We start from the raw sequence: 56,866 nt of genomic DNA on the forward strand, positions 1-56,866 counted from the left end.
ACGTCCTCGTCCAGGACCGCGGCCTCGCCGTGCACGTGCGCGTCCACGAACCCCGGCAGCACCAGCCGCCCGCCCGCCTCGACGATCGCCACGTCCTCGGGCAACGCCCGCGCCCCGGCCGCAGGGCCGACGCTCTCGACCCGGCCCCCACGGACCGTCACGTCCACGGGGGAGGAGGCCCCGCCGTCGGGTCCGACCAGCCGAGCACCACGGACCACCAGCCCACTCACCGCGCGACACCGTCTCGGTTCGTGTGCCCGAGCAGTGCGGCGATGGCGGTGATCGCGGCGCTCGCCGCGATGCCCGCCACCAGGTGGAGCTGCAGGAGCAGCGCGCCCGCCAGCGCGCCGAGGATCATGAGGACGACGGCGGCGCCTCGGCGCGCCCATGGCTGGTCGACGCGGTGGCCGAGCCATGAATCGGCGGCGAGGCCGGTGATGGTCGACGTGACGACGACGGTGGTCACGTCGGCGACCTTGACGTGTCGGGCGGCGGCCGCCTGGGCGCCCATCGCGAGAGCGAGGAACGCCGTCACGAGCATCCCCAGCACCGACGGAGCGGAGGTCTCGTGGGTCCCGAGATCGCCCGCGAGGGCGAGCGCTGCGCCGAGGGTGAGAAGGGTCGTGACGCCGAGAAGGAGGGCGCGGGTCCGTGGGGTCCACCCGGTGACGGAACCGCGGAGGACCCGTCCACCGAGCGCGGCGCCGAGGACGAACGCGCCGAGCGCGAGCGACGGCCCCGCCACGGGTAGGTCCGCGCCGGCCAGGCCCATGCCGAGGATGACGACGTTGCCGGTCATGTTCCCGGCGAACACCCGGTCGAGGCCGAGGTAGCCGACGGCGTCGATGACGCCGGTCGAGAACGTGAGGGCCAGGAGCTGGGGGACCGGGCTGAGCGGAGCGCGGGCGGTGGGGCGCCGGTTCTGCACGTGAGGCTGCCTTTCGTCGGTGGTGAGTTCCGCAGAGGGGGTGACAAGACGGGGGGAGGTGTGTCTACACTCTCCGCACCTCATTATTCTCAAGCTGAGAGAAATTATGCACCCTGCCACTGAACCCCGTGCCACCAACCGCAGCGCGATCCTGTCCGTGCTGCTGTCGGGGCAGACCCTGGAGCGCAGCCAGATCGTGGAGGCGACCGGGCTCAGCCGTGCGACCGTCTTCCGGGTCGTCGACGACCTGCGGTCTCGCGGGCTCGTTCGCGACGCCGCGACGCTGCCGTCGTCGAGCCCGGGCCGGCCGTCGACGCCGGTCGTCTTCGACGGGAGCGTGCAGACCGTGTGCGGGGTCGACCTCGGTGGGACCAACTGCCGCTTCGCCGTATCGGACACGCTCGGACGGACACTGGTCCGTTCGAAGCACCCGACGCCCCGGCAGCTCGACGGACCGGCGATGGGCACCTGGATGGCCGAGCGTGTGCACGAGCTCGTCGCGCTCACGGCCGAGGACCACGGTGCCCTGGGGGCGGTGGCGATCGGCGTGCCGGGTGCCGTCTCCGGCGACAAGACCGCCGTGGTGGGGTCTCACAACCTCCCGCAGATCCTCGGGACCACGTTCATCGACACGTTCCGCGACGGGGTCGGTGTGCCGACGACGCTGGACAACGACTCCAACCTCGCCCTCGTGGGCGAGCTCCAGTACGGCGGGCTCGCCGAGAACGAGACGGCGGCGCTGCTGACGCTCGGCACGGGCCTCGGCTCGGCGGTCGCGCTGCGTGGTCGCGTGCTCTACGGACGCACGGGCGTGCTCGGCGAGTTCGGCCGCCTGCAGGTGCCCGGGACCGAGACCCGACTGCGTGACCTCGTCTCTGGCGCCGGCCTCGTGGCCTTCGCCCAGGAGCGCGGCCACGACATCACCTCGGCGCGCGAGGTGCTCGACGAGCCCGAGCGCTTCCCCGACCTCGTCCCCCTCATCCGGTCTGCGCTCGTCCACCTCGTCTCGCTCGTCGGCCTGTCCTACGAGCCGCGGACCGTCATCGTCACCGGCGGCTTCGCGGACGGGCTCGAGGACGAGACCCTCGACGCAGTCCAGGCGCAGGTCCTCGACCTGGTGGGCGTCAGCACGGTCCTGCGCCGGACCGAGCTCGGCGACTTCGCCGGGCTGCTCGGCGCGCTGGCGGTCGCGCTCGGCGACCTCTATGCCTCCCTCGGCGTGCTCGAAGAGCACATCAGCCGCATCGACGTGGACCGGGCTCGGGCCGTCAAGGCACTCGAAGACGTCCCGGTCCACGCCCCCTGACGACGGCGCGCCGCGCCGCGTTCCCCGAGAAAGCACGACGACGTGGTTTCCCCACGGAAGGAAGTTCCATGAAGTTCAGCAGGACGGCCCTCGCTGGCGGGGCACTGACCATCACTCTTCTGCTCACCGCAGGGTGCGCCGGCGGTGCGGGGGGCACCGACGGCGGCGAGGAGTCGGGCACGCTCACGGTCTGGATGATGACCGGTGGCCCGGGCGACTCGCCCCTCGTGGAGGAGGTGAACGAGGCGTTCGCGACGAAGCACCCCGACATGGACGTCAAGGTCGAGATCCAGCAGTGGGACAACATCGCCACCAAGATCACGACGGCCCTCGCCTCCGGCAACGGGCCGGACATCGTCGAGATGGGCAACACCCAGACGGCGCTGCAGACGTACTCCGGCGCTCTGCTCGACCTCACCGAGGACAAGGACTCGTTCGAGGACTCGGGCTCCTGGCTCGCGGGCCTCGCCGAGCCTTCGACCCTCGACGACCACCTCTACGCCACGCCTCTCTACGGCGGCACGAAGGTCGTCATGTACAACACCGAGATGTTCGCGGCGGCGGGGATCACACAGCCGCCCGCGACCCTCGACGAGCTCGAGCAGGCATGCGTCGCCCTGGCGGAGTCGTACTCCGACCGGGCCAACTACTCCGGGTTCTACATGCCGGGGCAGTACTGGTTCGCGGGCGCGCCGTTCGTGTTCGGTGCCGGGGGAGAGCTCGCCGAGAAGGACGGCGACCAGTGGGCCGGGGTGCTCAGCTCGCCCGAGTCGCAGCGAGGCCTGGAAGCCTGGCGGGACTTCCAGAACACGTGCTCCACGCCGTCGTCGACCGGCGTGAACACCAACAGCCCGGACCAGGACCAGCTCTTCGCGGACGGACAGGCGGCGATGCTGTACGTCAAGGCGTGGGAACCGGCGGCCGTCATCGAGAAGAACCCTGACCTCGAGGGCAAGCTCGGCTACTTCGTCATGCCGGGCTACACGGCGGGGGAGCCGCTGCCGACGATCGTCGCCGGCTCGACCATCGGCATCTCGGCAGCGACCGACAAGCCCGAGGCGGCCAAGGACTGGCTGCGCATCATCACCGGCGCGGACTTCCAGGGCCGGATGGCGCAGGAGCTCAACCTGCTGCCGATCTCCCCGTCGTTCATGCCGACCGAGGGCGTCACGGAGGCGCTCACCGTCGGCGCCCAGGCCGTGGAGATCAACCACGCGCTCCCGGTGACCCCGGGTCAGGCGACGTTGGACGGCGAGCGCTACAACGAGCAGTTCTTCGCCTCGATCGCTGCGGGGAAGGACATCCCCGCGTCGGCGAAGGCGTACGACGCGCACGTCGCGGAGGTGTTCAACGCGACGGGGTCCGGCTCCTGACATGGCGATCCAGACCCACAGTGCGGTGAGTCCCGAGGCACCGCCTCGGGGCTCCCGCGCCCGCCCTCCGTCCTCGTCGGGGCGCGTGCGTCCTCGGCGTTCACGACTGCCGTACGGCCTCGTCGCCCCGGCCGTCCTCGTCCTCGTGGTCGTCCTCGGCTACCCGATGGTGCGACTGCTCATGCTGTCGTTCCAGCGGTTCGACGCCCGCTCGCTGTTCACCGGTGACGCGCCGTTCGTCGGGCTCGACAACTACACGGCGATCCTGGCGGACGGCACGTTCTGGGGCGTCGTCGCCCGCACGGCCGTCGTCACGGTCGTCTGCGTCGGCGTCATGATGGTGGTCGGGTTCGCTCTCGCCCAGGTCCTCGTGCGCACGTCCGCCTGGGCACGGCTCACCCTCATGGTCTGCCTCGTCCTGGTCTGGGCGATGCCGATGGTCTCGGCGGCGCTCGTGTGGCAGTGGCTCTTCCAGCCGCAGTACGGGGTCGTGAACTGGCTGCTCACCCAGCTACGGATCTTCGGTGACCTCAGTGCGCACGACTGGTTCTCCCACCCCGCGCAGGCCCTGGGCCTCATCATCCTCCTCATCGTGTGGAAGGGCCTGCCCTTCGTCGTCCTGACCCTCTACGCCGCGATGGGTCAGATCCCGCACGAGATGTACGAGGCCTCGGGTCTCGACGGCGCGGGGCGGTCGCAGACCCTGCGCTACATCACGCTCCCGATGCTGCGGCCGGTGCTGGCGATCCTCGTCGTGCTGGAGGTCATCTGGTCCGTCAACTCGTTCACGCCGTTCTGGGTCCTCACCCAGGGCGGCCCGTCCGGACAGACGACGACCCTGTCGGTCTACGCCTACGTCCGAGCCTTCACGGCGAACGACTACGGGGCGGGCGCGGCGATCTCGATCGTCACGATCGCGCTGCTCTCCGTCTTCGCCGTCTTCTACGTGCGCCGGCTGGCGAAGGACGGTGAGGTCTCATGAGCGTGCCACGCAGCTTCCGCACCCGACGGCGCACGAGCGCCAACGTCGTGGCGATCCTCGTCGCCGTCGTCGTGATCTTCCCGGTCTACTGGATGTTCTCCACGGCGTTCAAGCCGCCGGGGCAGATCATGTCCGCCACGCCCCAGTTCCTCCCGTGGCCCGTCAGCACGGAGAACTTCGGTCGCGCTCTCGGCGCGCCCGAGTTCCTCACGTACCTGCGCAACTCCCTGACCGTGTCGCTCGCGACCGTGGTGCTGGCGATGGTCGTGGCTGTCGGCGCCGCCCTCGCGACGGTCCGGTTCTCCTTCTTCGGCCGCAAGACGCTGCTCGTCGTGCTCGTCCTCGTGCAGATGGTTCCCGGGTCGGCGATGGTCATCCCTCTCTACCTCATGCTCCGTGAGATCGGGGCGCTGGACATGGTGCCGGGGCTCGTCCTGACCTACCTCACGTTCGTCCTGCCGTTCACGGTCTGGAACCTGCGAGGGTTCGTGGCCGCGGTTCCGGTCGAGCTGGAGGAGGCGGCCATGATCGACGGCTGCAGCAGGTTCCACGCGTACCGGCGTGTCGTGCTTCCGCTGCTCGCGCCAGGCATCGTCGCGACGTCGATCTTCGCGTTCATCAACGCGTGGGACGACTACCTGTTCGCCTACGTCCTGATGCGGTCGCAGGAGAACTACACCCTGCCGGTCTGGCTCGTGTCCTTCAGCACCTCGGTCCAGGTGGACTACGGCGCGACCATCGCCGCGTCCGCGATCTTCTCCCTGCCCGTGCTCGTGTTCTTCCTGTTCGTCCAGCGCCGCCTCGTGGGCGGCCTCACCAGCGGGGCGGTCAAGGGATGACCTCGTCGTCGTCCCTCGCCGTCGCCACGTCCCTCCAGGAGCTGCCATGACCAGCCTCGAAAGGCTCGCCCACTCCGTCCTCTTCCCCGCGCTGGGGCGCCCCACGGTCCCGCGGTGGATCGACGGACCGGTCGCCGAAGGGCTCGGCGGCTTCGTGCTCTTCGGCAAGGACATCGTGTCCGGGCCGCAGCTCGCCGGTCTCACCGCCGCTCTGCGCGAACGTGCCCCTCACCTCCACCTCGCGATCGACGAGGAGGGTGGTGACGTGACGCGGCTCGACCATGTCGGAGGCGTCGCCACGCCCGGCAACCTCGCCCTCGGCCGCGTCGACGACGTCGCTGCGACCCGGGACGTCGCCTACCAGATCGGGCTGTCGCTGCGCGCGGTCGGCGTGGACTGGGACCTCGCACCTGCCGTCGACACCGCGGTGAACCCCTTCAGCCCCAACGGCGTGCGGTGCTTCGGCAGCGACCGTGCCCACGTGTCCAAGCACGCGGCGGCGTGGATCGACGGACTCCAGTCGGCTGGCGTCAGCGCGTGCGCCAAGCACTTCCCCGGGCACGGGCTCAGCGGGACGGACGCGCACCTGGGCACGCCGAGCATCGACCTCCCGGTGGCCGAGCTCGTCGATCACTACCTCGATCCGTTCAGGGCCGCCGTCGCAGCCGACGTGGACTCGATCATGGTCTCGCACCCGCAGGTCACGGCCCTCGACGACGTCCCGGCCTCGATCAGCGCTCCCGTCATCACCGGACTGCTGCGCGAGGAGCTCGGCTTCGACGGCGTCGTCATCACCGACGCGCTGGAGATGCAGGGTGTCGCGAGCGTCGCGCCGCTCCCTGATGCGGCCGTCCGCGCGCTGCGCGCCGGCGCGGACGCCCTCTGCCTCGGCGCGTGGTCGTACGGCGAGGACGTGCGCATCGCCGCTCGCTCGATCGTCGACGCCGTGCATGCCGGCGACCTGCCGCTCGCCCGCCTCGAACGAGCCGCCGAGCGGATCGCCCGGCTGGGCGAGCGCCGTGCCACCAGGGCCGACGCCGCGGACCCGGAGACCGGCGTGCGGATCGCACGCCGTGCCGTCGAGGTCCACGGCAGCACGAGACTGCGCGGCGACGCGGTGCTCGTCGTGCGCCTGGAGCCGGTCGCCTCGCCCGCCTCGGGCCGAGGCGGGGCCGAGATCGAGTCCGTGCTCGCCGACGGCGGGCACACGGTCGAGAGCGTCCGGGTCGCGGGCGACACCTACAACGGCGCCGGGATCGTCCACGCGGCGATCTCGGAGTTCCGCGAGGAGCACGGCCCGCGCGGCGACGTGGTCGTGCTGGTCCGCAGCCCCCACCGGTACGCATGGCAGGAGCCCGTGCTCGACCGCATCCTCGCGACGACCCCGGACGTCGTGGTGCTCGACATGGGGTTCGTCCACTGCGACTTCTCCGAGGCTCGTGGCTGGGTCCGCACCTACGGGGCGTCGCGCGCATGCGTCACGGCCGCTGCCGAGGTGCTGGTGCCGGCGTGACGGCACCTGTGCGGACGTACGTCGACGCCCGGCTCGTGCTGCCGGGGCGCATCGAGCGCGGATGGCTCCGGACGGAGGGCGGGCTCGTCGCGGCGGTCGGGCCGGGCGCACCGGGATCCGGCGACCAGGGAGAGCGCGTCCCGCTCGACGACAACTATCTCCTTCCGGGACTGGTCGACATGCACTGCCACGGCGGCGGGGGCGCCTCGATGTACAGCGGGGACCCCGACGACGTCCGTCGCGCGGCCCGTGCACACCGTGACCGGGGGACGACGGCGATGCTCGGCTCCGTCGCGACCGTCGAGCCGGACGCGATGCTCGCGGCCGTGCGCGCCGTACGCGACGCCGTGCTCGACCCGGACGTGCCCAACCTCGTGGGGGTGCACCTGGAGGGGCCGTTCCTCGCCGCGAGCCATCGCGGGGCTCAGACGCTCGCGGCCCTGAGGGCTCCCGACACCCGCATCATGGACGACCTGCTCGACGCGGCGTCGGGCGTCCCGGTCGTCATGACGATCGCGCCTGAGCTCGACGGCGCGACGGAGCTGATCCGCGACTTCGCGGGCCGGTGCCTCTTCGCGGTCGGGCACACGTCGGCGACCCATGCGCAGGTCGTCGCCGCGGTCGAGGCAGGGGCGCGGCACGTGACGCACCTGTTCAACGCCATGCCTCCGCTCCACCACCGCGACCCGGGCCCGGTCGCCGCCGCGCTCAGCGACAGCCGGCTGACGTTCGAGATCGTGGGCGACGGCCACCACGTGCTGGCGCCTGCGCTGGACGTGGCCGTCCGGGCAGGTCGAGACCGCACCGTGCTCGTCACGGACGCGATGGCCGCCGCCGGGTTGGGCGACGGTCGGTACACGTTCGCCGACCGCACGGTCGACGTCGTCGACGGCGTGGCTCGCCTCGCGGGCACCGACCGTATCGCCGGGTCCACCGCCTTCCTGGTCGACTGCGTCCGCAACGCGGTCGACGCGTCTGGTGCGGACCTGGTCGACGCGGTGCGCATGGCGTCCTCGACGCCCGCCCGGGCCCTGTCGCTACGAGGTCGCGGCGCGCTCGCGGCAGGCGCCCGGGCCGACCTGCTCGTCCTCGACGACGCGCTCCAGCCCGTCGCAGTCGTCGTCGGCGGCGAGGACGTCGAGTGCGCGGCCGACGCGGCACGGAGCGAAGCCGTGCTGGGAGGTCGTGATCGCTCCCGGTGACGTGGTCGCGAGCAGCGCCGACGACCCCGGTACGAGGTCGTGCGCACGCACGACGATCTCGACCGCGGGACACCCCGGAACCGTTGTCGTTCCAACGGTTCCGGGGTGCCTGTGCGCGTCAGGTACGGTTGTCGTCCGGAGGGCCCCGCGCCCCCGGCGTACAGACCGGCTCGTCCGCCCGCCTCTCCCGGCAGGACCGGGAGGAGGGACACCCCCCGTCCACTCGTGCCGAGGAGCACCATGTCGCACAACGGCCCCCACACGGCCCCGCTCGCCTACGTCATCGCCGGGTCGGAGGCGACCGGCGGCGCCGGCATCCAGGCCGACCTCAAGACGTTCCAGGAGCTGGGCGCGTACGGCGTCGGCACGCTGACGTGCATCGTCTCGTTCGACCCGAGGAACGACTGGGGCCACCGGTTCGTCCCGGTCGACCCCCAGGTGATCGCCGACCAGTTCGAGGCGGCGACGGTCACGCACGAGCCGTCGGTCGTGAAGATCGGCATGCTCGGCACGCCCGCGACGATCGACGTCGTCGCCGAGTCGCTGCGCTCGCGCGCGTGGGAGCACGTCGTGCTCGACCCGGTGCTCATCTGCAAGGGCCAGGAGCCGGGCGCCGCCCTCGACACGGACACCGCGCTGCGCGCGCAGGTCCTCCCGCTCGCGACCGTCGTGACGCCCAACCTCTTCGAGACGCGCACGCTCGCGGGCGTCGAGTCGATCGAGACCGTCGAGGAGCTCGTCGAGGCGGCGCGCACGGTCCAGGCGCTCGGCCCGCGGGCCGTCGTCGCGAAGGGCGGCGTCGAGCTGCCCGGGCCCGACGCGGTCGACGTGCTGGTGGACGGCGACGAGGTGCACGTGCTGCGCACCCCGAAGATCGGCGAGGAGCGCGTGAGCGGGGCGGGCTGCACGTTCGCCGCCGCGATCACCGCCGAGCTCGCCAAGGGCGCGTCGGTGCTCGACGCCGTGCGCGTCGCCAAGGACGTCGTCACCGCCTCGATCGAGGACCGTGTGGCGTCGAACGCGCCGTTCGACGCCGTGCGCGTCGGCGCGCGGCGCTGACAACCGCGCGACCGGCGCTCGACCGACGATCACCCCTCGGACGCCTTCACGTCCCCTGACGGTCAAGGAATACTCTCGTCACCGTGAACGACCTCTCCCCTTCGGAACTGTCCCCGTCGCCGGGTGCTGCCGACGCCCCTGACCGGGTCGTCGCCGACGTCTCCGACGACACCGGGCACGCGGGGCGCGGCCTCGCCCGCCACGACGTGCCCGCCCCGCTGCGCGACGACGTCCGCCTGCTCGGCGGTCTGCTCGGCACCGTGCTCCGCGAGACGGGCGGGCAGGACCTGCTCGACGACGTCGAGCGCCTGCGCGAGCTGTCCATCCGCGCGTACGACGACCCGTCCGGCGCGGTGCTCGCCGAGGCGGAGACGCTCGTCGAGGGCCTCTCCATGGCGCGCGCCGAGCAGGTCGCCCGCGCCTTCACGTGCTACTTCCACCTCGCGAACCTCGCGGAGGAGTACCACCGCGTGCGCGTCCTGCGCGAGCGCGAGGCCGAGTTCGCGACCCGCGCGACGACGCCCGACGACTCCCTCCCGGAGGCGTTCGAGCAGCTCGTCGGCGAGGTGGGCCGCGACGAGGCGCTGCGCCGCCTCCGCCGTCTCGAGTTCCGCCCCGTGCTCACGGCCCACCCGACCGAGGCCCGCCGTCGTGCGGTGTCCGGCGCGGTCCGCCGCATCGCGACCCTGCTCGACGAGCGGGACGCGCAGCGCCTCGGCGGCACGTCGCTCGCGGAGAACGAGCGCCGCCTGCTCGCCGAGATCGACACGATGTGGCGCACCGCCCCCATCCGCGAGCACAAGCCGTCCGTCCTGGACGAGGTGCGGACGGCGCTCGGCGTGTTCGACGCGACGATGTTCGACACCTTCCCCACGGTCTACCGCCGCCTGGACGACTGGCTCCTCGGCGACGAGGCGGGGCGCGAGGAGCCGCTCGTGCGGCCGTTCGTCAGCCTCGGCACCTGGATCGGCGGCGACCGCGACGGCAACCCCAACGTCACGGCCGAGGTCACGCGCCAGGCCGCGGCGATCGCGGCGGACCACGCGCTCGCGGCGCTCGAGCAGCAGACGCGCGCCGTCGGCCGCAAGCTCACGCTCGACCAGGACGGCACGCCGCCGTCGGACGGGCTGCGGACGCTCTGGGAGCGGCAGCGCCGCCTCTCGGAGACCGTGACGTCCGCCGCGTCGGCGGCGTCCCCGCGCGAGCCGCACCGCGCGGTCCTGCTCGTCGTGGCGGAGCGCATCGCCGCGACGCGAGCCCGCAACGCGGACCTCGCGTACGCGACGGCGGAGCAGCTCGAGTCCGACCTGCGGGTCGTCCAGGAGTCGCTCGTCGCGGCGGGCGCGCCCCGCGCGGCGTACGGCGACCTGCAGCAGCTCGTGTGGCAGGTGGAGACGTTCGGCTTCCACCTCGCGGAGCTCGAGGTGCGTCAGCACTCCCAGGTCCACGAGGCGGCGCTCGCGGAGATCGCGGAGAAGGGGCTGCGCGGAGACCTGTCCGACCGGACGCGCGAGGTGCTCGACACCTTCCGCGCGCTCGGCTCGGTCCAGGAGCGCTACGGCGTCCGCGCCGCGCGCCGCTACATCGTGTCCTTCACGCAGAAGCCCGAGCACCTCGCGGCGGTGTACCAGCTCGCGGAGCTCGCGTTCGAGGGCTCCGACGAGGTTCCGGTCGTCGACGCGATCCCGCTGTTCGAGACCTTCGCGGACCTCCGCGCGAGCGTCGACATCCTCGAGTCGATGCTCACGCTGCCCCAGGTGCAGCGCCGGCTCGCCGAGAACGGGCGCCGCGTGGAGGTCATGCTCGGGTACTCGGACTCGTCGAAGGACGTCGGTCCGGTCTCGGCGACGCTCGCGCTGCACGACGCGCAGAGTCGCATCGCGCAGTGGGCCGAGCGGCACGACGTCACGCTCACGCTGTTCCACGGCCGGGGCGGGGCGCTCGGTCGCGGGGGCGGTCCGGCGAACCGCGCGGTGCTCGCCCAGCCGCCGGGCTCGGTCGACGGCCGCTTCAAGCTCACGGAGCAGGGCGAGGTCATCCTCGCGCGCTACGGCGACCCGACCATCGCGTCGCGCCACATCGAGCAGGTGGCCGCGGCGACCCTGCTCGCGTCGGCGCCGTCGACGGAGAAGCGCAACGCCGAGGCGACCGAGCGGTACCGCGACCTGGCCGCGGCCCTCGACGCGTCGTCGCGCCGCCGGTTCCACGAGCTGGTCCGCGCGGACGGCTTCCCGCAGTGGTTCGCCCAGGTGACGCCGCTCGAGGAGGTCGGCCTCCTGCCGATCGGCTCGCGCCCGGCCCGCCGTGGCCTGTCCGTCTCCTCGCTCGACGACCTGCGAGCCATCCCGTGGGTGTTCTCGTGGTCGCAGGCGCGCATCAACCTGGCCGGGTGGTACGGGCTCGGGACGGCGCTGAAGGAGTTCGGGGACCTCGACCTGCTCCGTGAGGCGCACCGCGAGTGGCCGCTGTTCGCGACGCTCCTCGACAACGTCGAGATGTCGCTGGCCAAGACGGACGAGCGGATCGCGGAGCGGTACCTCGCGCTCGGCGGGCGCGACGACCTCGCGCAGGCCATCCTCGACGAGCTGCGGCTCACGCGCGAGCAGGTCCTCGCGGTCACGGAGAACGCGTGGCCGCTCGCCGGGCGCCGGGTGCTGGGACGCGCGGTCCAGCTCCGCAGCCCGTACGTCGACGCGCTCTCGCTGCTCCAGGTCCGCGCCCTGCGCGGTCTGCGCTCCGGCGCGGAAGGGCCGGTCAAGGACGAGCTGCAGCACCTCCTGCTGCTCACCGTGAACGGCGTCGCCGCCGGCCTGCAGAACACGGGCTGACGCGCAGCGTCCGAGCGAGCCCGACGGCCGCCACGTCGACCCGGCAGCGGGTCCGTGGCGGCCGTCGTCGTCTGGACACCCGTCCAACTGTTGAATGAATCCTCAACGATCGCTCCGGGGAACGATGTCGAAACCGCCCTGGGTAAAGTCTTGGCCAGAGGCCTACCAGCCAGCGGCATCCGTGGGGTACGCTGGCGACGTCCGATCACGCCGGAGCCGTCTCGTCGCCCGATGACGTACGACAGGAGGCCCCGACCGATCGACAGCGTCAGGCAGGTGGCGCGTACTCGTCGGGGTGGGCGAGGCAGGGCGGGACGAAGGGCGGGGCAGTGTTGGTGCAGGAGCTGGAGCGGAGCGACGCCGAGGCGGGAACGGGCGGCATCCGGCTGCTCGAGGAGCCCGAGGCGAGCGTCGTGGACATGTGGGGCGAGATCGACGTCGCCCTCCGCAGCGAGGCGAGCGCCGCGCTCGCGAACGCGCTCGAACGGGACGTCCCCGTGGTGATCGACACGTCCAAGGTGACGTTCATGGACTCCACGGGCATCGCGTTCCTCGTGCAGTTCTACACGATCGGCTCCGAGGAGGGGCTGTCCGTCACGTTGCGCAACCCGCCGACGGTCGTGACCGACGTCCTCGAGATGCTCGGCGTCATCGACATCTTCGGCACGGAGCGCCGCGAGGTCACGACGAGCTGACGCCGGTCAGCGTGCGTCCGCCGCGAGCGACGCCGCGCCGACGATGCCGGCCGCGTTGCGGAGCTGCGCCGGGACGATGGGCGCCCGCAGGTGCAGCAGCGGGAGGAAATGCTCGTGCTTCTTGCTCACGCCGCCGCCCACGACGATGAGGTCGGGCGAGAACAGGTCCTCCACGACGCCGAAGTAGCGCTGCAGCCGCTCGGCCCACTGCGCCCAGTCCAGGTCCTCGCGGTCGCGCGCCGCGTCCGAGGCGCGCGTCTCGGCGTCGTACCCGTCGATCTCCAGATGCCCGAGCTCGGTGTTCGGGAGCAGGTGGCCCTCGACGAGGATCGCGCTGCCGATCCCGGTGCCGAGCGTCGCGACGAGCACGACCCCGTCCGCGTCGCGCGCCGCGCCGTACCGCACCTCGCCGACTCCGGCGGCGTCCGCGTCGTTGACCGCGACGACGTGGCGCCCGGTCTCGCGCGCGACGAGCGCGGGCAGGTCGACACCGGTCCACGACTGGTCGAGGTTCGCGATGAAGCGCACCACCCCGTGCTGCAGCGGCGCCGGGAAGGCGACGCCGATCGGCACGTCCTGCGGGAGGTCGTACTCGCCCACGAGCTCCGCGATCACCTCGGCCACGGCTTGCGGGGTCGAGGGCTGGGGCGTCGGGATGCGGTGGCGCTCCTGCGCGAACTCGCCGGTGGTCAGGTCGACCGGCGCGCCCTTGATGCCGCTGCCGCCGATGTCGATGCCGAAGGCGGTACGGGGGGCGCCGTAGGTGTTCTGGTGAGCGTTCATGGCAGTGTGAGGATCTCCGCTCCGTCGTCGGTCACCAGCAGCGTGTGCTCGAACTGCGCGGTCCGCGACGCGTCCGCGGTGACTACCGTCCACCCGTCGTCCCACATCCGCCACTCGGACGTGCCGAGCGTGAGCATCGGCTCGATCGTGAAGACCATGCCGGGCTCGATGACGGTCGCGTGGTCGGGCGCGGCGTCGTAGTGCGGCACGACGAGGCCCGAGTGGAAGGCGCGCCCCACGCCGTGCCCGGTGTACTCGCGCACGACCCCGTAGCCGAACCGGGCCGCGTAGCGCTCGATGACGCGCCCCACCACGTTGATCTGGCGTCCCGGAGCGACGGCCTTGATGCCGCGTGCGAGCGCCTCGCGCGTGCGCTCGACGAGCAGCGCGGACTCCTCGTCGACCGTGCCCACGGTGAAGGTCGCGTTGGTGTCGCCGTGCACGCCGCCGACGTACGCGGTGATGTCGACGTTGACGATGTCGCCCTCGACGAGCGCCGTCGAGTCGGGGATGCCGTGGCACACGACCTCGTTGAGCGACGTGCACAGCGACTTGGGGAACCCTCGATACCCGAGGGTCGAGGGGTAGGCGCCGTGGTCGAGGAGGAACTCGTGCCCGACGCGGTCGAGCTCGTCGGTCGTGACGCCCGGGGCGACGTGGCGCCCGACCTCGACGAGCGCCTGCGCCGCGATCCGGGACGCGGCGCGGATCCGCTCGATCGTCTCGGTGTCGTTGACCTCGCTGCCGGTGAACGGCCGCGGGCCGGGCCGCCCGACGTACTCGGGACGCTCGATCGACGCGGGCACCGCGCGCAGCGGTCCGACGACGCCCGGGACGAGCGGGCCGCGCCGCGCCGGGCCGGGAGGTGCGACGGCGTCGGACGAGGTGGGGGACGGGGTGGGGCTCATGGCGGCTAGTCTACGAAGGCGCGCGGGGCGCGGACGGACAGGCGGCCCGGGATGGGGGAGGATCGGAGCATGAGCACCGGATCACGCTTCACCGACGACGGCGAGCCCGCGACCGAGGACGAGTACTACTTCGACACCCGCACGGGCGAGGTGCACCGCGGCCCGAGCGGCTCGTGGTCGCACCGCATGGGTCCGTACCCGACGCGCGAGGCCGCGGAGAGAGCGCTGGAGACCGCCCGCGAGCGGTCCGACGCCTGGGACGAGGAAGAGCGCCGCGAGCGCGGCGAGTGACCCACGCGCCACCACCCGGCCCGCGGCGCGCCTGGTCGGGGCGCCTCGGGCTGCTCCTCGCGGGGCTCGCGGTCGGCGCGCTGACGTTCCTCGTCGCGCTGCAGGTCCGGGCTGGCTCCGGGGGAGGTCCGACGACGGTCCGCCCGTCCGGCGACGCGGTCGCCTCGGCCCCGGCACCCGGACCGACGACCGCCTCCCCGGACCCGACGGCCGCGACGACCGAGCCGCCGCCCCCGCTCGCGGGGCTCACGGTCGCCGTCGACCCCGGGCACAACGGCGGCAACGGGGCGAACCCGCTCACCGTCAACGCACCCGTGCCCGACGGGCGGGGCGGCACCAAGGCCTGCAACACCGTGGGCGCGTCCACGGACGCGGGCTACCCGGAGCACGCGTTCACGTGGGACGTGAGCAGCCGCCTCGCCGAGCGGCTCACCGGGCTCGGCGCGGTCGTCGTCCTCACCCGGCCCGACGACGCGGGCGTGGGCCCCTGCGTCGACGCGCGGGGCCGCTTCCCGCAGGAGAACGACGCCGACGTGCTCGTCTCGGTCCACGCCAACGGCACGGAGGACCGCAGCGCGCACGGGTTCTTCGCGATCGTGTCCGACCCGCCGGTCGACGAGGCCCAGGGGGCGCCGAGCGTCGCGCTCGCGCACGAGCTCGTCACCGCGCTCGGCGAGGCCGGCTTCGCGCCGTCGACGTCCGTCGCGGCCGACGACGGTCCCGTCCAGCGGCGCGCCGACCTCGCGACGCTCAACCACGCCGAGCGCCCCGCGGTCATGCTCGAGCTGGGGGAGATGCGCAACCCCGACGAGGCCGCGGTCATGGAGTCGGAGGAGGGTCGCCAGCGCTACGCCGACGCTCTCGCCGCGGGGCTCGTGGCGTGGGCGGCCGACGGCGGCGCGGACGCCGGCTGAGCGCCGTCGTTCCCGCCGCCGTCGCCCCGCCCGGAGCACGGTGGGTCAGCGCGCGAAGCTGTGCGCGTCGTCGGGGAACGTGCCGCCGCGCACGTCGGCCGCGTAGTCGGCCGCGGCCTGGCCGAGCGCGGCGCCGATCTCGGCGTACCGCTTGGCGAAGCGTGGCGACCAGTCCGTCATGCCCGCCATGTCGGTCCAGACGAGCACCTGGCCGTCGCACGCCGCGCCCGCGCCGATGCCGATCGTCGGGATGCGCAGGATCTCGGTGATCCGCGCGGCGACCTCGACCGGCACCATCTCGAGCACGACGGCGACGGCGCCCGCATCGGCCACCGCGAGGGCGTCCTCGCTGAGCCGCTCCGCGGCGTCGTCGCCCCGGCCCTGGACCCGCGGCCCGCCGAGCGCGTTCTCGGACTGCGGCGTGAAGCCGAGGTGCCCCACGACGGGGATGCCGGCGTCGGTCAGGGCGCGGATCTGCGCGGCGCTGCGACGCCCGCCCTCGAGCTTGACCGCGTTCACGCCGGTCTCCTTGAGGAACCGCACGCCCGTCGCGAGCGCCTGCTCGGCGCTCGCCTCGTACGACCCGAACGGCAGGTCGACGACCGTGAACGCGCGGCGTGCGGCGCGCGCGACGGCGCGGGCCGGCGGGATCAGGTCGTCGACCGTGACGGGCAGCGTCGTCGCGTGCCCGTGCATCGTGTTGCCGATCGAGTCGCCGACCAGCAGCATGTCGATCCCCGCGTCGTCGAAGATCCGCGCGGTCACGGCGTCGTACGCGGTGAGCATCGTGATCTTCTCGCCGCGCGCCTTCGCCTCGGCGAGGTGGTGCACGCGGACGCGGCGCGGTCCCGTGCCGCCGGTCGCGGCGGGCTCGGGGGCGGTGTGAGCAGACATGACGGCCTTTCCTGGGTGCGGGGTACGGGTCGGGCGGCGCGCGGGGTGACCGGCGCCGTCAGTCGAGCGGCTCGCGCCAGCGGTTGGTGATGGGCAGGCGACGGTCGCGGCCGAACGCGAGGGCGGTGACCTTGGGGCCCGGCGGGTACTGGCGCCGCTTCCACTCGGCGCGGTCGACGAGCGTGACGACCTTGTCGACGACCTCGGGGTCGAACCCGCGCGCGAGCAGCTCGGCGCGGCCCTCGGCGTGCTCGATGTAGGCGTCGAGCACCTCGTCGAGCAGGTCGTACGGCGGGAGCGAGTCCTGGTCGGTCTGGCCGGGGCGGAGCTCCGCCGACGGGGGCTTGGTGATGGACGACTCGGGGATCGGCGGGATCTCGCCCCGGTCGACCGCCTCGTTGTTGCGCCAGCGCGCGAGCTGCCAGACGCGCGACTTGTCGACGTCCTTGAGGGGCGCGTAGCCGCCGATGCTGCCCGCGTCGTAGATCGTCGCGTAGCCCGTCGCGAGCTCGGACTTGTTGCCCGGTGCGATGACGAGGTGGCCCTCGCGGTTGGAGATCGCCATGAGGATCACCCCGCGCACGCGCGCCTGGAGGTTCTCCTCGGCGACACCGTCGAGCGCGAGCTCGCCCTGGAACGCCTCGACCATCGGCGCGATGGGCTGGACGCGGTAGTCGGCGCCGAGGCGCTTGGCGAGGTCCGCGGCGTCGTCCTTGCTGTGGTCGGACGAGTACCGCGACGGCATGGAGACGCCGACGACGTTCTGGCCGCCGATCGCGTCGGCGGCGATCGCCGCGGTGAGGGCGGAGTCGATCCCGCCCGAGACGCCGAGGACGACCGAGCGGAAGCCGTTCTTGCGGACGTAGCCCGCCAGCCCGGTGACGCACGCCCGGTAGACCTCTTCGTCGGGGTGCAGCTCGGGGGCGCGCGGCCCGCGGGGGGCGCCGTCGGCCGGCAGGTCCCACACGAGCAGGTCCTCGACGAACTGCGGCGAGGTCGCGACGACCGTTCCCGCGGCGTCGGTGACGAACGAGCCGCCGTCGAACACGAGGTCGTCCTGGCCGCCCACGAGGTTGACGTACGCGACCGGGGCGCTCACCTCGCGCGCGCGCCGCGCCGCCAGGTCGGTGCGGACGTGCCCCTTGCCCTCCTCGTACGGCGAGCCGTTGAGCACGAGCAGCAGGTCGAGCCCGTTCCCCGCCTCGTCGAGCGTCGCCATCTCGGCGACCGGGCCGCCGTCCTGCCAGATGTCCTCGCAGATCGCGATGCCGACGCGGCGTCCCTCGACCTCGACGACCGTCGTCGTCTCGCCCGGCGCGAAGATCCGGAACTCGTCGAAGACGCCGTAGTTGGGCAGGTGGTGCTTGTCGTACGCGGCCTGCACGACGCCGTCGCGCAGCACGACCGCGCGGTTCGTCGGGAGGTCCGCGGGCGAGCCCGAGGCCTCGCGCTCCGCCGCGCCCGCACCGCGCGGCGCCCCGGAGGTCCCCACGGTGCCGAGCACCACGGTGATCCCGCCGAGCCCGTCCGCGTCGAGCCGGGCCGCGATGTCCGCGGCGGCGTCCCACGCCGCCCGGCGGAACGACGCGCGCAGGGCGAGATCCTCGATCGGGTAGCCGGTGAGGGTCATCTCCGGGAACGCGACGAGCCGCGCGCCCGCCGTCGCGGCCTCCCGGGTGCGCGCGAGGACGAGGGCGGCGTTGCCGTCGAGGTCCCCCACGCACGTGTCGACCTGTGCCAGCGCGACGCGCAGATCAGCCATGCCGCCAGCCTAGACGAGCCCGGGCGCGCGGCCCGTCCGCGGGGTCGTGCGACGGCGCGACGTCCGCCACACGTGCGTGTCACCCGTTCGTCACACGGATCAGGCAGGATGTACCGCATGGACAGGCAGCAGGAGTTCGTGCTCCGCACGGTCGAGGAGCGCGACATCCGCTTCATCCGGCTCTGGTTCACCGACGTGCTGGGCATGCTCAAGTCGGTGGCGATCGCGCCGGCGGAGCTCGAGTCGGCGTTCGCCGAGGGCATCGGGTTCGACGGCAGCTCGATCGAGGGCCTGACGCGCGTGTACGAGGCCGACATGATCGCCAAGCCGGACCCGACGACGTTCCAGGTGCTCCCGTGGCGCGGCGAGCGGCACGGCACCGCGCGCATGTTCTGCGACATCCTCACGCCGGACGGCGAGCCGTCCCTCGCGGACAGCCGGAACGTGCTCAAGCGCGCCCTCGCCAAGGCGAGCGACAAGGGGTTCACGTTCTACACGCACCCCGAGGTCGAGTTCTACCTGTTCAACCAGCCCGCCGACGCCGAGCACGGCCTCGTGCCCGTCGACCAGGGCGGGTACTTCGACCACCTCGCGCGGGGATCGACGCACGACTTCCGCCGCGCCGCGATCACGATGCTCGAGTCCATGGGCATCTCGGTCGAGTTCTCCCACCACGAGGCGGGGCCCGGCCAGAACGAGATCGACCTGCGCTACGCCGACGCCCTCACCACGGCAGACAACCTCATGACGTTCCGGACGGTCGTCAAGGAGGTCGCGCTCGAGCAGGGCGTGTTCGCGTCGTTCATGCCCAAGCCGATGGCCGAGCACCCCGGCTCCGGCATGCACACGCACCTGTCGCTCTTCGAGGGCGACCGCAACGCGTTCCACGAGCCCGGCGCCCAGTTCGAGCTGTCCAAGACGGCGCGCCAGTTCATCGCGGGGCTCCTGGTCCACGCGGCGGAGATCACCGCGATCACCAACCAGTACGTGAACTCGTACAAGCGCCTGTGGGGCGGAGCCGAGGCGCCGAGCTACGTGTGCTGGGGCCACAACAACCGCTCCGCGCTCGTGCGCGTGCCGATGTACAAGCCCGGCAAGGGCAACTCGAGCCGCGTCGAGTACCGTGCGCTCGACTCGGCCACCAACCCGTACCTCGCGTTCGCCGTCATGCTCGCCGCCGGTCTCAAGGGCATCGAGGAGGGCTACGAGCTGCCCGAGGAGACCGAGGACGACGTGTGGGAGCTCACCGACGCCGAGCGTCGTGCCCTGGGCATCAAGCCGCTCCCGCAGTCCCTCGACGAGGCCATCGCGGTCATGGAGAGGTCGGAGCTCGTGGCGGAGACGCTGGGCGAGCACGTCTTCGACTTCGTGCTGCGCAACAAGCGGCAGGAGTGGGACGGCTACCGCGCGCAGGTCACGCCGTTCGAGCTGAAGCGGTTCCTCCAGGTCCTGTGAGCGCGACGACGTCGGGCCGGTCCGGCGGTTCCCGCCGGCCGACGCTCACGGGGCGCCTCGCGCGCATCGGCTTCGCCGACATCTCGCGCTCGGCGGGCCTGCTCGCGGACCCTGACCTCGCGCTCCTGCTCGACGGCGGACGACCGCCGGGAGCGGACGGGGAGACGGAGGAGCCGGCGTCCGCGGTGGACGACGAGCTGCTCGCCGCCTTCGGCGGGGCAGCCGACCCGGACCTCGCGCTCCTGCAGGTCGTGCGGCTGGCCGGCGCGCTGCGGCCCGACGTCGAGGAGCGCTCGCCGCTCGCGGACCTCGCCCGGCGCACCCTGCGGCCCGGCGAGGCACGTGACCGCCTGCTCGCGGTGCTCGGCGCCTCGGTCGCGCTCGGTGACGACGTCGTGCGTCGTCCCGCGCTGCTCGAGATCCTCGCGGACCCGACCCCCGGGACCGGGGTGGACGCGCGAGACGTGCGGGCCGAGCTCCTGCGCGCGGCGGGCGCCGACCCGGACGCGGCGGTGCCCGTCGCCGACCAGCCCGGACCGGAGCGGGTGGACGCGCTGCGCCGCGCCTATCGCGAGCGGATCCTGCGCATCGCCGCCACCGACCTCACCGTGCCCGACCCGCTCACGCGCATGCCTGCCGTCGGGGCGGCGCTCGCGGACCTGGCCGCGGCGGCGCTCGAGGGCGCGCTCGCGATCGCCCGCGCGGAGCTCGACGACCACGGTGCGGGCGTGCGGCTCGCGGTCATCGGCATGGGCAAGTGCGGGGCGCGCGAGCTCAACTACATCTCCGACGTGGACGTCGTCTACGTCGTCGAGCCCGCCGAGGGGCACGACGAGGCGTACGCGACGACGGTGGGGGCCCGGCTCGCGACGAGTCTCGCGCGCGTGTGCTGGGGCACCTCGGGGGAGCCCGCCCTGTGGCAGGTCGATGCCGCGCTGCGTCCCGAGGGCAAGCAGGGCCCGCTCGTGCGCACGCTCGCGAGCCACGTCGCGTACTACGAGCGGTGGGCCAAGACCTGGGAGTTCCAGGCGCTGCTCAAGGCGCGCACGGTCGCAGGGGACCGGGACCTGGGGCGCGCGTACGAGGAGGCGATCGCGCCGTTCGTGTGGTCGGCGGCGGGTCGGGAGAACTTCGTCGAGGACTCGCAGGCGATGCGCCGGCGCGTCGAGGACCACGTGCCCGCGGCCGAGGCCGACCGTCAGCTCAAGCTCGGCAAGGGCGGGCTGCGCGACGTCGAGTTCACCGTCCAGCTCCTGCAGCTCGTGCACGGGCGGTCGGACGAGTCGATCCGCAGCCGGGGCACGCTCACGGCGCTCGCCGAGCTCGCCGCCGCCGGGTACGTCGGCCGCGAGCACGCGGCCCGGCTCGGAGTCTGCTACCGGTTCCTGCGCTCGCTCGAGCACCGCATCCAGCTCTACCGGCTCCGGCGCACCCACCTCGTGCCGACCGCCGAGGACGAGCTGCGCCGTCTCGCGCGGTCGCTCGGGATGCGCGCCGAGGGCGCCGAGGGCCTCACCGAGCGCTGGCGCGCGACGCGCCGCGAGGTGCGGGGCCTGCACGAGGAGATCTTCTACCGCCCGCTCCTGCCCGCCGTCGCGCAGCTCTCCCCGGACGAGGTGAGCCTCGCCCCGGAGGCGGCGAAGGCGCGCTTCGCGGCGATCGGCTACCGCGACCCCGCGGGCGCGATGCGCCACGTCACGGCGCTCACCGAGGGCGTGAGCCGACGTGCGGCGATCCAGCGCCAGCTCCTGCCCGTCATGCTCGGCTGGTTCGCCGAGGGCGCGGACCCCGACGCGGGCCTGCTCGCGTTCCGCACGCTCTCCGAGAAGCTCGGCGCGACCCACTGGTACCTCAAGCTGCTGCGCGACTCCGGCTCCGCGGCGCAGCGGCTCGCGCACCTGCTCTCGAACTCGCGCTACATGGCCGACGCGCTCGCCCGGTCGCCCGAGTCCGTCCGGTGGCTCGCGGACGACGCCGACCTCGCGCCGCGCGGCATCCAGCGGCTCACGGCCGAGACCGACGCGATCCTCACGCGCGCCGACGAGGTCGAGCCCGCGACGGTGAGCCTGCGCGCGGTGCGCCGGCGTGAGCTCGCGCGGACCGGCGCCGCCGAGCTGCTGGGAGTCGTCGACGCGGTCGACGCGGCCCGGAGCATCTCCGACGCCGCGGACGTCGTGCTCGCGGGCGCGCTCCGGATCGCCGAGTTCGTCGCGCGCGGCGAGCTCGGGTACGACGCCCAGGACCCCGGGTCCGCCCCGGCTCGCCTGCTCGTCGTCGCGATGGGACGCCTCGGCGGGCGCGAGATGGGCTACGGCTCGGACGCCGACGTGATGTTCGTGCACGACCCGCGGCCCGGCGTCCAGAGCAGCGACGCCCAGGCGTACGCGCTCGCCGTCGCGACGCGGCTGCGCCAGCTCCTGTCCGCCGTCGGCCCGGAGCCCGCGCTCCCGGTCGACGCCGACCTGCGGCCCGAGGGGCGCAACGGCCCCCTCGTGCGTTCGCTCGCGTCGTACGCCGAGTACTACGAGCGGTGGTCGAGCGTCTGGGAGGCGCAGGCGCTGCTGCGTGCGCGCCCGGTCGCGGGCGACCTCGACGGGCTCGGCGCGGAGCTCACCCACGTCGTCGACGGCCGCCGCTACCCGCAGGGCGGGCTCGACGTCGCGGAGGTGCGCGAGGTGCGGCGCATCAAGGCGCGCGTCGAGTCCGAGCGGCTCCCGCGAGGCGTCGAGGCCTCGCGCCACCTCAAGCTCGGCCGCGGGGGAGTGTCGGACGTCGAGTGGACCGTCCAGCTCCTCCAGCTCCAGCACGCCCACGACGTGGCCGGGCTGCGCACCACGTCGACCGTCGACGCGCTCGAGGCCGCCGTGACGGCCGGGCTCGTCGAGGCGGACGACGCCGCGGTCCTCGGCGAGGCCTGGCACCTCGCGTCCCGGCTGCGCAGCGCGCTCGTGCTGTGGTCGGGCCGGACGACCGGCACGACCGTGGACGTGCTGCCGCACGACCGGTTCGCGCTCACCGGGCTCGCGCGCGTGCTCGACCTGCCGGACGTCGACACGGGCGCGGAGCTCGAGGAGCACTTCCTGCGCACCGCGCGGCGCGCCCGGACCGTCATGGAGCGCGTCTTCTACGGCGAGGACTGAGCCCGACGCCGCGCGACGGACGAGCTCGGCCCGGGCTGCCCGTCGCGCGCGATCAGATCGTGCGGGGAGCGCGGGCGAGGTTCTCGCGCAGCTCGTCGGCGTCCTGGCGCGCGACGTAGGCCGGCCGGTCCCGCTCCACCCGCCACGACTCCGCGAGCGGGCTCGTGTCGACCGTGTCGAAGCCGAGCTCGTCGTAGAAGCTCGCGACCCAGTCCGCCGCCTCCGGGAAGTCGCTCGCGGTCGCCAGGGCGCGGCGTCCCGGCGTGCCCGCGGGGGTCCCGTCGGTCGTGATGTCCGTCGACCGGATGTGGTTGAACGCCTTGGCCACCTTCGACCCTGCCAGGTGCTCCTGGAGCAGGCCCGACGACGTGGCCTCGCCGCGGTCGAGCGCCTCGACGTGCCCGTCGCGCTCCCAGTAGTAGTTGTTCGCGTCGAGCACGATCTTCCCGTCGAGCGGCTCGACCGGGACCTTGCGGTACGCCCCGAAGGGCACCGCCACGACGGCGACGTCCGCGGCCCGCGCGGCGTCCTCCGCCGTCGCCGACCGCGCCCGCGGGCCGAGCTCGGCGACGAGGTCGTCGAGGGTCCGGGGGTCCCGCGAGTTCGCGATGACCACGTCGTAGCCGTGGGCGATCGCCGCCCGGGCGACCTGAGAGCCGATGTTGCCTGCGCCGATGATCCCGAGAGTCGTCATGGTCATCGACAACGCACCGGCGCGCCCGCTATTCCGGTGACCTCCCGGACGGGGTCGTGTGGCATCCTTCCGTCCCAGGGGGTGCCCATGATCGATCCGCTGGTCGCGACGTTCGTGATCCTCGCGTTGGCGGTCGTCGGCTTCATGACGAACCGGCTCCCGCTCGTGGTCGTCGCGCTCTTCGTGCCCGTCGCGCTCTGGGCGACGGGGGTGCTGCCGCTGGACGCCGCGCTGGGTGGCTTCAGCGACCCGATCGTCCTGTTCATCGCGACCCTGTTCGTGCTCAGCGACGCGCTGGACTCCACGGGGATCACCGCGTGGATCGGGCAGTGGCTCGAGCGGCGTGCGTCCCTCGGCCGCGCCGGGCTGCTCGCGCTGATGGTCGGGGTCGCCGCCCTGCTCGCGGCCGTCATCAGCATCAACGGCGCCGTCGCGGCGCTGCTCCCGGTCGCGGTCGTGGCCGCCGCGCGGGCCGGCATCGTCCCCTCGCGCATGCTCGTCCCGCTCGCGTTCGCCGCGGGCGCCGGATCGCTCCTGACGCTGACCGGCACGCCCGTGAACATCATCGTGTCCGAGGCGGCGGCCGAGGCGGGCGGTCAGGAGTTCGGCTACTTCGAGTTCGCGCTGGTGGGGATCCCGCTCGTCCTCGCCACGGCCGTGCTCGTCGTGACGCTCGGCGACCGGCTGCTGCCGGAGCGTGTCCCCGAGCACCTCGCGGACACGGCCACCGACCCGCGCGAGCGGGTGCGCTCGTGGCGCGAGAGCTACCCCGCGGACCTGGACACGGGTCGCCTGTTCACGGGCGGCACAGGGGTCGTCGAGGTGCTCATCGCGCCCCGCTCCACGCTCGTGGGGCGCCGGGTGAGCCCCGGCATGACGACGCGGGACGAGGGCCTCGTCGTGCTCGCCATCCGCCGCGGTGACGGCAGCACCACGGGCCCCGAGTCCGAGGCCCCCTCGGGTCCGATGATCCTCCAGCCCGGCGACGCCGTGCTCGTGCGCGGGCCGTGGGACGCGCTCCACCGGTACACCCAGTCGCCCGACGTCATCGCCGTCGACTCCCCGCGCAGCCTGCAGCGCGGCGTCCCGCTCGGACGCGGCTGGCGGCGCTGCCTCGGGGTGCTGGTCGCGACGATCGTGCTGCTCGCGACCGGGGTCGTGCCGCCGGTCATCGTGGGCCTGCTCGCGGCGGGCGCCCTCGTGCTCCTGCGGGTCGTCACCGTGCCGCAGTCGTTCCGCGCGATCTCGTGGGACACCGTCGTGCTCATCGCGGCCCTCATCCCGCTGTCCGCGGCGTTCGTCTCCTCGGGCGCGGCCGACGCGATCGCGGACGTCGTGCTCCGGCTCACCGGCGGCGGCTCCCCGCACCTCGCGCTGCTCGTCGTGTGCGTGCTCACCCTCGTGCTCGGCCAGTTCATCTCGAACGTCGCGACGGTCCTCGTGATGGCGCCGGTCGCGGTGTCGTTCGCGCAGACGCTCGGGGTGAGCGTGCAGCCGTTCATGATGGCGCTCACGGTCGCGGGCGCCGCCGCGTTCCTGACCCCGATCGCCACGCCGGTCAACCTCATGGTCCTGCAGCCGGGCGGCTACCGGTTCGGCGACTACTGGCGCCTGGGCCTGCCCCTCGCGGTCGTGTTCCTCGCCGCCGCGGTCCTCTACGTGCCGCTCGTCTGGCCGTTCTGACGCGCTTCACGGCACCGCCGGCGTGCCGTGGCAGGAAGCCGCCGCGCGTGGGACGGTATACCGCGTCGCGCGGGGCCGTCCGCCCCTGCGGCGTCCGGACGGACCTGAGACAGGGGAGCGGTGCATGGACGATGTGGCGAGCGGCGGCGGGACGTACGACGCGGTCGTGATCGGGGCGGGTTTCTCGGGGCTGGCGATGCTCCACCATCTCCGGGAGGTCGGGCTCTCCGTCCTCGTGGTCGACGCCGCCGCGGGAGTCGGCGGGACGTGGTGGGCCAACCGCTACCCGGGCGTGCGCACCGACTCGGAGTACCTCGCGTACGCCTTCTCGTTCTCCCGCGAGGTGCGCGACGAGTGGGACTGGAGCGAGCGCTACCCGCGCGGCGAGGAGATCCGCGCCTACCTGGAGTTCGTCGCCGACCGGCTCGACCTGCGGCGCGACATCCGGCTGAGCACGGCCGTCGAGCGGGCGGAGCACTCGGACGCCACGAACCTGTGGACGCTCACCCTCGCCGACGGGTCGACGCTGCGGGCCACCTATCTCGTGTCGGCGACCGGGCTGCTCTCCCGCCCCGTGTACCCCGACCTCCCCGGGCTGGACACCTTCGGCGGGCCTGCGTACCACTCGGCGAGGTGGCCGCACGAGGGGATGGACCTGTCCGGCAAGCGCGTCGGGCTGATCGGCGTCGGCGCGTCCGGGATCCAGATGCTCCCGGAGCTCGCCGCGCAGGCGGCCCACGTCACGGTCTTCCAGCGCACCCCGAACTACGTCCTGGAGACGACGAGCCCCGCGGTGACCGCCGACGAGCTCGCCGCGCTGCGGGCGGACTACGACGCCGTCTTCGAGCGCGCGGCCCAGCACCCGTTCGGCGTGCCGATGGAGATCCCGACGCGGTCGGCGCTCGAGGTGGACGACGACGAGCGCCGCCGGGTGTTCGAGTCACGGTGGGAGGCCGGGGGCTTCCGGTTCGCCAACGAGTGCTTCACGGACCTGGTCTCCAGCCCTGAGGCGAGCGCGCTCGCGTCCGACTTCCTCCGCGGCAAGATCCGCGAGATCGTCACCGACCCCCGGACCGCCGAGGCGCTCAGCCCCTCCACCTACACGTTCATGGGCAAGCGCCCGCCCACCGGGCACGGCTACTACGCCGCGTACAACCGGGAGAACGTCGAGCTCGTCGACGTCCTCGCGAACCCGATCGCGCGAGTCACGCCGCGCGGCGTCGTCGTCGCCTCCGAGGACGGGACGGAGGAGGCCGAGCACGACCTCGACGTGCTCGTGCTCGCGACGGGCTTCGACGCCATGACCGGGGCGCTCACCGCGTTCGACGTCGTCGGTCGCGAGGGCGTCACGCTGCGCGAGCGGTGGGAGCGCGACGGCCTGCGGACGTACCTGGGGATCTCCGTCCACGGGTTCCCCAACCTCTTCCTGTCGCTCGGGCCGCAGACGCCGCTGTCCAACCTCACCGTGCCGGTCCAGCGCGGCGCGCAGTGGCTCCAGCGCGCGCTGGCCTACGCGCGGGAGAACGGCGTCGCGCAGCTCGAGGCGACGCGCGAGGCCGAGGAGTGGTGGTACGAGGAGACCGAGCGCGCGGCCCGGGCCACGGTCATGTACGAGGAGGGCAAGAAGGCCGGCGCCTGGTTCGTCGGCGGCAACGTCCCCGGCAAGCGCGCGGAGATGGCGGTGTACCTGGGCGGGGGACCCGCCTACCAGGACGCGTGCGCGCGGGCCGCGACCGAGCAGTACGCCGGGTTCCGCCCGGGATCCGGGCTGCCGACGGTCCACGTGCCCGCGACCGCCGCGGAGACCGCCGCAGTCCCTGCCGCAGGCTGACAGGCGGGTGCGGTGCGCCCCCTGCGCGCACCGCACCCGCCTCGCTGCCCGCGGGACAGCCCCGTCAGCAGTACAGGCCCGAGCCCGGGGCCACGCCCAGGACCTCGGTGATGCGCACGTACCGGTCCACCCGGGACTGCACGGACGCCGGGTTGCCGCCGTCGCACTCGAGCGCACCGTTGAGCGAGTTGATCGTCTGGCCGAACCCGGCACCCGAGACCATCGCCTGGTGCGACGTCATCACCCCGGGGCCGTTCTGCGTGTTCCAGTACCAGAGCGCCGTCTGCCAGGCGACGGACGGGTCCTCCTCGACGAGCCACGGGTCGTTCAGCAGGTCGATCCCGAGCGCGTCGCCCGCGGCCTTGTAGTTGAAGTTCCAGCTGAACATGATCGGCCCGCGGCCGTAGTACGCCGTCTGGCCGGCGGGGCAGCCGAACGGCTGCTCGTCGTCGCACTTGATCCAGTAGTTGGCCTCGTTGATCTCCTTCACGTACCGCAGCCCGACCGACTCGAAGTCCGCGTGCGTGAGGAACGCGGCGACCTCGCGCGTCCGCGTCTCGGGCGTGCCCGTGCTCGCGAACGCGGGGTAGGCGCCCAGCGCGTCGACGAACCCGTCGTACGTGTAGAACGGGTGCCGGTTCGGGAAGATCGCGTCGAACTCCGCGCGGCTCACGACGAAGTCGTCCCCACCCCCGACGCACCGGCCCGCATCCACCCAGACGCTCGTCGACCCCGGCGTCTCGCGCTGCGTCCACCAGCGAGCCGTCCAGTTGCGCCCGTGGTGCGACGCCGTCTGGCCGCCCGAGTACGCCGTCGTGGCCGACCACGTCGCGGCGCACGCGGCGGCGCTCGCGGACGGGTCGGCGGTCGCGGGCGCCGCGGACGCGCTCGCCGGAGCGGCGAGCGACGCCACCACGACGGTCGACACCAGCGCGGACGCGACGGCCGTGAGGGCGCGCCGGAAGCGTGTGCTCATGAATCCCCCTGCTCTGTGGGCGGCATCGTTACCGCCGCTCACAAACCTAGCGCGCGCGGGGCACCACGACAAGCAAGACGTCCGGGACACCCGCGCCCGGCGGTCGAGCCCATGGCGGCGGGGAGGAGCGCCGGCGCACGCGGGGCCGTGCCGAGATCGGGGTGCCGCGGCGCGCCACCAGCGAGCGAGAGCACGGCCTACCGGTGGGCGTGCGTCCCGTAGAACGCCCGGATGCGCTGCTGGGTGGTCGGGTCGAGGCGTCGTCGTCGGCTGGGCGCGCCGACGTCGTGGGCGGCGAGCCACCTTCTGAGGGCGGTGGGGTGTACGTCGACGATCTCGGCGAACTCCTCGACCGTGGGCCATGAGGGCTGAGGTGTCCGCACGCGAGGGCCCATCGCGGCGTGGTGCAGGTCCTGTCCCCAAGCCATCGCCTCGGCCGGCGTCGTGAAACCGCCGATCCGTCCCGGAGTGGGGTACGGCTTCTCCAGGCACCACTCGTCCCCGCGGGGCACGATGCGGTACTGCCCCTCGCGCGCGCTCGCCTGATAGCTGCCGTCCTCCGACCGTCCCCAGTCCAGCCTCATGAGTACCAGTCTCGGCGGTAAGCGCTCTCTGGCAAGGCGAGCGCCAGAATTCACCCTCGCGGCACCGACCTCGTCCACGACCATCCCTGCGCCGACCGGTGGCAGGAGACGACAAAGTCCGCACGAGCCGCCGCCGGTAGGGTGCTGGCGGCTCGTGCGGACTCTGCGGACCAGAGCATCGTCCCGGTCGCGTCGACGCAGGTCAGACGCAGAGAATCGGTCAGATGTCGTAGTAGAGCTCGAACTCGTGGGGGTGCGGGCGCAGGCGGATCGGGTCGATCTCGTTGGCGCGCTTGTAGTCGATCCACGTCTGGATGAGGTCCGGCGTGAAGACGCCACCCTCCGTGAGGTACTCCTGGTCGGCCTCGAGCGCGTCGAGCGCCTCGCCGAGGGACGCGGGGACCTGCTGGATCTGCGCGTGCTCCTCGGGCGGCAGCTCGTAGAGGTCCTTGTCGATCGGCTCCGGCGGCTCGATGCGGTTCTTGATGCCGTCGATGCCGGCGAGGAGCTGCGCGGCGAACGCGAGGTACGGGTTGGCCGACGGGTCCGGCACGCGGAACTCGACGCGCTTGGCGGCGGCGGAGGAGCCGGTCACCGGGATGCGGATGCACGCGGAGCGGTTGCGGGCCGAGTAGACCAGGTTGACCGGGGCCTCGTAACCGGGGACCAGGCGGTGGTAGGAGTTCACCGACGGGTTGGTGAACGCGAGCAGCGACGGGGCGTGCTTGAGCAGGCCGCCGATGTACCAGCGCGCGATGTCGGAGAGACCGCCGTAGCCCTTCTCGTCGAAGAACAGCGGCTTGCCGTCCTTCCAGAGGGACTGGTGGGAGTGCATGCCCGAGCCGTTGTCGCCGAAGATCGGCTTCGGCATGAACGTGACGGACTTGCCGGCCTCGAACGCCTCGTTGCGGATGACGTACTTGAACTTCATCAGGTCGTCGGCCGCGTGCAGCAGCGTGTTGAAGCGGTAGTTGATCTCCTGCTGGCCCGCGGTGCCCACCTCGTGGTGCGCGCGCTCGACCTCGAGGCCGACCTGCTCCAGCGTGGCGCACATGTCGTCGCGCAGGTCCGCGAAGCGGTCGGACGGGGAGACGGGGAAGTAGCCGCCCTTGTAGCGCGTCTTGTACGCGAGGTTGCCACCCTCCTCCTCACGGCCCGTGTTCCACGCCGCCTCGATGGAGTCGAGGTAGTAGAAGCTGGAGTGCTGGTTCGTCGCGAACCGCGCCTCGTCGAAGAGGTAGAACTCGGCCTCGGGCGCGAAGAACGCGGTGTCGGCGATGCCGGTGGAGCGCAGGTACGCCTCGGCCTTGGCCGCGATGTTGCGGGGGTCGCGCGAGTACGGCTCGCCCGTGAACGGGTCGACGATGGAGAAGTTCACGACGAGCGTCTTGCGCTTGCGGAACGGGTCCACGAACGCGGTCTTGACGTCCGGCACGAGCTTCATGTCCGACTCGTGGATCGCCTGGAAGCCGCGGATCGACGACCCGTCGAACATCAGGCCGTCCTCGAACGCCTTCTCGTCGAACTGCGAGACGGGGATGTTGAAGTGCTGCATGATGCCGGGCAGGTCGCAGAACCGGACGTCGACGAACTCGACGCCCTCGTTCCGCGTGAAGGCGATTGCCTCCTCCGCGTTGTTGAACATCCGTTGCTCCTTGATCGGGTGGTGCCGTCGGGCTGCGCGGCGAACCTGCCGCTGACGTGGCGCCCACGAACCTAGGCCGAGGCGGTTTCCCCGCCGTGTACCCATTGTTTCCGTCGTGTTACGTCCCGCGTCCCCGTGTGACGTTCGTGCTACACGAGGGCACGCGGCAGCCGCCGGCGGGCGGTGTGCCGTTCGGCACGATACCGCCGTGGGTGCCCGAACCGTCGAGGTCGTCCACCGACCGGCACGTACCCTGGTCCCGTGGTTTCACGCGAGGACATGGGTTCGTGGCTCGAGGGCACCCCGGGCGGTCAGCAGGGCGGTCGCGGTGCGCGGCTCGGTCTCCCGCCGGACGGACCGGGTTCGCTCGCGACCCTGGGACGGCGTGTCGTCGCGCTCGTCATCGACTGGGTGCTCGCGACGCTCGTCGCGTTCCTCTTCTTCCGGCCTGCCGTGCCGGGCTTCTTCGAGGGCATCTCCGCGCTGCCGGTGTGGTCGCAGCCGCTCGTCTTCGCGATCGAGAACGTCCTGCTCGTGAGCACGCTGGGGTTCACGGTCGGGCACCGCGTGATGGGCATGCGGGTCCGCCGTCTCGCCGAGCCCGCCCGCATGGTCGGCATCGGCCGCGGGGCGCTGCGCACCGTGCTCCTGTGCCTCGTCATCCCCGCGGTCGTGTGGGACGCCGACGGGCGCGGTCTCCACGACCGCGCGGCGGGCACCGTCCTGGTCCGCACCTGACGGCGGCTCCGACCCGCGTCCCGCTCAGCGGGTCGCCCGGGCCGGAAGCTCACCCGGCACGACGACGCCCGGCCGGTGAGGAGCGAGCCTCGCCCGGCCGGGCGTCGTCGTGCAGGAGGGTGTGCGTCAGCGCCCCTTGAGCCCCTTGCGGTCGGGGCGCGCACGCGTCGGGTCGATGCCCTTGGGGATCGGCAGGCGCGAGACCCCGAGCGCGCGCAGGCGCTTGGAGACCTCGGCCGTCTCCGGCTTGGTGAGCGACGGCTTGAGCTTCTGGACGGCGCGCGGGAGCTTGGGAAGGGCGACCTGGCCCTCCTCGTCTCCGACCTGGATCGTCGTGATCGGCACGTTCGGCAGCACGCGCGCGACGCGCTTGCGCTCGGCGTCGAGCTGACGCTTCGCGCGGTGCGCCGGACCCTCGCTCACCAGCACGACACCGGCCCGGCCGACGCCGCGGAACACGAGGTCCTGCGTGCGCGGGTCGATCGCGACGGGCTCCTCGTCGAACGTCCAGCCGCGGCGGATCGTCCCGAGCGCGGCGCGCGCCGCGCCGGGCTGGCCCTCGATCTGCTGGTACGCGGCGCGCTCGGCGCGACGCGTGAGGACGAACATCGCGCCCAGCGCCGCGAACGGGATGCCGACGATGAGGGTGTAGACCCACTGGCCCCACCACAGGCCGATGCCCAGCGCGACGGCGAGGATGCCGACGAACACGCCGAGCATGACCCACGTGACCGCGGGGTCCTGCTTGCGCGTCATCTGGTACGCGGCCCACACCTGGTGGTACCAGCGCTGCTTCTTGGGCTTCTTCTGCTTCGCGACCTGCTCGCCGGCGGCGGGCGCGCCGGTGCTGTCCGAGTTCTTGCGGGCCATGCCGGTCAGTCTAGTGGGGCGAACGGGCCAGCAGGCTCGCGGCCTCCTGGCGGGACGTCGTCGGCTCGGCGAGGTGCGCGAGAGCCGTCGGGATCTCCATGCCGCGGCGCGTCATGGCCTGGCCCCACAGGCGTCCCGCGCGGTAGGACGACCGTACGAGCGGGCCGGACATGACGCCGAGGAAGCCGATCTCCTCCGCGGCGTCGGACAGCTCGACGAACTCCTCGGGCTTGACCCACCGGTCCACCGGGTGGTGACGCAGCGACGGGCGCAGGTACTGCGTGATCGTCACGAGGTCGCAGCCGGCGTCGTGCAGGTCCTGCAGCGCCTCCTTGGCCTCGTCGATCGTCTCGCCCATGCCGAGGATGATGTTGGACTTGGTCACCAGCCCGGCCTCGCGCGCCCGCGTGAGCACGGACAGCGAGCGTTCGTAGCGGAAGCCCGGGCGGATCTGCTTGAAGATGCGCGGCACGGTCTCGAGGTTGTGCGCGAGCACCTCGGGGCGGGAGTCGTTCACCTCGCCGAGCAGCTCGGGGATCGCGTTGAAGTCGGGGATGAGCAGCTCGACGCCGGTCCCCGGGTTGAGCTGGTGGATCTGGCGGACGGTCTCCGCGTAGAGCCAGGCACCGCCGTCGGGCAGGTCGTCGCGTGCGACGCCCGTGATGGTCGAGTAGCGCAGGCCCATCGCCTGGACGGACTCGGCGACGCGCCGCGGCTCGTCCGCGTCGAAGTCGGCCGGCTTGCCCGTGTCGATCTGGCAGAAGTCGCAGCGGCGCGTGCACTGGTCGCCGCCGATGAGGAACGTCGCCTCGCGGTCCTCCCAGCACTCGAAGATGTTGGGACAGCCCGCCTCCTCGCAGACCGTGTGCAGGCCCTCGCGCTTCACGAGGCCCTTGAGCTCGGAGTACTCAGGACCCATCGTCGCGCGGGTCTTGATCCACTCGGGCTTCTTCTCGATCGGCGTCGCGGCGTTGCGGGCCTCGACCCGCAGCATGCGCCGTCCTTCAGGTGCGATCGTCACGGGTGTCTCCCGGTCGTCGTGGCGAGTGAGCGCCGACGTCGCGCCGAGCAGGCAGTGGGCGGGCGCACCGTTCGGGTGCGCGCGCCCGGGTACGACGCCGGACTCCGGTCAGACTACGCGCTCGCGCTCGTCGTCTCCCGCGCGTCGCTCACCCTGTGGACGTGACGTCAACGACACCCCGGTCGCGACGAGCAGGACCGCCGCGACGACGGGCAGCCAGAAGGCGGTCGTCGTCGAGACGGCGTCGGCGAGCGCGCCGCCACCGGAGGCGCCGACCGCCACACCGACGACGTTCGCGCTCGCCACGAGCGTCATGGCTGACGCCGTGCGCCCGGCGGGTGCGCGCTCGCCGGCGACGGTGAACACCGTGACCATCACCGGCCCGACGAACAGGCCGGTCGCGGCGACCGCGACGACGACGGCGGTCAGCGAGCCGCTCGCGGCGGCGAGGATGAGGGCGACCGTGCCCGCCACGAGCCCGGCAGCGAACGTGATCCACCGGCTGCGCAGGCCCCAGCGGCGGGGGAGCGCGACGACCGACAGCGCGGTGACGGCGGAGCCCACGCCCATCACGGCGTAGACGAGGCCCGCGCTCCCGGGGACGCCCGCGTCGCGGGTCAGCGCGGTGAGCGCGGCCTGGGTCCCGCCGAACAGGAGGCCCATCGCGAGCATCCCGACGAGCACGACGGCCTCGCGCCGTACGAGCGCGAGCGTCCCGACGGCACCCGTGGGTGCGCTCGTCGTGCTCTCGCCCGCGCCGGTGCCGGGTGAGGTCGTGGCGGGGAGGGGGGCGCCCGTCGCGCGCGCCGTCGGGTGGAGGGTGAACGCAGTGCCGAAGACGGCGATGCCGCCCGCGGCGGCGAGGACCGCGACCTGCGGCGAGCCGGCCGACGCCAGGACGCCGACGAGCGCGGGCCCGAGCACGAAGCTCACCTCGTCGGCGGTGCTCTCGTAGCTCATCGCGGCCTCGACGGTGCGCGGCTCGTCGGCGGCGAGCCGGAGCCAGCGCACGCGCGCGAGCGGGCCGACCTGCGGTGCGCTCGCTCCCGTCACCGCCGCGGCGGCGAGGACGGCGGCCGTCGGGCCGGGCGCGGAGGCGGCGAGGACGAGACCGAGCACGGCGAGCGTCGCGACGGGGACGGCGACGAGCAGGACCCGGCGCTGACCGACGCGGTCGGCGAGCGCGCCCTGGGTCGGGCCGCCGAGCGCCGTCCCGAGCGCGGTCGCCGCCGAGGCGAGCCCGCCGATCGCGACGGACCCGGTCGTCGAGGACACCAGGAGCAGGGTCCCGATGGTGAGCATCGAGAACGGGAGCCGGGCGAGGAACGCCACGGGGAGGAACGCGCGGCCCGCGAGCTGCGGCAGCCGGGCGTAGCCGCTGCGCCCCGGCGCGTCGGGGCGGGGAGGAGCGGGCAGGGGCGGGGAGGTGCGGGCGCGCGACGTCGGGCGCGCGGGGGTGGTGGTCATGCGGTCCAGGTCCTCGGGGTACGTCCTACCGCGCGCCGACCCACCCGTACTCCGGCGCGCGAGGATTCCCTGGAGTCCCCAGCCTAGCCCGCGAGCGCGTCCTGCGGGGAGGTCGGGTGCGCGTCGTCCCACGCGGTCGCGGCGAGCAGCGGCGTGAGCGCGTCCTCCAGCGCGGCGACGAGCAGCGGCGCGACCTCGGCGAGCGTGACCTCGCGCCCGAGCTCGGCGGTGAGCGACGTCACGTCGGCGTCCTCGATCCCGCACGGGACGATCCGGTCGAAGCGGGAGAGGTCGGGCACGCAGTTGAGGGCGAGCCCGTGCATCGTCACGCCCTTCGCGACGCGCACGCCGATCGCGCAGACCTTGCGCTCGCGGCGCGTCGCGTCGGCAGCGACCCAGACCCCGCTGCGTCCCTCGACGCGCATCGTCGCGAGGCCGAGCCGCGCGCACACGCCCATGACGGCCTCCTCGAGCGCGCGCACGTACGCGACGACGTCGACCGGCTCGGCGAGCCGCACGATCGGGTAGGCGACCTGCTGGCCCGGGCCGTGCCACGTGATCTTCCCGCCGCGGTCCACGTCGACGACGGGCGTGCCGTCGTCGGGCCGCTCGTCACGGCGCGTGCGGCGGCCGGCGGTGTAGACGGAGGGGTGCTCGACGAGGATCAGGGTGTCCGGCCGGGTGGTCGCGACGACGTCGTCGTGCACCGCGCGCTGGAGGTCCCAGGCCTCGTGGTACTCCGTGATCCCGGGCAGCGCGAGCAGGTCCATCGGCTCAGGTTAGCCCTCGTCGTGGGGAGTCCGCGGCAACGTCTCGAGCAGCGCGAGGAGGGCGTCCCGCAGCGCCGCGATCTGGGCGTCGTCGAGCCCGCGGGTCGCGAGCTCCTCGGCGGGACGACGCCGCGCGGCGGCCAGGCCTGCCTCGCGCCCGGCCGCGGTGATCGCGACGGCGCGACGGCGGCGGTCGGCGGGGTCGTCGGTGCGGGTCACGTACCCGGAGCGCTCGAGCCGGGCGACGACCCTGCTCATGGTCTGCTCGGTCACGCCCGACTCCTCGGCGAGGACCCGCTGCGAGCGAGGTCCGGCGAGCAGGTGCATGAGCACGGGGAAGCCCGCATGGTTGAGGTCCCACTGCCCGAGGTGGGCGTTCCACTCCCGCTCGATCCGGCGGGCGACGGCGAACAGGAGGCGGCCGGTGGCCCACTCCCGGGGGTCGGTGGGTGTGGGGTCGCCGACGTCCGGGCCGGCGTACCGCCCGGTGCTGCCGCTGCTCGACGCGTGCTCCAACGTGCATTCCTCCCTCCGCCATGGCACCATTCCTCAGCATGCTGAGCAATAGGACGGGCGGGTTCCTCCGCGGGCTGATCATTGTCGCAGTCATCGGTCTGTGGATGGCGATCGGCGCGCTGGGCGGGCAGGCCCAGGGGCGCCTGAGCAGCGTGCAGACGAACGACGCCGCCGCGTTCCTCCCGGCGAGCGCCGAGTCCACGCGCGCCGCCGAGGTCGCTCAGGAGTTCACCGACTCCGAGACCCTGCCCGCGCTCGTCGTCGCCACGACGGGCGACGGCAGCGCCCTGACGCCCGAGGACCTCGCCGCGCTCGACGCGTTCGCCCGGGCGGTCCCGGACGCCCCGCTCGCGGGGACGTCGGGCGACGAGCCCGCGACCGTCGGCGACGTCTCCGTCGCCGACCCCGTCGTCGTGCCGTCCGAGGACGGCGAGGCGGCGCTCGTCGTCGTCTCGCTCGACGCGTCCGTCGCGTCCGACCGGATCGGCGCCGACGAGGACAGCGTGAGCGAGCTGGCGGTCGGCGCGCTGCGCGACCTCGCCGCCGCGGACGCGTCCGAGGGCGGGCTCGCCGGGACCTCGCTCGACGTCTGGGTCACCGGCCCGGCCGGGTTCGTGGCCGACCTCGTCACCGCGTTCGGCGGGATCGACACCGTCCTCCTGCTCGTCGCGCTCGGCGCCGTGCTCGTCATCCTCGCGATCGTCTACCGGTCGCCGATCCTGCCGTTCCTCGTGATCCTCACGGCCGTGCTCGCGCTGACCCTCGCGGGCCTCGTCGTCTACCACCTCGCCGCCGCCGACGTCCTCACGCTCAACGGGCAGTCGCAGGGCATCCTCTCGATCCTCGTCGTGGGCGCGGCGGTCGACTACTCGTTGCTCGTCGTCGCCCGGTACCGGGAGGAGCTGCGCCTCGTCCGCTCCACCACGGTGGCGCTGCGGCGGGCGGTGCGCGCCTCGGTCGAGCCCGTCGCCGCGAGCGCGGGGACCGTCATCGCGGGCCTGCTGTGCCTGCTCCTGTCCGACCTGTCGTCCAACCGCAGCCTCGGCCCGGTCGCCGCGATCGGCATCGCCGCGGCGTTCGTCGCCGCGCTCACGCTCCTCCCCGCCCTCCTGCTCGTCGCCGGCCAGCGGTCGCGCGCGCTGTTCTGGCCGCGCATGCCCCGGTACGAGGGCGCGCACGCCGAGCACGACGGCGGGGCGACGGACGCGCAGACCACGCCCGTCGAGAGCGACGACGCGGTGCGCGTCGACGGGCACGGCGTGTGGTCGCGCGTCGCGAGCTTCGTCGGTCGGCACGACCGGCGCGTGTGGGTCGTCACGGCGCTGGTCCTCGCCGCGTGCGCGGCGTTCGTCCCGACGCTCGACGCCGAGGGAACGGGCGACTCGGAGGTGTTCCTCGCGGACGTCGACTCCGTCGCCGGCGAGGCGGCGCTCACGGAGCACTTCGAGGGCGTCTCCGCGCAGCCCGCGATCGTGATCGCCCCCGAGGAGGACCTCGACGCGGTCGTCGCGGCCGCCGAGGGCACCGAGGGAGTCGCCGCCGCCACGCCGGTCACCGACCAGCCTGCCGCCGCGCCGGGCGCACCCGCGCGCGGCGAACCGCTCGTCGTCGACGGACAGGTGCGGGTCGACGTCACGACCGACGCGCCGTCGGACAGCCAGGAGGCCGTCGAGACCGTCTCGGCGCTCCGTGACGCCGTGCACGACGTCTCGCCCGACGCGATGGTCGGGGGCGCCGCCGCCGAGCGGCTCGACACGCAGCTCGCGGGCCAGCGCGACCTGCGGACCATCGTGCCGGTCGTCCTCGCCGTGATCCTGCTCATCCTGATCCTGCTGCTGCGGTCCGTCGTCGCGCCGGTGCTGCTCATGCTCGCCAACGTGCTGTCGTTCGGCGCCGCGCTCGGCGTCGCCGCGATCGTGTTCGACCACGTGCTCGACTTCCCGGGCGCCGACCCGGCCGTCCCGCTCTACGCGTTCTGCTTCCTCGTCGCGCTCGGGGTCGACTACTCGATCTTCCTCATGACGCGCGTGCGGGAGGAGAGCCTGCGGGTCGGGACGCGGCGCGGCGTCCTGCGGGGCCTCGCGGTCACGGGGTCGGTCATCACGTCGGCCGGGGTCGTGCTGGCCACGACGTTCGCCGCGCTCGGCATCATCCCGCTGCTGTTCCTCGCCCAGCTCGCGTTCATCGTCGCGTTCGGCGTCCTCGTCGACACGCTCGTGGTGCGGTCGCTGCTCGTGCCCGCGCTCGTGCACGACGTCGGCCGTCGTGCCTGGTGGCCGAGCGCGCTCGGGCGCACGGACCGGGGCCCGGGGGAGCCGGGTCAGCCGGCGGGGAGCGGCTCGGCCGGGCAGTCCGCGAGCACGCGCGCCATCGCCTCGGACTCCGACGGCGTCACCGCGAGCTCGTAGGCGGTCTTCACGGCGACCTGCCGCGCGACGTACGGGCAGCGGAATGCGTGGTTCGGGGGCAGCCACGCGGACGCGTCCCGTGCGCCCTTGGCCTGGTTCGCCGGGCCGTCGGACGCGAGGAGGTTGAGCGGGTCGTTGGCGAACTGCCGACGCGTCTCGTCGTCCCAGGCGCGCGCGCCCTTGCGCCACGCGTCGAGCAGCGGCACCACGTGGTCGATCTGGACCGCCATGCTCGTCGCGTTGCCGCGGCGGAAGTCGATGGTCTCGCCGGTGTACGGGTCCTGGAAGGTGCCCGTGCGCACCTCGCAGACCTCGCCCCGGGTCGAGAACGTGAGGTCGGTGAGGTCGCGCGCGAGGATGTCGTTGCGGGTGTCGCAGCCGTTGCCGTCGACGTCCGCCCACGCGGGACCGAAGAGCCCCCGTTCGTAGCCCGTGTCCGGGCCGGGCCCCTTCACCTCGAGCCGCGCCAGCGCCTCGAGCGCGCTGCCCGGGGTCGGGGCCGGCTCGTCGTCGGCGGCGACGGACTGCTGGTTGATCACGTTCGCGACCACGATGGCGACCGCCAGGGCGATCAGGACGTAGCGCAGGACGCTCCGACGAGGGACGCGGCGGCTCGTGGTGCTCAAGGGACGACCTTCCCGAAACCGATTCTCTGCCCGACCCGCGCGAGACGGTACGCAGCGCTCCATACCGGACCAACGCGCACATTCTGCCAGGTTCGCGGGGGTGCTCGGACCATCCCGGCGGACGTCTCCGGCCCCCGTCGCGGTCACGGCTAGATTGGTCGGCATGGACACCGCCGCGCGCACGCTCAGGGTCGGGATCGTCGGGTACGGGGGAGCAGGCCGGGGCATCCACGCGCGCCTCGTCCGCGAGGCCGGGCACGTGGTCACGGCGGTCGTCGTCCGGTCGCCCGAGCGTCGGGCCGCCGCCGCCGAGGACTGGCCGGACGCGCACCTGCACGACGACCTCGACGCGCTCCTCGCGGACCGCGCCGCCTACGACGTCGTCGTCGTCGCGAGCCCGTCGGCCCTGCACGCCGACCACGCCACCGCGCTCGCGCGGGCGGGGGTACCCGTCGTCGTGGACAAGCCGCTCGCGCTCGGCGCGGCGTCGTCCCGCGCCGTCGTGGAGGCGGCCGAGGCAGCGGGCACGCCCCTCGCCGTCTTCCAGAACCGCCGCTGGGACCCCGAGCAGCTCACCCTGCGCTCCGTGCTCGACCGCGGCGAGATCGGGCGCGTGCACACGTTCGAGCGTCGGTGGGAGCGGTGGCGCCCCGTGCCGCAGCAGCGCTGGAAGGAGAACGACCTCGTCGGCGGCGGCCTGCTCCTCGACCTCGGGCCGCACCTCGTCGACTCCGCGACGCAGCTCTTCGGGCGCGTCACCGGCGTGTGGGCCGAGCTGCGCTCGCACACCACCCCCACCGAGGACGACGTCTTCCTCGTGCTCCACCACGCGCCCGACGCCGACGGGAACGCGGTCGTGAGCCGCCTCTGGGCCGGCTCCGTCGTCGGCGCCCCCGGGCCGCGCACGCGCGTGCTCGGGACGACCGGGGCGTACGTCGTCACGACGTTCGAGAACGACGCGTCGCCCTTCGAGGTCTTCGACGACGCCGCCCCCGAGGGCACGCTCGGCTGGGTCACGCGCGGTCGCGAGCGCGAGCCCGTCCCGCAGGCACCGGGCGGTCACGCCGACTTCTACCGTGCCGTCGCGGACTGGATCCTCGACGACGGGCCCGTCCCCGTCGACCCGCACGACGCCGTCCGCACCGCCGAGGTCCTCGACGCCGCCCGTCGCAGCGCCCGCGAGGGTCGCCTCCTCGACGTCTGACCGCCCTCGGGGCGGAGCCGGCCGGGGGCGCCCGGACCCGGACCTGAGCGCTCGGGTCCGGCCCCGGCGTCCCGACCCGCCCGCGCCCGGGACGCGGCACCGGGCGGAGGATCCGGCCTGTGGACAACGGCACGGCGGGGTCCGGCACGCGGTGAGATGGGGGCATGTCGTCGTCGACGTCGCGCCGCGCGCGACCGCCTGTGGAGTCCGTCGCCGACCTGGTACCCGTGCTCGCGGCCGCGGGATGGTCGGTGCGGCGGGAGCCCGGCGCGAGCGGTGGGTCCGTCGCGTACGACGACGCGGGCACGGTGTGCGAGATCGCCCGGCTGGAGGTCCCCGAGGGCCCGGGGGCTCGTGCGGTGCTGGTCGAGCACCTGCACGCGCTCTCCGAGGAGCACGAGCACGTCGTGGCGGTGCGTGGTGTCGTCGAGGCGGGGGAGTCGTCGCTCGTGGTGCTCACCGACCACGTCGACGGGCTGCGTCTCGACGAGCTGGCGGCGGCACGGGGGCCCTTCCGGGCTGCCGAGGCGGTCACGGTGCTGGTCCCCGTCGCGCAGGGCCTGGCGCGGCTCCATCGGGACGGGCGCGCGCACGGGAGCCTCGAGGCGGCGTCGGTGGTCGTCACGCCGAGCGGGAGGGCCGTCCTGCGCCCGGCGCTGGCGCCCGCGCGCGGGACCGCGGCGGACGACGTGCGGGACCTCGCCCGGGTCGTGCTCGACCTCGTGCCGCCCCCGGCGTCGAGCCACCCGTCCTACCGCGCGACCGGCGACCCGGAGGAGGCGCGCGACCTCGCGGCGCTCCACGCCGAGCTCGCGGTGGCGCTGCGCGACGAACCGTCCGCGCGACCTGCCGCGGGGACGTTCGCCGCGCGCTGCTACGACGCCGTGGTGCCGCGACCGGTCGTGATGCCCGACCCCGCGCGTCTCGTGGCCGGTGCTCTCGGCGGTCGGCGGACCGTGCGGCCCGGCGTCGCGGTACGGACGGTGTCCGGGAGCGCCGCGCGTGGTGGGACCGGGCCCCGTGGGCGGGGCGCGCGGGCCCGACGGCGACGGGCGGTTCGTGCCGTCGGCACGAGCCTGGCGATCCTCACCGGGTGCGCGGCGCTCGTGGTGCTCCCGGTGCACCTGGGACCGTCGCGGACGGCCGCGCCCGACGGCGGCGAGAGGGCGCCGAGCACGGCCGCGACCGCCGTCGAGCCGGCCGAGGACGCGAGGGCGGTGCTCGACCCGGACGACCCGGCCGGGGCCGCACGGGCCCTCACGGCGCGCCGGCTCGCGCTGCTCACCGAGGGCACGGGCGACCTGTCGTCGGTGGTGGTCGCGGGCTCGTCGGCGGAGGCGCGGGACGCCGCGGTGCTGGCGGCGCTCGAGGGCGTGGACGTGCTCGGCGCGCGGGCGGAGGTCTTCGCCGCCCGACCCGTCGAGGGCTGGTCACCCGCGGCGGCCGGGGCGGGCACGGTGCCCGCCGACGCGGTCGTCGAGGTCGACTACGCCGTCAGCGCGCACCGGCAGCGCACGGACGGCGACGAGCTGCAGGTGCCCGCGACGCCGCGGACGACCGTCGTGCTCGTGCTCCGCTGGACCGACGCCGGGTGGCGTGTCGTCGAGGTGCGCTGAGGCGCACCGCCGCGGGGTCCGGTCCGACCTGGCTCGGACGTCGGGGCGAGGCGTCAGCGCCGCTCGGCGACCCGCCGGACGGCGTCGTCGAGCAGGGGGTCGGAGTAGGTGAACCCGCTCGCCTCGAGCACGGTGGGGAGGGCGCGCTGGGAGCCGAGGATGTCCGAGGCCAGCTCGCCGAGCACGACGCGCAGCGCGACGGAGGGGACGGCCAGCACGGCCGGGCGGTGGAGCTCTCGCGCGAGCGCGCGGGTGATCTCCGCGTTCGTGGCCGGGTGGGGGGAGCAGAGGTTGACGGGCCCGTGCACGGGAGCGGTGAGCAGGTGGCGCAGCGCGTCGACCTCGTCGCGCAGCGTGATCCAGCTCCAGTACTGCGTGCCGGGGCCGAGGCGTCCGCCGACGCCGAGCCGCAGCAGCGGGAGGAGCCGGCCGAGGGCACCGCCCTCGGAGGAGAGCACGATGCCCGTCCGGGCGTGGACCACGCGGACGCCCGCCTGCTCGGCCGGCGCGGTCGCGGCCTCCCACTCCCGGACCAGCCGGGCGAGGAACCCGTCGCCCGACGCCGACGTCTCGGTGAGCAGCTGCGCGCCCCGGTCGCCGTAGTAGCCGATCGCGGAGCCCTGGACCCAGACCGGCGGTGGCGCGTCGAGGCCGGCCATGGTCCGGGCCAGGAGCCCGGTGGTCCGGGTCCGGGACGTGACCAGGGTGCGCTTGTACTCGGTCGTCCAGCGGTGGTCGCCGATCCCTGCGCCCGCGAGGTTGACGACGGCGTCGGCCCCCGCGAGCACGCCGGGGTCCAGGACGCCGGCGTCGGGGTCCCACTCGTGCTCGTCGGACGTCTGCGGGGCACGCCGCACGAGCCGGCGCACGCGGTGGCCGTCCTCGCGCAGCCGCTCGAGCAGCTCCGCACCGATGAATCCGTGCGAGCCCGCCACGACGATGTCCATGGGGCCACGCTACGGGGCCGCGACCGTCCCGCGCACCCGTGGCCGGGAACTTCTCCGCGACCGGCCCGCGCCAGGTCACGGAAACGCCGCGAGGCCCCGACCGTGGGTGGTCGGGGCCTCGCGGCGTGCGTCAGGGAGCGCGGAGCGTCAGAGGCCGACCTCGGCCTCGAACGCGCCCTCCTCGATGCGGTTCTTGATCGTGGTGAGGAAGCGCGCGGCGTCCGCACCGTCGACCAGGCGGTGGTCGTAGGACAGGAAGATGAAGCACGTCGAGCGGATGCCGATCGTGTCGTTGCCGTCCGCGTCCGTCACGACGACCGGGCGCTTGGTGATGGTGCCCGTGCCGAGGATCGCGACCTGACCGACCGGGACGATCGGCGTGTCGAAGACGGCGCCGCCCGAGCCGGTGTTGGTGATCGTGAACGTCGCGCCCGCGAGCTCGTCCGGACCGACCTTGTTGGCACGCGTGCGTGCGCCGAGGTCGGCGATCTTGCGCGCGATGCCGGCGAGGTTGAGGTCGCCCGCGTCCTTGATGACGGGGACCACGAGGCCGCGCTCGGTGTCGACCGCGATGCCGACGTTCTCCTGGCCGTGGTAGGTGATCTCGTCCTCGCCGAAGGTCGCGTTGATCTTCGGGTAGGCCTTGAGCGCCTCGACCGCGGCGAGCGTGAAGAACGGCAGGAACGTGAGGTTCGCACCCTCGCGCGCCTTGAAGTCCGCCTTGGCGCGGTTACGCAGGGCGGCGACGCGGGTGACGTCGACCTCGACCGCCGTCGTGAGCTGGGCCTGCGTGCTCAGCGCCTCGACCATGCGGCTCGCGACGAGCTTGCGCAGACGGCTCGTCTTCTCGGTCGTGCCGCGCAGCGGCGAGACGGCCGGGACGGAGGCCTTCTTCGGGGCACCACCGGCGGGAGCCGCGGGAGCGGCAGCTGCGGGGGCGGCCTTGGCCTCCTCGGCCTTGCGGGCGGCCTCGAGCACGTCCTCCTTGCGGATGCGGCCGCCGACGCCCGTGCCCGTGAGGGTCGACAGGTCGACGCCCTTGTCCGCCGCGAGCTTGCGCACGAGCGGGGTGAGGTACGTGCCGCCGGCCTTCGCGGCCGGGGCCGGGGTCGCACCCGGTGCGGACGGCGCGGCGGGCTTCTCGGCCGCGGGGGCCGGGGCGCTCGTGGCCGGGGCCGGCGTCTCCTCCTGCGCGGCCTGGGCCGGGACGTCCGCCTCGCTCGCCGGGGTGCGCGCCTCGGTCGGGGCCGGGGCGGGCGCAGCCTCCTGCTTCGGGGCCTCCTGGGCGGGCTCGGCCGGTGCCGCGGGGGCGGCGGCCGGGGCGGCGCCCGAGCCGACGATCGCGAGCACGGTGCCGACCTCGACCGTCTCGTCCTCCTGGACGAGGATCTGCTGGACGGTGCCGGCCACGGGCGAGGGGACCTCGGTGTCGACCTTGTCGGTCGAGACCTCGAGCAGGGGCTCGTCGACCTCGACGGTCTCGCCGACCGACTTGAGCCACCGGGTCACGGTGCCCTCGGTGACGGACTCGCCGAGCGCAGGGAGCCTGATCTCCTCACCGCCGGAGGACTGCGGCGCGGGAGCGGCCTGCTGGGCCGGGGCGGGCTCGGCGGGGGCCTCCTGCGCGGCCGGCTGCTCCGGCTCGGGCTCCGGCGCGGCCTGGGGCGCGGGCTCCTCGGCCGCCGCGGGGGCGGGCGCGGCGTCGCCGCCGCCGGAACCGTCGCCGATCACGGCGAGGTCGGTACCGACCTCCACGGTCTCGTCCTCCTGGACGAGGATCTGCTCGAGCACGCCCGCGACGGGCGACGGGATCTCGGTGTCGACCTTGTCGGTCGAGACCTCGAGCAGCGGCTCGTCGACGGCGACGGTGTCGCCGACCGACTTGAGCCAACGGGTGACGGTGCCTTCGGTGACGGACTCGCCGAGGGCCGGCATCTGCACGTTCTCAGACATGACCTGCCTGGTCTCCTTCGATCGTTGGGGTCAGTTGTGGGCGTGCAGAGGCTTGCCGGCCAGGGCCAGGTGCGCCTCTCCGAGTGCCTCGTTCTGGGTGGGGTGGGCGTGGACCAGGGCGGCGACGTCCTCGGGGTACGCCTCCCAGCCCACGATGAGCTGGCCCTCGCCGACGAGCTCGCCGACGCGGGCACCGATCATGTGCACGCCGACGACGGGACCGTCCTTGCGGCGCACGAGCTTGACGAAGCCGCTGGTCGCGAGGATCTTGCTCTTGCCGTTGCCGGCGAGGTTGTACTCGAGGGACTCGACCTGGTCGGCCCCCCACGTCTCGATCGCCGCAGCCTCCGTGACGCCGACGGACGCCACCTCGGGCTCGCAGTACGTGACGCGCGGGATCGACGACTCGACGATCGGCGTCGGGTCGAGCCCGGCGATCTGCTCCGCGAGGAAGATGCCCTGCGCGAACCCGCGGTGCGCGAGCTGGAGGCCGGGCACGATGTCGCCCGCGGCCCAGATGTTCCCGACGCCCGTGTGCAGGCGCTCGTCGACGATCACGAACCCGCGGTCGAGCGTGATGCCCTGCGCCTCGAACCCGAGGTCGGCGGTGCGCGGCCCGCGCCCGACGGCGACGAGCAGCAGCTCGGCCTCGAAGGTCTTGCCGGACTCGAGCGTGACGGTGACGCCCGAGTCGGTCTCCTTGACGCCCGCGAACCGGTCGCCCAGGGAGAACTGGATGCCGCGCTTGCGGAACGCCCGCTCGAGCGACTTCGACAGCGCCTCGTCCTCGTTGGGCACGAGGTGGGGCAGCGCCTCGACGATCTGGACGTCGGCGCCGAACGACTTCCACACGCTCGCGAACTCGACGCCGATGACGCCGCCGCCGAGCACCACGACCGACTTCGGGACGCGGTCGAGCCGCAGCGCCTGGTCGGAGGTGATGACGCGGCCGGCGATCTCGAGACCGGGCAGCGAGCGCGCGTACGAGCCGGTCGCGAGCACGACGTGGCGGCCGGTGTACCGGGTGCCGTCGACCTCGACGGTGTCCTGCGACACGAGCCGGCCGTGCCCCTCGACGAACGTGATGCCGCGGGAGGCGACGAGCCCCTGGAGGCCCTTGTAGAGGCCCGCGACGACGCCGTCCTTGTAGCCGTTGACGCCTGCCATGTCGATGCCGTCGAACGAGCTGCGGACGCCGAACCTCGCGCCCTCGCGGGCGCCGTCGGCGAGCTCGGCCGCGTGGAGCAGGGCCTTGGTGGGGATGCACCCGTTGTGCAGGCAGGTACCACCGAGCTTGCCCGACTCGACGAGCGCGACGGAGAGGCCGAGCTGGGCGGCGCGCAGCGCCGTGGCGTAGCCGGCGCTGCCTCCGCCCAGGACGACGACGTCGAATGGTGTGCCGGGTTCGGCCACGTGCGACTCCTTCAGCGAGGGGAGAGCGAGGGCGGACGTGCACGGCACGTCGACGGGCCGGACGGGAACCGCTGGCCCACGGTGCGTGAACGTTCTCCGGGTGCCATCTTGGCACCTCGGGCACGGGCTCCCCAATCGAAACCAGGGCCTCGCGGCTGTGACGCTGCAGACAGCGGGGCCACCGTATGACCAGGGTCACGCTGTACCCTGCCGCTGTGCCCCGGCTGCCCAAGCTGTCCAGCCTGTTCTCCCGCCGCCCCCCGACGACCTCGTCGCCGGGCGGCGCCGCCGCCGCGCCGTCGGACGCCCGCCGCGCGACGCTCGCCCACCTCCAGGACTTCGTGCGCACGCGCGTCGGGGTCGAGGCGTACGTCGAGCCGCCCACGCAGGACACGGGGGCGACGCTGCTGCTCATCGCGACGACGGGCGAGTGGACGCGCCGGCGCGTCCCGGACGAGAAGACGGCGTTCGACGTCGCCGGCTCGCTGGGCGTGCCCGTCTACAACGTGCGCTTCACCGGCTACCCACAGCGCATGCGCGACTGGAACTCGCGCCAGCGCCGTCGCCGGACCTCCTGACACCGGTCGACCCGGCGACCTTCCGGTGTCGAGCAGGTGGTCCTGGTTCGTCCGGGCGACGGGACGGACCAGGACCACCTGGTCGGCGAGACCGGGTCAGCGGCGGGCGCGGCCCTCGACGAGGCCGAGCAGGGTGCGGACGGCGACGCCCGTGCCTCCGACCGGGGTGTAGCCGTGGGCCGAGCCCTCGTTGAACGCGGGGCCGGCGATGTCGAGGTGCGCCCACGGCGTCTCGCCGACGAACTCCTGCAGGAACAGGCCCGCGACGAGCATGCCGCCGAACCGGTCGCCGATGTTCGCGAGGTCGGCGACCTTCGACTTCAAGGACGCGCCCAGCTCCTCGGGCAGCGGCATCGGCCAGAACTGCTCGCCCGCGGCGTCGGCCGCCGCGACGACCTCGGCGCGCACGTCGTCGGCGCCCATGACCGCGGAGACGCGGTTGCCGAGCGCGACCATCTGGGCGCCGGTGAGCGTCGCGACGTCGAGCACGACGTCGGGATTCTCCTCGACGGCGGCGACCAGGCCGTCGGCCATGACGAGGCGGCCCTCGGCGTCGGTGTTGAGCACCTCGACGGTCTTGCCGCCACGGATCGTGATGACGTCGGACGGACGCTGCGCCGTGCCCGACGGCATGTTCTCCGCGAGGCACAGCCAGCCCGTCACGGCCACGGGCAGCCCGAGGCGCGCGGCGGCGACGACGGTCTGCAGCACGGCGGCGGCGCCGGCCATGTCGGACTTCATCGCCTCCATGCCCTTGGCGGGCTTGATCGAGATGCCGCCCGAGTCGAACGTGATGCCCTTGCCCACGAGCGCGACCTTCGCGGCGGGGCGCGACGGCGCGTAGGAGACCTTGACGAGGCGCGGGCCGCGCGCCGAGCCCTGTCCGACGCCGACGAGGCCGCCGTACCCGCCCGCGACGAGCGCCTTGTCGTCGAGCACCGTGACCTTGAGCCCCTTGGCGCCCGAGTCCTTGACGGCCTGCTTCGCGACGTCGGCGAACGCGGCGGGGAAGAGGTCGTTGGGCGCGGCGTTGACGAGGTCGCGCGTCGCGTTCACGGCCGCCGCGACGACCTTGGCCCGCTCGACGGCGGCCTTGGCCGCGGAGCTGCGAGTGCTCCCGGCGAGGACCTCGACGGTCGCCGGCGGGCGGTTCGCGGCCGACGACGCGGCCTCGCCCGTGCGGTAGCGCGCGAACGCGTAGGCACCGAGCAGCGCTCCCTCGGCGACGGCGCCGAGCTCGGCCTCGTCCTCGACGGGGAGCGCGACCGCGACCGACGTCGTCCCGGCGAGCGCGCGCAGCGCGGCACCGGCGGCGCGGCGCAGCGCCTCGGCGCTGAAGGTGCCGTCGGCGCGCCGTGCGCCGAGGCCCACGAGCACGAGCACGTCGGCCTTGAGCTCGGGCCCGGCGGGCACCTTGCGGACCTCGTCGGCGGCGCCCGTGATGCCGAGCGCGGGTGCGAGGTCCTCGAGGGCGGTGACCACCGGACGGGGCAGGTCGCCCCCGACGATCGCGACGCCGTCGGACGTCGTGTGGGTGCCGACGACGAGCGCGTCGACCTTGGCACCGGCGGGATTCTTGCTGGAGACGGTCAGTTCAGCCACCCCGCGATGCTATCCCCGGGGACGGCGCCCCTGCCCCCGTGACGTCGGTGGGACCCGTGGACCGATTCCGTGGCCGCGGGCCGCCCCCGGTACGCTCGGCCGCGTGGTCCTTCCCCTCCTGCTGCTCGTGGTCGCGGCGTGCGTCGCGCTCGCCGGCTGGGCTCTCGTGTTCGTCGCGCGCGACCGCGCGGTGATCCTGCGCCAGCTCTGGGGTGCGGCGGTGATCGAGGGGCTGATCCTCGTGCAGGCGGTCGTGGTGGGCGTGCTCGGCGCCACCGGGACCGCGCCGAGCGACCCCGTGCTGCTGTGGGGCTACCTCGTGACCACCCTCTTCATCCTGCCCGTCGCCGCCCTGTGGGCCTTCGCGGAGCGCTCGCGCTGGAGCTCCGTCGTGCTCGCGGTCGCCGCGCTCACCGTCGCGTTCCTCGAGTGGCGCCTGTGGCAGATCTGGAACGCCTGACCTGGAGGTCCTCGCCATGAGCGCACCCGCCGCCCCGGACGGGACGCCGCACCCGCGTCGCACGAACGCCGGCTTCGGCCGGGTCCTCGTCGCCGTGTACGGGATCTTCGCGCTCGCGGCCTCGGCCCGGGCCGCCGTGCAGCTCCTGCGCGACTGGCACGAGGCGCCGCTCGCGTACGCGCTGTCGGGGCTCGCGGCGGCCGTGTACGTCGTCGCGACGATCGCGCTCGCGCGGGGCGGCCAGGTCGCGCGGCGCGTCGCGTGGGTCGCGGTGGGTGTCGAGCTCGTCGGGGTGCTCGCCGTCGGCGCCTTCTCGCTCGCCGACCCCGAGGCGTTCCCCCGCGCCACCGTCTGGTCCGGCTTCGGGCAGGGCTACGGCTACGTGCCCCTCGTCCTGCCCTTCGTCGGCCTGTGGTGGCTCTGGCGCACCCGCCCCGGCGGGACGTCGGCGACCGTCGCCACCCCGAGCGCCACCAGCACCCGCACCGACACCGACGCCCCGGAGGACGCCGCATGACCCGCCGCCGCCCGCTCCTCTACGGACTGCTCTTCGACACCGTCTTCCGCCGCATGGACCCGGAGCGCGCGCACCACGTCGCGTTCGACCTGATCGGCGCCGTCGGCCGCGTGCCGGTGCTGCGCGACGTCGTGCAGGGGGCGCTCGCGCCCTACCTGGGCCGCGCGGCCGGGGGCCGGGGCAGCGTCGAGGTCCTGGGCAAGGTCTTCCCCGCGCCCTTCGGCCTCGCGGGCGGGTTCGACAAGGACGCGCGCGCCGTGCGCGGCCTGACCATGCTCGGTTTCGCGTTCGTCGAGATCGGTACGGTCACCGCGCACGCGCAGCCCGGCAACGAGAAGCCGCGGCTGTGGCGCGAGCTCGACGTGTCGGGCGTGCGCAACCGCATGGGGTTCAACAACGAGGGTGCCGCGGCGGCCGCCCGGCGCCTCGCCGCGCTGCGCTCGACTCGCGCGGGCCGCGCCGTGCTCGTGGGCGCGAACATCGGCAAGACCAAGGTCACGCCCGCGTCCGAGGCCGCGGGGGACTACGCGACGAGCGCGAGCCTCCTCGCGCCGTACGCCGACTACCTCGTCGTCAACGTGTCCTCACCCAACACCCCGGGCCTGCGCGACCTCCAGGAGGTCGCGTCGCTGCGCCCGATCCTCGTGGCTGTGCGCGAGGCCGCGGACGCCGCGACCACGGACGCGGGAGCCGCCCGCGTGCCGCTGCTCGTCAAGATCGCGCCCGACCTCGCGGACGAGGACGTGGACGCGGTCGCCGACCTCGTCGACGAGCTCGACCTCGACGGCGTCGTCGCCGTCAACACGACGATCGGGCACGACCGGGGGCCCGGCGGGCTGTCCGGACCACCGGTGCGCGCCCGGGGCCTCGCCGTGGTCGCGCGCCTGCGCGGGCGCCTCGGCCCGCGTCGCGCCATCATCGGCGTCGGGGGCATCACGACCGCGCACGACGCCCGTGACTACCTGCACGCGGGCGCCGACCTCGTCCAGGGGTACACCGGGTTCCTCTACCAGGGCCCGCTCTGGGCGGCGCGCATCAACCGGTCGCTCGTGCGCCACCCGGAGCCGGGCGAGCACGTGCGCGGCGCCGAGGCGAGGGAGGCACGATGATCCGGCCGCAGTGGGTCTGGGAGCTCGACGACGCCGAGGGAAGCGTCCTCGCCACGCCCGTAAGCCCCGTCTTCACGACGCAGTACGACGCGGAGCAGTGGCTCGGCGAGACCTGGCGGGCCCTCGCGGCCGAGGGCGCCGTGGTCGCGCGTCTCCTGCACGACGGGACCCAGGCGACCGCGCCCGTGGAGCTCCGCTCGCGCTGACCGCGGTTGCCCGCTCGCGGACGTCCCAGGGCGTGCTCAGCCGGCCACGCGCGCCCACGCCGCGGCGAGCCGGGGCACCGCCCGCTCCAGCTCCTCGGGCGGTCGCGAGAACGTGAGGCGCAGCCGGTCCGCGGCGCTGCCGTCGGGGGTGAACGTCGGGCCGGCGTTGACCAGGACGCCCTCCGCGGCGGCCGCGGCGGCGAACGCCTGGGCGACGGGCGCGCCGACGTCGACCCACAGGGACAGCCCGCCCTCCGGCACGTGCACGCGCCAGTCGGGGAGCGCCGCGCCCAGCAGCCCGCACAGCAGGTCGCGCTGCGCGCGCAGCGTCCTGCGGCGCTCGGCGAGCACGCTGCCCGCGTCGTCGAGCAGCTCGACGACGGCGAGCTGCTCGAGCACCGCGGTCGCGATGTCGGCGGACTGCCGGGTGCGCGCGAGCCGCGCGACGAGGTCGGGGTGCGCGCGGACCCACCCGACGCGCAGCCCGCCCCAGAACGACTTGGACGCCGACCCGACGGTGACGACGTACGGCGAGGCCCCGTCCCCGGCGAGCGGCTCGGCGACGGGGCCGACGGCGTCCGGGTCGCCGTCGAGGTCGAGGTCCGTGAGGGTCTCGTCCCCGACGACGGTCACGCGGTGACGCGCGGCGGCCTCGCGCACCCCGGCCCGCTCCTCGGGGGTGAGCGTGTACGCGGTGGGGTTGTGGAAGTCCGGCACGAGGTACACCAGCCGCGGCGAGACCTGGCGCAGCGTCGAGCCGAAGAGGTCGACGTCGAACCCGGGCGCGTCCTGCTCGCGGCCGGGGTGCGACTCCCGGTCACCGCGCCCCACGGGGACCGGGACGAGCCGCGCCCCGGCGCGGCGCAGCGCCTCCATCGCGTGGTAGTAGGTGGGCGACTGCACGACGGCGCGGTCGCCGCCACCGAGGAGCGTGCCCGCGAGCGTGGTGATCGCGTGCTGGGCGCCGGTCGTGACGAGGACCTCGTCGGGCGTCGTCGCCGTGCCGCGCCGGGTGTGGTGGTCGGCGATCGCCTCGCGCAGGACGCCGACGCCGTACGGCTCGTACCCGCCGCCGGACAGGTACTCGGGGAGTCGTTCGAGCGCGCGCGAGTACGCGCCGTGCAGCCCGCTCGGGGCGGCGGAGGTCGCCTGGGAGAGGTCGGCGAGGTCGATCGGTGCGACGTGCGGGGCCGGTGCGGGCGGCGCGTCGCCCCCGCGGGCACGGGGCGCGGTCCGGGGCCGGGTCGCGCGGGGGAGCACGACGACGGTCCCCGACCCCGTCCGGGAGCGCGCGAAGCCCAGCTCGCGCAGCCGCCCGTACGCGGCCGCCGTGGTGGTGCGGGAGACGCCGAGCGCGACGGCGAGGTCGCGCTCGGACGGGAGCCGCGTGTGCGGGGCGAGCGTGCCGGCGAGGACGGCGGCGCGCAGCGCGTCGGCCAGCGCGGTGTACGCGGGGCCGCCCGCGTGCCACCGTCCCAGCAGCCGCGCCGCGGCGGCGGGGGAGAGGTGCCGGTGGACGTCGACGGACCCGGGCGGCGCGAGGCTCATGGGGCCACTCTCTCGCGATTGGCTATGGATGTCGATGCCACTTGGTCGTCAGGATGGCTCGCATGAGCCCCACCCGTCGTGCCGTCCAGCTCCTCCTCGGCCTCCTCGCCTACGCGCTGTCCATGGCGATGCTGCTCCACGCGGGCCAGGGCGGGATGCCGTGGGACGTCCTGCACCAGGGCGTCGTGCTGCGCACCGGGCTGCCGTTCGGCGTCGTCGTCGGGTCGCTCAGCGTGCTCGCGCTGCTCGCGTGGATCCCGCTGCGGCAGCGCCCGGGGATCGGGACGATCGCGAACGTCGTCGTCATCACCCTGACCATCGACCCGGCGATCGCGCTCGTGACCCGCCTCGTGCCCGACCCCGGCGTCGTCGCGAGCGTCGCGCTCGCCGTCGGCGGGATCGTGCTCAACGGGCTCGCGACCTCGGCGTACCTCGGGGTGCGCCTCGGGCCCGGCCCGCGCGACGGGCTCATGACCGGCCTCGTCGCGCGCACCGGGTGGTCGGTGCGCCTCGTGCGCACGCTCATCGAGGTCGTCGTCGTGTCGCTGGGCTGGGTGCTCGGCGGCACGCTGGGCTGGGCGACGGTCGCCTACGCGCTGGGCGTGGGGCCGATCGTCCAGCTCACGGCGCGCTGGTTCGCCCCGCGGGGGCTCGCGGACCCGCGCCCCGCCCGGGTGCGTCGTCGGGCGCACGCCGAGTCGGAGCCGCGGGAGCCCGTCGCCGCGACCACAGGCCTCCGGCCGGGCGAGGGAGGCATGCCCGAGCCCGGCCGGTGAGGAGACGACGACGGCCCCGGCGGAACGCCGCCGGGGCCGTCGTCGCACGCGGTGTGCCGGAGTCAGGCGACGCGCGTCTGCGGTGCGTTCTCGGCGGTCTTGCCCGGGTCGCGCTCGACGACGTCCCCGAGGACGTCGTCGATGCGCGCCAGGAGCTCGGCCGGGATCGTCACCCCCGACGCCTTGACGTTCTCGGCGACCTGCTCGGGCCGCGACGCACCCACGAGGGCCGCCGCGACGTTGTCGTTCTGCAGGACCCACGCGATGGCGAGCTGCGGCATGGTGAGCCCCAGCTCGTCCGCGACCGGCTTGAGGCCCTGCACGCGCGTGAGGACGTCGTCGGTCATGAACTGCGAGATCCCACCGCGGCCCGCCTTCTCGTCGGCCGCGCGCGACCCGGCCGGTGCCGCCTGGCCGGGCAGGTACTTGCCGGACAGCACGCCCTGGGCCATCGGGGACCAGACGATCTGCGACAGGCCCAGCTCGCGCGAGGTCGGCACGACCTCGTCCTCGATGACGCGCCACAGCATCGAGTACTGGGGCTGGGAGGAGATGAGCTGGAAGCCGAGCTCCTTCGCGAGCGCGGCGCCGGCGCGGATCTGGTCGGCGGTCCACTCGGAGACGCCGATGTACAGGGCCTTGCCCTGCCGGACGATGTCGGCGAACGCCTGCATCGTCTCCTCGAGCGGCGTCTCGGTGTCGTACCGGTGAGCCTGGTAGAGGTCCACGTAGTCGGTGCCGAGCCGCTGGAGGGAGCCGTTGATCGACTCCATGACATGCTTGCGGGACAGGCCCGTGTCGTTGGGGCCGCCGGGGCCGGTCGGCCAGTAGACCTTCGTGAAGATCTCGAGCGACTCGCGCCGCTGTCCCTTGAGCGCGTCGCCGAGGACCTGCTCGGCCTTCGTGTTCGCGTAGACGTCCGCGGTGTCGAACGTCGAGATGCCGGCGTCGAGCGCCGCGTGGACGCACGCCGTCGCGACGTCGTTCTCGACCTGGGAGCCGTGGGTGAGCCAGTTGCCGTAGGTGATCTCGGAGATCTTGAGACCCGAGTTGCCGAGGTAGCGGTAGGTGGGCATGGGCTCAACCTAACCGCCGGACGGTTGCCTCAGGAACCGCTCCGGCTCACTCCGGGAAGACGCCGTGCTTCTTGTGCGTCGGCTTGGGCAGGCGCGCCCGGCGCAGCTGGAAGGCCCGCATGACGGCGTACATCGTCGTGCCCTTGGGGATCTCGCCGAACTTCGCGAGCAGGCGCTTGCGCAGGCGACGCCACATGATGAAGCCGTCCACGACGGTCAGCAGCACGATGACGTAGAGCGTCATCACCGTGAGGAACGCCAGGTCCTGGTTCTGCGCGGTGAGGAACGAGAAGACGATGAACACCAGCGCGACGGGCAGGAAGAACTCGCCGAGGTTCCAGCGCGCGTCGACGTACTCACGCACGTAGCGCTTGACCGGGCCCTTGTCGCGCGGCGGCAGGTAGCGCTCGTCGCCCGTCTGCATCGCCTGGTACTGGCGGTCGCGCATCTCGCGCTGCTTCTCCCGCGCGGACTTCGCGGCGGCGCGACGGTCGTTCGGCACCAGGGGGCGCTTGTTCGCGGCCTCGGAGACCTTGCGCTTGGGCGTCGGGCGGCCCTTGCCGGCCCGCTCGATCTCGGCCGCCTGCTCGACAGGGTCGGGGGCGGCGGGGGTCGCGGCGGACTTGTTGCGGGAGAACACCCCTCCAGCGTAGTCGAGCCGGACGAGTGCTCGGCGTCGTCGATCCCTCCTCCGGTAGGGGTGGTCAGGAGCAGCATCCGCCAGTAGCGTTACAAGACGATACGTAACGTTGACGCCGGAGGAGAGAGAGCCATGAGCCGCACGACCGAAGCCACCGTGACGACGACCGTCCGGGCAGGACCCCAGGAGTGGGCGGGGCTGGTCCTGCTCGTGCTCCCGATGCTCATGGTCGCGACCGACCTCACCGTGCTGTTCTTCGCGCTGCCCTCGATCATCGTGGACCTGGACGCCTCGGCCACGCAGGCGCTGTGGATCTCCCACGTCTACGGCTTCCTCATCGGCGGGACGCTCGTCACCGCCGGGCGGCTCGCGGACCGCGTCGGCGCACGTCGGCTTCTGCTCGTCGGGGCGACCGCGTTCGCAGCCCTGTCCGTGCTCGCCGCGACCGCGACGAGCGCGGAGACGCTGATCCTCGCCCGGGCACTGCTCGGCGTCGCGGGCTCGACCCTCATGCCCGCGCTCTTCTCCCTCCTGCGCCAGATGTTTCGTGCCGATGCGCAGCGGCGCCTCGCGATCGCGATCCTCTTCAGCGCCTTCTCGGTCGGCGCCGCGATCGGGCCGGTCCTGGGCGGTGCACTCCTCGAGCGGTTCTGGTGGGGTTCCGTCTTCCTCGTCAACGTGCCGCCCATGCTCGCGCTCGTGCTCCTCGGACCGTGGCTCCTACCGAGGCCACGCGGGACGAACGACGGGGGGCGGCTCGACCTGACGAGCGTCGCACTGTCCGTCGTGGGGATGCTCGCCGTCGTCTTCGGTCTCCAGGAGCTCGCGGCCGGTCCTTCCGGAGGCACGACGGCGGTGCGTGACGCCGCCGTGATGGTCGCCGGAGCGCTGCTGCTCGGGCTCTTCGCCCGACGCCAGCGACGGCTCCCCGACCCGTTGCTCGACCTGCGCCTCGTCACGGCGCGGCGGCCGGCCGCGGCCCTCGGCACGCTGCTGCTGACCGGGATCGGCGTCGTCGGGGTGTACTACCTGTTCACCCAGCACCTGCAGCGCGCGGCCGGTCTGGACCCTCTCGAGGCGGGCCTGTGGACGTTGCCGTACGTCGCGGTGAACATCCTCGGCGCGCTGCTCGCTCCTGGTCTCGCCTCCCGGTTCCGCCCCGAGGTGGTCGTCGCCGTCAGCCTGGTCGTGATCGTCGCGGGGGCCGTGCTGACCGTGGTCGTCGGGTGGGCGGGGGCACCCGTGCCGGCGCTCGCGGGGTCGGTCGCCGTGCTCGGCCTCGGGCACGGTGCCGCGGCGGCGCTCGTGAGTGACCTCGTCATCTCGTCGGCGCCACCCGAGCAGACGGGTTCCGCCGCCGCGACGCAGGAGGTGTCCGCCGAGCTCGGTACGGCGCTCGGCATCGCGGCGGCCGGGGTCCTGTCCGTCGTCGTGCACCGCTCGGCGCTCCGTGACGGCGCGGCCCTCGCGGAGGACGGCGGCGCGCCCACCCAGGGGCTCCCGGCCTACGCGGTCGTCGCGGCGCTGCTCGTGGGTCTCGCGGCGACGCTCGTGCTCCGGGTCCTCGTGCGCCCGGACCGTCGCGGCTGACGGTCCGCGGATACGATCACGACCATGTCCAGCGCTTCCGGCATCCCGACCCCGGGCGGTGGTGGCCGGCCGCGTGACCGCCAGATCGACCGCGCGGTGCTCGACGCGGCGTCCGCGCTCCTGGACTCCGGGGGCTACGCGCAGCTGACGCTCGAGAAGGTGGCACGCCGTGCCGGGACCACGCGGCCCGCGATCTACCGCCGCTGGGCGGGGCGCGCGCCGTTGGCCCTCGCCGCGATCGCGGCCCGGCTGAGCGTCCCCGAGGCGCCGGACACCGGATGCACCCTGTGCGACCTCGGCGAGAGCCTCGGAGTGTTCCTGGGCGCGTACCGCGCGACCAGGCCGGACGTCCTCGCTGCGCTGTACGCGGAGTGCGCGCCCGACCCGGCGCTGCGCGAGCGCTACCTCGCCGTGGTCGTCGAGCCGTCGCGGCGGGCCGTCGCCGCGACCCTCGCCCACGCGGCGACGCGTGGCGACCTGCGCGAGGACGTCGACCAGGACCAGGTCGTGGACCTGTTCGCGTCGCTCGTCCAGTACCGCGCGCTGTTCGGCGACACGCACCTGAGCGACACGGAGGCCGAGAGCGCGATCGAGCTCGTCCTCCGTGGCCTCGCCGTCGACTACGACGCGCTCCTCGCGCGCAGCGCGGCGCTCGAGCTCGAGCACCGGGGCGGGCCGGACGCGCCGCACGTCCACCTCCCGGGCTGACTCGACCCGCGAGGGAAGAGTCTCGGGGATGCGGCAGAGCCCACCGCACGTCCGGTTGTCGTACCGTGCTCGTCGTGACGAACTCACCTGAACCCACCGTCCCCGCGCCCGGCACCGCGACCGACCCCGAGCTCGCGACCACGCTCCGCGAGACCGTCGCGCGCCTGTTCCCCGCGCTGCGTGCGGACCTCGAGTCCCTCGTGCGCGTGCCGAGCGTGTCGA

At 73.8% G+C, this 56,866-nt stretch carries 50 protein-coding genes (1 of these 50 cut by a window edge); 28 read left to right on the forward strand and 22 right to left on the reverse strand.

Annotation, left to right across the window (positions count from 1 at the left end; all coding sequences use genetic code 11):
- Positions 1-226: 226 nt before the first annotated feature.
- On the reverse strand, positions 227-928 hold the full coding sequence (locus tag ACTJIY_RS17490; protein ID WP_440674991.1) for a DUF1275 family protein: 702 nt from the start codon (positions 926-928) through the stop codon (positions 227-229).
- 106 nt (positions 929-1,034) lie between these two features.
- Here ACTJIY_RS17490 and ACTJIY_RS17495 point away from each other — a divergent pair, with 106 nt between their 5' ends.
- The 9 genes from ACTJIY_RS17495 to ACTJIY_RS17535 all read left to right on the forward strand — a co-directional run bounded on the left by ACTJIY_RS17495 (position 1,035) and on the right by ACTJIY_RS17535 (position 12,725).
- On the forward strand, positions 1,035-2,234 hold the full coding sequence (locus ACTJIY_RS17495; protein WP_353709034.1) for an ROK family transcriptional regulator: 1,200 nt from the start codon (positions 1,035-1,037) through the stop codon (positions 2,232-2,234).
- Between the two features lie 68 nt (positions 2,235-2,302).
- Positions 2,303-3,607, forward strand: a complete 1,305-nt coding sequence (locus ACTJIY_RS17500) for an extracellular solute-binding protein (protein ID WP_353709035.1) — start codon at positions 2,303-2,305, stop codon at positions 3,605-3,607.
- A gap of 85 nt (positions 3,608-3,692) precedes the next feature.
- Entirely contained in the window at positions 3,693-4,589 is an 897-nt protein-coding gene (locus ACTJIY_RS17505) for a carbohydrate ABC transporter permease (protein ID WP_353709036.1), read from the forward strand.
- Complete coding sequence (locus ACTJIY_RS17510; protein WP_440674990.1) at positions 4,586-5,428, forward strand: carbohydrate ABC transporter permease; 843 nt, start codon at positions 4,586-4,588, stop codon at positions 5,426-5,428. The genes ACTJIY_RS17505 and ACTJIY_RS17510 overlap by 4 nt, the downstream gene beginning before the upstream one ends.
- 46 nt (positions 5,429-5,474) lie before the next feature.
- Positions 5,475-6,941, forward strand: coding sequence for a glycoside hydrolase family 3 protein (locus tag ACTJIY_RS17515; protein ID WP_440674989.1), 1,467 nt, complete (start codon positions 5,475-5,477; stop codon positions 6,939-6,941).
- Entirely contained in the window at positions 6,938-8,143 is a 1,206-nt protein-coding gene (nagA, locus tag ACTJIY_RS17520; protein WP_440674988.1) for an N-acetylglucosamine-6-phosphate deacetylase, read from the forward strand. Before ACTJIY_RS17515 ends, nagA begins: the two co-directional genes overlap by 4 nt.
- 240 nt (positions 8,144-8,383) lie before the next feature.
- Complete coding sequence (thiD, locus tag ACTJIY_RS17525; RefSeq protein WP_440674987.1) at positions 8,384-9,202, forward strand: bifunctional hydroxymethylpyrimidine kinase/phosphomethylpyrimidine kinase; 819 nt, start codon at positions 8,384-8,386, stop codon at positions 9,200-9,202.
- Between the two features lie 206 nt (positions 9,203-9,408).
- Positions 9,409-12,030 carry a phosphoenolpyruvate carboxylase gene (locus tag ACTJIY_RS17530; protein ID WP_440674994.1) on the forward strand — a complete coding sequence of 874 codons (2,622 nt, stop codon included), beginning with the start codon at positions 9,409-9,411 and terminating at the stop codon, positions 12,028-12,030.
- 329 nt (positions 12,031-12,359) lie between these two features.
- Positions 12,360-12,725 (forward strand): STAS domain-containing protein, encoded by a 366-nt coding sequence (locus tag ACTJIY_RS17535; RefSeq protein WP_253050176.1) that lies wholly within the window; start codon positions 12,360-12,362, stop codon positions 12,723-12,725.
- A 6-nt stretch (positions 12,726-12,731) separates the two neighbouring features.
- Here the strand turns inward: ACTJIY_RS17535 and ppgK are convergent, their stop codons facing one another.
- Entirely contained in the window at positions 12,732-13,508 is a 777-nt protein-coding gene (ppgK, locus tag ACTJIY_RS17540; RefSeq protein ID WP_440674986.1) for a polyphosphate--glucose phosphotransferase, read from the reverse strand.
- A complete protein-coding gene (map, locus tag ACTJIY_RS17545) occupies positions 13,505-14,416 on the reverse strand; it encodes a type I methionyl aminopeptidase (protein WP_353709041.1) in 912 nt (303 codons plus the stop codon). The genes ppgK and map overlap by 4 nt, the downstream gene beginning before the upstream one ends.
- 69 nt (positions 14,417-14,485) lie before the next feature.
- Between map and ACTJIY_RS17550 the strand changes: the two genes are divergently transcribed.
- Together ACTJIY_RS17550 and ACTJIY_RS17555 are read left to right on the forward strand one after the other, a co-directional pair.
- Positions 14,486-14,707: an SPOR domain-containing protein gene (locus tag ACTJIY_RS17550; RefSeq protein ID WP_253050171.1), complete on the forward strand. Its 222-nt coding sequence runs from the start codon at positions 14,486-14,488 to the stop codon at positions 14,705-14,707.
- On the forward strand, positions 14,704-15,621 hold the full coding sequence (locus ACTJIY_RS17555) for an N-acetylmuramoyl-L-alanine amidase (RefSeq protein ID WP_253050169.1): 918 nt from the start codon (positions 14,704-14,706) through the stop codon (positions 15,619-15,621). Before ACTJIY_RS17550 ends, ACTJIY_RS17555 begins: the two co-directional genes overlap by 4 nt.
- A gap of 45 nt (positions 15,622-15,666) precedes the next feature.
- On the opposite strand, the gene panB is transcribed toward ACTJIY_RS17555, so the two are convergent.
- Positions 15,667-16,515 (reverse strand): 3-methyl-2-oxobutanoate hydroxymethyltransferase, encoded by an 849-nt coding sequence (panB, locus tag ACTJIY_RS17560; RefSeq protein ID WP_253050167.1) that lies wholly within the window; start codon positions 16,513-16,515, stop codon positions 15,667-15,669.
- Between the two features lie 58 nt (positions 16,516-16,573).
- Positions 16,574-18,277, reverse strand: a complete 1,704-nt coding sequence (locus ACTJIY_RS17565; protein ID WP_440674985.1) for an NAD+ synthase — start codon at positions 18,275-18,277, stop codon at positions 16,574-16,576.
- Between the two features lie 117 nt (positions 18,278-18,394).
- On the opposite strand from ACTJIY_RS17565, the gene glnA (ACTJIY_RS17570) reads away from it, so the two are divergent.
- Positions 18,395-19,732, forward strand: coding sequence for a type I glutamate--ammonia ligase (glnA, locus tag ACTJIY_RS17570; RefSeq protein ID WP_253050163.1), 1,338 nt, complete (start codon positions 18,395-18,397; stop codon positions 19,730-19,732).
- Entirely contained in the window at positions 19,729-22,872 is a 3,144-nt protein-coding gene (locus ACTJIY_RS17575) for a bifunctional [glutamine synthetase] adenylyltransferase/[glutamine synthetase]-adenylyl-L-tyrosine phosphorylase (protein WP_440674984.1), read from the forward strand. Before glnA (ACTJIY_RS17570) ends, ACTJIY_RS17575 begins: the two co-directional genes overlap by 4 nt.
- Positions 22,873-22,924: 52 nt before the next feature.
- Here ACTJIY_RS17575 and ACTJIY_RS17580 read toward each other — a convergent pair whose 3' ends face one another.
- A complete protein-coding gene (locus ACTJIY_RS17580; protein ID WP_353709043.1) occupies positions 22,925-23,566 on the reverse strand; it encodes an NADPH-dependent F420 reductase in 642 nt (213 codons plus the stop codon).
- 87 nt (positions 23,567-23,653) lie between these two features.
- Here ACTJIY_RS17580 and ACTJIY_RS17585 point away from each other — a divergent pair, with 87 nt between their 5' ends.
- Positions 23,654-25,249, forward strand: coding sequence for an SLC13 family permease (locus ACTJIY_RS17585; protein ID WP_253050157.1), 1,596 nt, complete (start codon positions 23,654-23,656; stop codon positions 25,247-25,249).
- A gap of 124 nt (positions 25,250-25,373) precedes the next feature.
- Complete coding sequence (locus ACTJIY_RS17590; RefSeq protein ID WP_440674983.1) at positions 25,374-27,080, forward strand: flavin-containing monooxygenase; 1,707 nt, start codon at positions 25,374-25,376, stop codon at positions 27,078-27,080.
- A gap of 64 nt (positions 27,081-27,144) precedes the next feature.
- Here ACTJIY_RS17590 and ACTJIY_RS17595 read toward each other — a convergent pair whose 3' ends face one another.
- The 3 genes from ACTJIY_RS17595 to glnA (ACTJIY_RS17605) all read right to left on the reverse strand — a co-directional run bounded on the left by ACTJIY_RS17595 (position 27,145) and on the right by glnA (ACTJIY_RS17605) (position 30,285).
- Positions 27,145-28,056, reverse strand: coding sequence for a glycoside hydrolase family 19 protein (locus ACTJIY_RS17595; protein WP_439157783.1), 912 nt, complete (start codon positions 28,054-28,056; stop codon positions 27,145-27,147).
- 197 nt (positions 28,057-28,253) lie between these two features.
- Positions 28,254-28,640: a hypothetical protein gene (locus ACTJIY_RS17600; protein WP_253050151.1), complete on the reverse strand. Its 387-nt coding sequence runs from the start codon at positions 28,638-28,640 to the stop codon at positions 28,254-28,256.
- A gap of 220 nt (positions 28,641-28,860) precedes the next feature.
- Positions 28,861-30,285: a type I glutamate--ammonia ligase gene (glnA, locus tag ACTJIY_RS17605; RefSeq protein ID WP_353709046.1), complete on the reverse strand. Its 1,425-nt coding sequence runs from the start codon at positions 30,283-30,285 to the stop codon at positions 28,861-28,863.
- A gap of 261 nt (positions 30,286-30,546) precedes the next feature.
- Between glnA (ACTJIY_RS17605) and ACTJIY_RS17610 the strand changes: the two genes are divergently transcribed.
- Positions 30,547-31,023, forward strand: coding sequence for an RDD family protein (locus ACTJIY_RS17610; RefSeq protein ID WP_253050147.1), 477 nt, complete (start codon positions 30,547-30,549; stop codon positions 31,021-31,023).
- Positions 31,024-31,149: 126 nt separating this feature from the next.
- On the opposite strand, the gene ACTJIY_RS17615 is transcribed toward ACTJIY_RS17610, so the two are convergent.
- The 5 genes from ACTJIY_RS17615 to ACTJIY_RS17635 form a co-directional block, all read right to left on the reverse strand.
- On the reverse strand, positions 31,150-31,893 hold the full coding sequence (locus ACTJIY_RS17615) for a DUF4191 domain-containing protein (RefSeq protein ID WP_047233940.1): 744 nt from the start codon (positions 31,891-31,893) through the stop codon (positions 31,150-31,152).
- Positions 31,894-31,903: 10 nt separating this feature from the next.
- The gene (gene lipA, locus ACTJIY_RS17620; RefSeq protein WP_440674982.1) at positions 31,904-32,914 is read right to left on the reverse strand and encodes a lipoyl synthase; all 1,011 of its coding nucleotides are present in this window, start codon (positions 32,912-32,914) and stop codon (positions 31,904-31,906) included.
- A gap of 108 nt (positions 32,915-33,022) precedes the next feature.
- Positions 33,023-34,381: an MFS transporter gene (locus ACTJIY_RS17625; RefSeq protein ID WP_440674981.1), complete on the reverse strand. Its 1,359-nt coding sequence runs from the start codon at positions 34,379-34,381 to the stop codon at positions 33,023-33,025.
- A gap of 83 nt (positions 34,382-34,464) precedes the next feature.
- The gene (lipB, locus tag ACTJIY_RS17630; RefSeq protein ID WP_353709050.1) at positions 34,465-35,151 is read right to left on the reverse strand and encodes a lipoyl(octanoyl) transferase LipB; all 687 of its coding nucleotides are present in this window, start codon (positions 35,149-35,151) and stop codon (positions 34,465-34,467) included.
- 9 nt (positions 35,152-35,160) lie between these two features.
- Positions 35,161-35,667: a MarR family winged helix-turn-helix transcriptional regulator gene (locus ACTJIY_RS17635; RefSeq protein ID WP_440674980.1), complete on the reverse strand. Its 507-nt coding sequence runs from the start codon at positions 35,665-35,667 to the stop codon at positions 35,161-35,163.
- 38 nt (positions 35,668-35,705) lie between these two features.
- Here ACTJIY_RS17635 and ACTJIY_RS17640 point away from each other — a divergent pair, with 38 nt between their 5' ends.
- Positions 35,706-38,075: an MMPL family transporter gene (locus tag ACTJIY_RS17640; protein WP_440674979.1), complete on the forward strand. Its 2,370-nt coding sequence runs from the start codon at positions 35,706-35,708 to the stop codon at positions 38,073-38,075.
- On the opposite strand, the gene ACTJIY_RS17645 is transcribed toward ACTJIY_RS17640, so the two are convergent.
- The gene (locus ACTJIY_RS17645; protein WP_353709053.1) at positions 37,988-38,701 is read right to left on the reverse strand and encodes an HNH endonuclease family protein; all 714 of its coding nucleotides are present in this window, start codon (positions 38,699-38,701) and stop codon (positions 37,988-37,990) included. The genes ACTJIY_RS17640 and ACTJIY_RS17645 overlap by 88 nt on opposite strands.
- A gap of 163 nt (positions 38,702-38,864) precedes the next feature.
- Here ACTJIY_RS17645 and ACTJIY_RS17650 point away from each other — a divergent pair, with 163 nt between their 5' ends.
- Positions 38,865-39,905 (forward strand): Gfo/Idh/MocA family protein, encoded by a 1,041-nt coding sequence (locus tag ACTJIY_RS17650; protein ID WP_440674978.1) that lies wholly within the window; start codon positions 38,865-38,867, stop codon positions 39,903-39,905.
- A gap of 164 nt (positions 39,906-40,069) precedes the next feature.
- On the forward strand, positions 40,070-41,521 hold the full coding sequence (locus tag ACTJIY_RS17655) for a hypothetical protein (protein WP_440674977.1): 1,452 nt from the start codon (positions 40,070-40,072) through the stop codon (positions 41,519-41,521).
- A gap of 53 nt (positions 41,522-41,574) precedes the next feature.
- Here the strand turns inward: ACTJIY_RS17655 and ACTJIY_RS17660 are convergent, their stop codons facing one another.
- The 3 genes from ACTJIY_RS17660 to lpdA all read right to left on the reverse strand — a co-directional run bounded on the left by ACTJIY_RS17660 (position 41,575) and on the right by lpdA (position 45,834).
- Complete coding sequence (locus tag ACTJIY_RS17660) at positions 41,575-42,468, reverse strand: TIGR01777 family oxidoreductase (protein ID WP_440674976.1); 894 nt, start codon at positions 42,466-42,468, stop codon at positions 41,575-41,577.
- Between the two features lie 147 nt (positions 42,469-42,615).
- Positions 42,616-44,421 carry a 2-oxoglutarate dehydrogenase, E2 component, dihydrolipoamide succinyltransferase gene (gene sucB / locus ACTJIY_RS17665; RefSeq protein ID WP_353709057.1) on the reverse strand — a complete coding sequence of 602 codons (1,806 nt, stop codon included), beginning with the start codon at positions 44,419-44,421 and terminating at the stop codon, positions 42,616-42,618.
- 30 nt (positions 44,422-44,451) lie between these two features.
- Positions 44,452-45,834: a dihydrolipoyl dehydrogenase gene (gene lpdA, locus ACTJIY_RS17670; RefSeq protein ID WP_440674975.1), complete on the reverse strand. Its 1,383-nt coding sequence runs from the start codon at positions 45,832-45,834 to the stop codon at positions 44,452-44,454.
- A gap of 215 nt (positions 45,835-46,049) precedes the next feature.
- Between lpdA and ACTJIY_RS17675 the strand changes: the two genes are divergently transcribed.
- Positions 46,050-46,412: an oxidoreductase gene (locus tag ACTJIY_RS17675; RefSeq protein WP_439159131.1), complete on the forward strand. Its 363-nt coding sequence runs from the start codon at positions 46,050-46,052 to the stop codon at positions 46,410-46,412.
- Positions 46,413-46,508: 96 nt separating this feature from the next.
- Here the strand turns inward: ACTJIY_RS17675 and ACTJIY_RS17680 are convergent, their stop codons facing one another.
- Complete coding sequence (locus tag ACTJIY_RS17680; RefSeq protein WP_440674974.1) at positions 46,509-48,014, reverse strand: leucyl aminopeptidase; 1,506 nt, start codon at positions 48,012-48,014, stop codon at positions 46,509-46,511.
- A 103-nt stretch (positions 48,015-48,117) separates the two neighbouring features.
- On the opposite strand from ACTJIY_RS17680, the gene ACTJIY_RS17685 reads away from it, so the two are divergent.
- From ACTJIY_RS17685 to ACTJIY_RS17700, 4 genes are read left to right on the forward strand one after another with little or no spacing between them, the layout of a single operon-like run.
- Entirely contained in the window at positions 48,118-48,474 is a 357-nt protein-coding gene (locus tag ACTJIY_RS17685; RefSeq protein WP_053371242.1) for a hypothetical protein, read from the forward strand.
- A gap of 16 nt (positions 48,475-48,490) precedes the next feature.
- Complete coding sequence (locus ACTJIY_RS17690; protein ID WP_353709060.1) at positions 48,491-48,991, forward strand: hypothetical protein; 501 nt, start codon at positions 48,491-48,493, stop codon at positions 48,989-48,991.
- Complete coding sequence (locus tag ACTJIY_RS17695) at positions 48,988-50,100, forward strand: quinone-dependent dihydroorotate dehydrogenase (RefSeq protein WP_440674973.1); 1,113 nt, start codon at positions 48,988-48,990, stop codon at positions 50,098-50,100. Before ACTJIY_RS17690 ends, ACTJIY_RS17695 begins: the two co-directional genes overlap by 4 nt.
- Positions 50,097-50,306, forward strand: coding sequence for a hypothetical protein (locus tag ACTJIY_RS17700; protein ID WP_253050103.1), 210 nt, complete (start codon positions 50,097-50,099; stop codon positions 50,304-50,306). The genes ACTJIY_RS17695 and ACTJIY_RS17700 overlap by 4 nt, the downstream gene beginning before the upstream one ends.
- 36 nt (positions 50,307-50,342) lie before the next feature.
- On the opposite strand, the gene yczR is transcribed toward ACTJIY_RS17700, so the two are convergent.
- On the reverse strand, positions 50,343-51,854 hold the full coding sequence (gene yczR / locus ACTJIY_RS17705; protein WP_440674972.1) for a MocR-like transcription factor YczR: 1,512 nt from the start codon (positions 51,852-51,854) through the stop codon (positions 50,343-50,345).
- 62 nt (positions 51,855-51,916) lie between these two features.
- On the opposite strand from yczR, the gene yczE reads away from it, so the two are divergent.
- A complete protein-coding gene (yczE, locus tag ACTJIY_RS17710; protein ID WP_253050097.1) occupies positions 51,917-52,630 on the forward strand; it encodes a membrane protein YczE in 714 nt (237 codons plus the stop codon).
- A 62-nt stretch (positions 52,631-52,692) separates the two neighbouring features.
- On the opposite strand, the gene ACTJIY_RS17715 is transcribed toward yczE, so the two are convergent.
- Positions 52,693-53,706: an aldo/keto reductase family protein gene (locus ACTJIY_RS17715; RefSeq protein ID WP_440674971.1), complete on the reverse strand. Its 1,014-nt coding sequence runs from the start codon at positions 53,704-53,706 to the stop codon at positions 52,693-52,695.
- A 46-nt stretch (positions 53,707-53,752) separates the two neighbouring features.
- Positions 53,753-54,346, reverse strand: coding sequence for a DUF3043 domain-containing protein (locus tag ACTJIY_RS17720; protein ID WP_253050090.1), 594 nt, complete (start codon positions 54,344-54,346; stop codon positions 53,753-53,755).
- A 132-nt stretch (positions 54,347-54,478) separates the two neighbouring features.
- Here ACTJIY_RS17720 and ACTJIY_RS17725 point away from each other — a divergent pair, with 132 nt between their 5' ends.
- The 3 genes from ACTJIY_RS17725 to ACTJIY_RS17735 form a co-directional block, all read left to right on the forward strand.
- The gene (locus ACTJIY_RS17725) at positions 54,479-55,936 is read left to right on the forward strand and encodes an MFS transporter (RefSeq protein ID WP_440674970.1); all 1,458 of its coding nucleotides are present in this window, start codon (positions 54,479-54,481) and stop codon (positions 55,934-55,936) included.
- 24 nt (positions 55,937-55,960) lie between these two features.
- Complete coding sequence (locus ACTJIY_RS17730; protein WP_253050084.1) at positions 55,961-56,644, forward strand: TetR/AcrR family transcriptional regulator; 684 nt, start codon at positions 55,961-55,963, stop codon at positions 56,642-56,644.
- Positions 56,645-56,718: 74 nt separating this feature from the next.
- A protein-coding gene (locus ACTJIY_RS17735) for a dipeptidase (RefSeq protein ID WP_353709067.1) crosses the window boundary here: on the forward strand, positions 56,719-56,866 show its beginning. It continues 1,274 nt past the right edge of the window; only the first 148 of its 1,422 coding nucleotides appear in the window; the start codon lies at positions 56,719-56,721; its stop codon lies off the right edge, out of view.

Origin of the sequence: Cellulosimicrobium sp. 22598 (genome assembly GCF_052044445.1) — a bacterium.
Classification (GTDB): domain Bacteria; phylum Actinomycetota; class Actinomycetes; order Actinomycetales; family Cellulomonadaceae; genus Cellulosimicrobium; species Cellulosimicrobium cellulans_G.

Coding starts and splice junctions, on each gene's coding strand:
- ACTJIY_RS17615 (WP_047233940.1), bottom strand. CDS start 31,893: ATGGCCCGCAAGAACTCGGACAGCACCGGCGCGCCCGCCGCCGGCGAG.
- ACTJIY_RS17495 (WP_353709034.1), top strand. CDS start 1,035: ATGCACCCTGCCACTGAACCCCGTGCCACCAACCGCAGCGCGATCCTG.
- thiD (WP_440674987.1), top strand. CDS start 8,384: ATGTCGCACAACGGCCCCCACACGGCCCCGCTCGCCTACGTCATCGCC.
- ppgK (WP_440674986.1), bottom strand. CDS start 13,508: ATGAACGCTCACCAGAACACCTACGGCGCCCCCCGTACCGCCTTCGGC.
- ACTJIY_RS17725 (WP_440674970.1), top strand. CDS start 54,479: ATGAGCCGCACGACCGAAGCCACCGTGACGACGACCGTCCGGGCAGGA.
- ACTJIY_RS17565 (WP_440674985.1), bottom strand. CDS start 18,277: ATGGCTGATCTGCGCGTCGCGCTGGCACAGGTCGACACGTGCGTGGGG.
- ACTJIY_RS17550 (WP_253050171.1), top strand. CDS start 14,486: ATGAGCACCGGATCACGCTTCACCGACGACGGCGAGCCCGCGACCGAG.
- sucB (WP_353709057.1), bottom strand. CDS start 44,421: ATGTCTGAGAACGTGCAGATGCCGGCCCTCGGCGAGTCCGTCACCGAA.
- ACTJIY_RS17660 (WP_440674976.1), bottom strand. CDS start 42,468: ATGGACATCGTCGTGGCGGGCTCGCACGGATTCATCGGTGCGGAGCTG.
- map (WP_353709041.1), bottom strand. CDS start 14,416: ATGAGCCCCACCCCGTCCCCCACCTCGTCCGACGCCGTCGCACCTCCC.
- glnA (WP_353709046.1), bottom strand. CDS start 30,285: ATGTTCAACAACGCGGAGGAGGCAATCGCCTTCACGCGGAACGAGGGC.
- glnA (WP_253050163.1), top strand. CDS start 18,395: ATGGACAGGCAGCAGGAGTTCGTGCTCCGCACGGTCGAGGAGCGCGAC.
- ACTJIY_RS17715 (WP_440674971.1), bottom strand. CDS start 53,706: ATGCCCACCTACCGCTACCTCGGCAACTCGGGTCTCAAGATCTCCGAG.
- ACTJIY_RS17650 (WP_440674978.1), top strand. CDS start 38,865: ATGGACACCGCCGCGCGCACGCTCAGGGTCGGGATCGTCGGGTACGGG.
- ACTJIY_RS17590 (WP_440674983.1), top strand. CDS start 25,374: ATGGACGATGTGGCGAGCGGCGGCGGGACGTACGACGCGGTCGTGATC.
- ACTJIY_RS17655 (WP_440674977.1), top strand. CDS start 40,070: ATGTCGTCGTCGACGTCGCGCCGCGCGCGACCGCCTGTGGAGTCCGTC.
- ACTJIY_RS17595 (WP_439157783.1), bottom strand. CDS start 28,056: ATGAGCACACGCTTCCGGCGCGCCCTCACGGCCGTCGCGTCCGCGCTG.
- ACTJIY_RS17580 (WP_353709043.1), bottom strand. CDS start 23,566: ATGACGACTCTCGGGATCATCGGCGCAGGCAACATCGGCTCTCAGGTC.
- ACTJIY_RS17500 (WP_353709035.1), top strand. CDS start 2,303: ATGAAGTTCAGCAGGACGGCCCTCGCTGGCGGGGCACTGACCATCACT.
- ACTJIY_RS17640 (WP_440674979.1), top strand. CDS start 35,706: ATGCTGAGCAATAGGACGGGCGGGTTCCTCCGCGGGCTGATCATTGTC.
- ACTJIY_RS17600 (WP_253050151.1), bottom strand. CDS start 28,640: ATGAGGCTGGACTGGGGACGGTCGGAGGACGGCAGCTATCAGGCGAGC.
- ACTJIY_RS17585 (WP_253050157.1), top strand. CDS start 23,654: ATGATCGATCCGCTGGTCGCGACGTTCGTGATCCTCGCGTTGGCGGTC.
- ACTJIY_RS17625 (WP_440674981.1), bottom strand. CDS start 34,381: ATGACCACCACCCCCGCGCGCCCGACGTCGCGCGCCCGCACCTCCCCG.
- ACTJIY_RS17515 (WP_440674989.1), top strand. CDS start 5,475: ATGACCAGCCTCGAAAGGCTCGCCCACTCCGTCCTCTTCCCCGCGCTG.
- ACTJIY_RS17695 (WP_440674973.1), top strand. CDS start 48,988: ATGACCCGCCGCCGCCCGCTCCTCTACGGACTGCTCTTCGACACCGTC.
- panB (WP_253050167.1), bottom strand. CDS start 16,515: ATGTCTGCTCACACCGCCCCCGAGCCCGCCGCGACCGGCGGCACGGGA.
- yczR (WP_440674972.1), bottom strand. CDS start 51,854: ATGAGCCTCGCGCCGCCCGGGTCCGTCGACGTCCACCGGCACCTCTCC.
- ACTJIY_RS17700 (WP_253050103.1), top strand. CDS start 50,097: ATGATCCGGCCGCAGTGGGTCTGGGAGCTCGACGACGCCGAGGGAAGC.
- yczE (WP_253050097.1), top strand. CDS start 51,917: ATGAGCCCCACCCGTCGTGCCGTCCAGCTCCTCCTCGGCCTCCTCGCC.
- lipB (WP_353709050.1), bottom strand. CDS start 35,151: ATGGACCTGCTCGCGCTGCCCGGGATCACGGAGTACCACGAGGCCTGG.
- ACTJIY_RS17730 (WP_253050084.1), top strand. CDS start 55,961: ATGTCCAGCGCTTCCGGCATCCCGACCCCGGGCGGTGGTGGCCGGCCG.
- ACTJIY_RS17510 (WP_440674990.1), top strand. CDS start 4,586: ATGAGCGTGCCACGCAGCTTCCGCACCCGACGGCGCACGAGCGCCAAC.
- ACTJIY_RS17690 (WP_353709060.1), top strand. CDS start 48,491: ATGAGCGCACCCGCCGCCCCGGACGGGACGCCGCACCCGCGTCGCACG.